Source organism: Aquimarina amphilecti, from assembly GCF_900109375.1.
GTDB classification, from domain to species: domain Bacteria; phylum Bacteroidota; class Bacteroidia; order Flavobacteriales; family Flavobacteriaceae; genus Aquimarina; species Aquimarina amphilecti.
In genome coordinates this window covers 379,515-437,185 of the sequence record NZ_FOAB01000003.1, presented here as the reverse complement: position 1 = coordinate 437,185, position 57,671 = coordinate 379,515, and the positions used below count along the sequence as shown (strand labels likewise).

The 57,671-nt window shown below is 32.1% G+C and carries 53 protein-coding genes, 2 tRNA genes and 1 pseudogene (2 of these 56 cut by a window edge); 20 read left to right on the top strand and 36 right to left on the bottom strand.

Annotated elements, in window-relative coordinates:
* Both BMY33_RS09670 and BMY33_RS09665 read left to right on the top strand, forming a co-directional pair.
* Positions 1 to 1,883, top strand: the 3' portion of a protein-coding gene (locus BMY33_RS09670; protein ID WP_170837051.1) for a tetratricopeptide repeat-containing sensor histidine kinase. Its footprint begins 358 nt before the window's first position; 1,883 of the gene's 2,241 nt are visible here — the last part of the coding sequence; its start codon lies off the left edge, out of view; the stop codon is at positions 1,881 to 1,883.
* A 51-nt stretch (positions 1,884 to 1,934) separates the two neighbouring features.
* Positions 1,935 to 2,669 carry a LytR/AlgR family response regulator transcription factor gene (locus tag BMY33_RS09665; RefSeq protein ID WP_091407869.1) on the top strand — a complete coding sequence of 245 codons (735 nt, stop codon included), beginning with the start codon at positions 1,935 to 1,937 and terminating at the stop codon, positions 2,667 to 2,669.
* 7 nt (positions 2,670 to 2,676) lie between these two features.
* Here the strand turns inward: BMY33_RS09665 and BMY33_RS09660 are convergent, their stop codons facing one another.
* The 9 genes from BMY33_RS09660 to BMY33_RS09620 all read right to left on the bottom strand — a co-directional run bounded on the left by BMY33_RS09660 (position 2,677) and on the right by BMY33_RS09620 (position 11,468).
* Positions 2,677 to 3,201 carry a hypothetical protein gene (locus tag BMY33_RS09660; RefSeq protein WP_139195625.1) on the bottom strand — a complete coding sequence of 175 codons (525 nt, stop codon included), beginning with the start codon at positions 3,199 to 3,201 and terminating at the stop codon, positions 2,677 to 2,679.
* Between the two features lie 180 nt (positions 3,202 to 3,381).
* Positions 3,382 to 4,170, bottom strand: coding sequence for a glutamate racemase (gene murI / locus BMY33_RS09655; protein ID WP_091408182.1), 789 nt, complete (start codon positions 4,168 to 4,170; stop codon positions 3,382 to 3,384).
* A 101-nt stretch (positions 4,171 to 4,271) separates the two neighbouring features.
* Complete coding sequence (locus BMY33_RS09650; RefSeq protein WP_091407866.1) at positions 4,272 to 4,781, bottom strand: OmpH/Skp family outer membrane protein; 510 nt, start codon at positions 4,779 to 4,781, stop codon at positions 4,272 to 4,274.
* Positions 4,782 to 4,825: 44 nt separating this feature from the next.
* Positions 4,826 to 5,689: an OmpH/Skp family outer membrane protein gene (locus BMY33_RS09645; RefSeq protein WP_091407864.1), complete on the bottom strand. Its 864-nt coding sequence runs from the start codon at positions 5,687 to 5,689 to the stop codon at positions 4,826 to 4,828.
* 36 nt (positions 5,690 to 5,725) lie between these two features.
* The gene (locus tag BMY33_RS09640) at positions 5,726 to 8,356 is read right to left on the bottom strand and encodes a BamA/OMP85 family outer membrane protein (RefSeq protein WP_091407863.1); all 2,631 of its coding nucleotides are present in this window, start codon (positions 8,354 to 8,356) and stop codon (positions 5,726 to 5,728) included.
* Between the two features lie 4 nt (positions 8,357 to 8,360).
* The gene (locus BMY33_RS09635; RefSeq protein ID WP_091407861.1) at positions 8,361 to 9,098 is read right to left on the bottom strand and encodes an undecaprenyl pyrophosphate synthase; all 738 of its coding nucleotides are present in this window, start codon (positions 9,096 to 9,098) and stop codon (positions 8,361 to 8,363) included.
* 4 nt (positions 9,099 to 9,102) lie between these two features.
* Positions 9,103 to 9,786: a type IX secretion system protein PorG gene (gene porG / locus BMY33_RS09630; protein ID WP_091407859.1), complete on the bottom strand. Its 684-nt coding sequence runs from the start codon at positions 9,784 to 9,786 to the stop codon at positions 9,103 to 9,105.
* A 100-nt stretch (positions 9,787 to 9,886) separates the two neighbouring features.
* Entirely contained in the window at positions 9,887 to 10,771 is an 885-nt protein-coding gene (locus BMY33_RS09625) for an NAD kinase (protein ID WP_091407857.1), read from the bottom strand.
* 40 nt (positions 10,772 to 10,811) lie between these two features.
* The gene (locus BMY33_RS09620; RefSeq protein WP_091407856.1) at positions 10,812 to 11,468 is read right to left on the bottom strand and encodes a CBS domain-containing protein; all 657 of its coding nucleotides are present in this window, start codon (positions 11,466 to 11,468) and stop codon (positions 10,812 to 10,814) included.
* A gap of 96 nt (positions 11,469 to 11,564) precedes the next feature.
* Between BMY33_RS09620 and BMY33_RS09615 the strand changes: the two genes are divergently transcribed.
* The 8 genes from BMY33_RS09615 to clpX all read left to right on the top strand — a co-directional run bounded on the left by BMY33_RS09615 (position 11,565) and on the right by clpX (position 19,947).
* Positions 11,565 to 12,278 carry a pyridoxine 5'-phosphate synthase gene (locus tag BMY33_RS09615; protein ID WP_091407854.1) on the top strand — a complete coding sequence of 238 codons (714 nt, stop codon included), beginning with the start codon at positions 11,565 to 11,567 and terminating at the stop codon, positions 12,276 to 12,278.
* A gap of 8 nt (positions 12,279 to 12,286) precedes the next feature.
* On the top strand, positions 12,287 to 13,054 hold the full coding sequence (locus BMY33_RS09610) for an alpha/beta fold hydrolase (protein WP_091407853.1): 768 nt from the start codon (positions 12,287 to 12,289) through the stop codon (positions 13,052 to 13,054).
* 122 nt (positions 13,055 to 13,176) lie between these two features.
* The gene (locus tag BMY33_RS09605) at positions 13,177 to 14,430 is read left to right on the top strand and encodes an OmpP1/FadL family transporter (protein WP_091407852.1); all 1,254 of its coding nucleotides are present in this window, start codon (positions 13,177 to 13,179) and stop codon (positions 14,428 to 14,430) included.
* Between the two features lie 7 nt (positions 14,431 to 14,437).
* Complete coding sequence (locus BMY33_RS09600) at positions 14,438 to 15,979, top strand: SGNH/GDSL hydrolase family protein (protein ID WP_091407850.1); 1,542 nt, start codon at positions 14,438 to 14,440, stop codon at positions 15,977 to 15,979.
* Positions 15,980 to 16,085: 106 nt separating this feature from the next.
* The gene (locus tag BMY33_RS09595) at positions 16,086 to 16,433 is read left to right on the top strand and encodes a phage holin family protein (protein WP_027393489.1); all 348 of its coding nucleotides are present in this window, start codon (positions 16,086 to 16,088) and stop codon (positions 16,431 to 16,433) included.
* 86 nt (positions 16,434 to 16,519) lie between these two features.
* A complete protein-coding gene (gene tig / locus BMY33_RS09590) occupies positions 16,520 to 17,842 on the top strand; it encodes a trigger factor (protein ID WP_091407848.1) in 1,323 nt (440 codons plus the stop codon).
* Between the two features lie 101 nt (positions 17,843 to 17,943).
* Entirely contained in the window at positions 17,944 to 18,618 is a 675-nt protein-coding gene (gene clpP, locus BMY33_RS09585) for an ATP-dependent Clp endopeptidase proteolytic subunit ClpP (RefSeq protein WP_091407847.1), read from the top strand.
* A gap of 96 nt (positions 18,619 to 18,714) precedes the next feature.
* Positions 18,715 to 19,947: an ATP-dependent Clp protease ATP-binding subunit ClpX gene (clpX, locus tag BMY33_RS09580; protein ID WP_091407845.1), complete on the top strand. Its 1,233-nt coding sequence runs from the start codon at positions 18,715 to 18,717 to the stop codon at positions 19,945 to 19,947.
* A gap of 132 nt (positions 19,948 to 20,079) precedes the next feature.
* Here the strand turns inward: clpX and BMY33_RS09575 are convergent, their stop codons facing one another.
* Together BMY33_RS09575 and BMY33_RS09570 are read right to left on the bottom strand one after the other, a co-directional pair.
* Entirely contained in the window at positions 20,080 to 20,424 is a 345-nt protein-coding gene (locus BMY33_RS09575; protein ID WP_091407844.1) for a hypothetical protein, read from the bottom strand.
* Between the two features lie 226 nt (positions 20,425 to 20,650).
* Positions 20,651 to 22,183: a GH3 auxin-responsive promoter family protein gene (locus BMY33_RS09570; protein ID WP_091407842.1), complete on the bottom strand. Its 1,533-nt coding sequence runs from the start codon at positions 22,181 to 22,183 to the stop codon at positions 20,651 to 20,653.
* Positions 22,184 to 22,307: 124 nt separating this feature from the next.
* On the opposite strand from BMY33_RS09570, the gene BMY33_RS09565 reads away from it, so the two are divergent.
* Positions 22,308 to 23,102: a DUF2797 domain-containing protein gene (locus BMY33_RS09565; RefSeq protein WP_091407841.1), complete on the top strand. Its 795-nt coding sequence runs from the start codon at positions 22,308 to 22,310 to the stop codon at positions 23,100 to 23,102.
* Positions 23,103 to 23,112: 10 nt separating this feature from the next.
* Here BMY33_RS09565 and BMY33_RS09560 read toward each other — a convergent pair whose 3' ends face one another.
* The 10 genes from BMY33_RS09560 to BMY33_RS09515 form a co-directional block, all read right to left on the bottom strand.
* A complete protein-coding gene (locus BMY33_RS09560; RefSeq protein WP_091407839.1) occupies positions 23,113 to 24,552 on the bottom strand; it encodes a pyridoxal phosphate-dependent decarboxylase family protein in 1,440 nt (479 codons plus the stop codon).
* A gap of 97 nt (positions 24,553 to 24,649) precedes the next feature.
* Positions 24,650 to 25,282, bottom strand: a complete 633-nt coding sequence (locus BMY33_RS09555) for a LysE family transporter (protein WP_091407837.1) — start codon at positions 25,280 to 25,282, stop codon at positions 24,650 to 24,652.
* 120 nt (positions 25,283 to 25,402) lie between these two features.
* A complete protein-coding gene (locus tag BMY33_RS09550; RefSeq protein WP_091407836.1) occupies positions 25,403 to 25,828 on the bottom strand; it encodes a hypothetical protein in 426 nt (141 codons plus the stop codon).
* 105 nt (positions 25,829 to 25,933) lie between these two features.
* Complete coding sequence (locus tag BMY33_RS09545; protein ID WP_091407834.1) at positions 25,934 to 27,199, bottom strand: hypothetical protein; 1,266 nt, start codon at positions 27,197 to 27,199, stop codon at positions 25,934 to 25,936.
* A 470-nt stretch (positions 27,200 to 27,669) separates the two neighbouring features.
* Complete coding sequence (locus BMY33_RS09540; RefSeq protein ID WP_091407833.1) at positions 27,670 to 28,110, bottom strand: hypothetical protein; 441 nt, start codon at positions 28,108 to 28,110, stop codon at positions 27,670 to 27,672.
* Positions 28,111 to 28,136: 26 nt separating this feature from the next.
* Entirely contained in the window at positions 28,137 to 29,393 is a 1,257-nt protein-coding gene (locus tag BMY33_RS09535; RefSeq protein ID WP_091407831.1) for a hypothetical protein, read from the bottom strand.
* A gap of 286 nt (positions 29,394 to 29,679) precedes the next feature.
* The gene (locus BMY33_RS09530) at positions 29,680 to 30,117 is read right to left on the bottom strand and encodes a hypothetical protein (protein ID WP_139195624.1); all 438 of its coding nucleotides are present in this window, start codon (positions 30,115 to 30,117) and stop codon (positions 29,680 to 29,682) included.
* Between the two features lie 39 nt (positions 30,118 to 30,156).
* On the bottom strand, positions 30,157 to 31,425 hold the full coding sequence (locus BMY33_RS09525; RefSeq protein WP_091407827.1) for a hypothetical protein: 1,269 nt from the start codon (positions 31,423 to 31,425) through the stop codon (positions 30,157 to 30,159).
* Between the two features lie 394 nt (positions 31,426 to 31,819).
* Positions 31,820 to 34,450: an AsmA family protein gene (locus tag BMY33_RS09520; RefSeq protein WP_091407826.1), complete on the bottom strand. Its 2,631-nt coding sequence runs from the start codon at positions 34,448 to 34,450 to the stop codon at positions 31,820 to 31,822.
* A 79-nt stretch (positions 34,451 to 34,529) separates the two neighbouring features.
* The gene (locus BMY33_RS09515; protein ID WP_369899336.1) at positions 34,530 to 35,237 is read right to left on the bottom strand and encodes a queuosine precursor transporter; all 708 of its coding nucleotides are present in this window, start codon (positions 35,235 to 35,237) and stop codon (positions 34,530 to 34,532) included.
* A gap of 110 nt (positions 35,238 to 35,347) precedes the next feature.
* Here BMY33_RS09515 and folK point away from each other — a divergent pair, with 110 nt between their 5' ends.
* Positions 35,348 to 36,475, top strand: a complete 1,128-nt coding sequence (gene folK, locus BMY33_RS09510; protein ID WP_091407824.1) for a 2-amino-4-hydroxy-6-hydroxymethyldihydropteridine diphosphokinase — start codon at positions 35,348 to 35,350, stop codon at positions 36,473 to 36,475.
* A gap of 1 nt (position 36,476) precedes the next feature.
* On the opposite strand, the gene BMY33_RS09505 is transcribed toward folK, so the two are convergent.
* The 3 genes and pseudogenes from BMY33_RS09505 to BMY33_RS09495 all read right to left on the bottom strand — a co-directional run bounded on the left by BMY33_RS09505 (position 36,477) and on the right by BMY33_RS09495 (position 38,777).
* Positions 36,477 to 37,790: a dipeptidase gene (locus BMY33_RS09505; RefSeq protein WP_091407822.1), complete on the bottom strand. Its 1,314-nt coding sequence runs from the start codon at positions 37,788 to 37,790 to the stop codon at positions 36,477 to 36,479.
* Positions 37,791 to 37,808: 18 nt separating this feature from the next.
* Positions 37,809 to 38,345, bottom strand: a complete 537-nt coding sequence (locus BMY33_RS09500) for an RNA methyltransferase (protein ID WP_091407821.1) — start codon at positions 38,343 to 38,345, stop codon at positions 37,809 to 37,811.
* Positions 38,346 to 38,408: 63 nt separating this feature from the next.
* A pseudogene (locus BMY33_RS09495) lies at positions 38,409 to 38,777 on the bottom strand (four helix bundle protein).
* A 291-nt stretch (positions 38,778 to 39,068) separates the two neighbouring features.
* Between BMY33_RS09495 and mutS the strand changes: the two are divergent.
* The 3 genes from mutS (at position 39,069) to BMY33_RS09480 (ending at position 41,929) form a co-directional block, all read left to right on the top strand.
* Positions 39,069 to 41,660 carry a DNA mismatch repair protein MutS gene (mutS, locus tag BMY33_RS09490; protein WP_091407819.1) on the top strand — a complete coding sequence of 864 codons (2,592 nt, stop codon included), beginning with the start codon at positions 39,069 to 39,071 and terminating at the stop codon, positions 41,658 to 41,660.
* Positions 41,661 to 41,756: 96 nt separating this feature from the next.
* Positions 41,757 to 41,828, top strand: a tRNA-Gly gene (locus tag BMY33_RS09485).
* A gap of 17 nt (positions 41,829 to 41,845) precedes the next feature.
* Positions 41,846 to 41,929, top strand: a tRNA-Leu gene (locus BMY33_RS09480).
* A 166-nt stretch (positions 41,930 to 42,095) separates the two neighbouring features.
* On the opposite strand, the gene BMY33_RS09475 is transcribed toward BMY33_RS09480, so the two are convergent.
* The 6 genes from BMY33_RS09475 to BMY33_RS09450 form a co-directional block, all read right to left on the bottom strand.
* Entirely contained in the window at positions 42,096 to 42,548 is a 453-nt protein-coding gene (locus tag BMY33_RS09475) for a hypothetical protein (RefSeq protein ID WP_091407818.1), read from the bottom strand.
* 19 nt (positions 42,549 to 42,567) lie between these two features.
* A complete protein-coding gene (locus BMY33_RS09470) occupies positions 42,568 to 42,798 on the bottom strand; it encodes a DUF7660 family protein (RefSeq protein ID WP_091407816.1) in 231 nt (76 codons plus the stop codon).
* Between the two features lie 33 nt (positions 42,799 to 42,831).
* The gene (locus BMY33_RS09465; RefSeq protein WP_091407814.1) at positions 42,832 to 43,227 is read right to left on the bottom strand and encodes a hypothetical protein; all 396 of its coding nucleotides are present in this window, start codon (positions 43,225 to 43,227) and stop codon (positions 42,832 to 42,834) included.
* A 155-nt stretch (positions 43,228 to 43,382) separates the two neighbouring features.
* Complete coding sequence (locus BMY33_RS09460) at positions 43,383 to 44,498, bottom strand: hypothetical protein (protein ID WP_091407813.1); 1,116 nt, start codon at positions 44,496 to 44,498, stop codon at positions 43,383 to 43,385.
* 202 nt (positions 44,499 to 44,700) lie between these two features.
* On the bottom strand, positions 44,701 to 44,925 hold the full coding sequence (locus tag BMY33_RS09455; RefSeq protein ID WP_091407811.1) for a hypothetical protein: 225 nt from the start codon (positions 44,923 to 44,925) through the stop codon (positions 44,701 to 44,703).
* Positions 44,926 to 45,123: 198 nt separating this feature from the next.
* Positions 45,124 to 45,321, bottom strand: a complete 198-nt coding sequence (locus tag BMY33_RS09450; protein ID WP_091407810.1) for a hypothetical protein — start codon at positions 45,319 to 45,321, stop codon at positions 45,124 to 45,126.
* Between the two features lie 118 nt (positions 45,322 to 45,439).
* Between BMY33_RS09450 and BMY33_RS09445 the strand changes: the two genes are divergently transcribed.
* Both BMY33_RS09445 and BMY33_RS09440 read left to right on the top strand, forming a co-directional pair.
* Entirely contained in the window at positions 45,440 to 47,104 is a 1,665-nt protein-coding gene (locus tag BMY33_RS09445; RefSeq protein WP_091407808.1) for a tetratricopeptide repeat protein, read from the top strand.
* 192 nt (positions 47,105 to 47,296) lie between these two features.
* Positions 47,297 to 49,243, top strand: a complete 1,947-nt coding sequence (locus tag BMY33_RS09440) for a thiol-activated cytolysin family protein (RefSeq protein WP_091407807.1) — start codon at positions 47,297 to 47,299, stop codon at positions 49,241 to 49,243.
* Positions 49,244 to 49,809: 566 nt separating this feature from the next.
* On the opposite strand, the gene BMY33_RS09435 is transcribed toward BMY33_RS09440, so the two are convergent.
* The 5 genes from BMY33_RS09435 to BMY33_RS23905 all read right to left on the bottom strand — a co-directional run bounded on the left by BMY33_RS09435 (position 49,810) and on the right by BMY33_RS23905 (position 52,871).
* Positions 49,810 to 50,241, bottom strand: a complete 432-nt coding sequence (locus BMY33_RS09435; RefSeq protein ID WP_091407805.1) for a recombinase family protein — start codon at positions 50,239 to 50,241, stop codon at positions 49,810 to 49,812.
* A gap of 225 nt (positions 50,242 to 50,466) precedes the next feature.
* Complete coding sequence (locus tag BMY33_RS09430) at positions 50,467 to 50,784, bottom strand: hypothetical protein (protein WP_091407804.1); 318 nt, start codon at positions 50,782 to 50,784, stop codon at positions 50,467 to 50,469.
* Positions 50,785 to 50,855: 71 nt separating this feature from the next.
* On the bottom strand, positions 50,856 to 51,074 hold the full coding sequence (locus BMY33_RS09425; RefSeq protein ID WP_091407803.1) for a hypothetical protein: 219 nt from the start codon (positions 51,072 to 51,074) through the stop codon (positions 50,856 to 50,858).
* Between the two features lie 49 nt (positions 51,075 to 51,123).
* A complete protein-coding gene (locus BMY33_RS09420; protein WP_091407802.1) occupies positions 51,124 to 52,308 on the bottom strand; it encodes a M57 family metalloprotease in 1,185 nt (394 codons plus the stop codon).
* 440 nt (positions 52,309 to 52,748) lie between these two features.
* Positions 52,749 to 52,871, bottom strand: coding sequence for a hypothetical protein (locus tag BMY33_RS23905; RefSeq protein ID WP_280139532.1), 123 nt, complete (start codon positions 52,869 to 52,871; stop codon positions 52,749 to 52,751).
* Between the two features lie 374 nt (positions 52,872 to 53,245).
* Here BMY33_RS23905 and BMY33_RS09415 point away from each other — a divergent pair, with 374 nt between their 5' ends.
* From BMY33_RS09415 to BMY33_RS09405, 3 genes are all read left to right on the top strand, one after another.
* Positions 53,246 to 55,159, top strand: a complete 1,914-nt coding sequence (locus BMY33_RS09415; protein WP_091407800.1) for a T9SS type A sorting domain-containing protein — start codon at positions 53,246 to 53,248, stop codon at positions 55,157 to 55,159.
* A 148-nt stretch (positions 55,160 to 55,307) separates the two neighbouring features.
* Complete coding sequence (locus BMY33_RS09410; protein WP_091407798.1) at positions 55,308 to 56,279, top strand: hypothetical protein; 972 nt, start codon at positions 55,308 to 55,310, stop codon at positions 56,277 to 56,279.
* Between the two features lie 52 nt (positions 56,280 to 56,331).
* On the top strand, positions 56,332 to 57,060 hold the full coding sequence (locus tag BMY33_RS09405; protein ID WP_139195623.1) for a hypothetical protein: 729 nt from the start codon (positions 56,332 to 56,334) through the stop codon (positions 57,058 to 57,060).
* A gap of 48 nt (positions 57,061 to 57,108) precedes the next feature.
* Here the strand turns inward: BMY33_RS09405 and BMY33_RS09400 are convergent, their stop codons facing one another.
* Positions 57,109 to 57,671, bottom strand: partial view of a CHAT domain-containing protein gene (locus tag BMY33_RS09400; RefSeq protein WP_091407795.1) — the 3' portion only. 2,185 nt of this gene lie beyond the right edge of the window; only the last 563 of its 2,748 coding nucleotides appear in the window; the start codon falls outside the window, past its right edge; its stop codon occupies positions 57,109 to 57,111.

Genomic DNA, 57,671 nt, shown 5'->3' with positions numbered 1-57,671 from the left:
AGTTATCTGCGGCATATGGAGTGCATCTTGCTGCTGCTAGGAGTTCTATGAAGAAAGATGCTGCTACTAGTATAGATTATGTAACAAAAGCTCTTGAGACGATAGAAGAGGATGATACTTTTGGAGATGAAAAAAAGGCTGAACTTTTTGAAACTTTAGGAGATATTTATGCACATTGGAAACAACCCGATTTAGCAGAAACAAACTATGTAACTAGTTTAAGTAATAAATATAATACGGATGTAGAAATTAAATTAGGAAATGCTCAACTACAAATTCCAAATTATGAAGCTTCCTTAAGTACTTTTAATAAGTTAAAAAAATCAAGACTAAATGCTACACAAAGAGTTGGTGTTTATAAAGGATTGGGTGATAGTTATAAGGGAAAAGGAGATAATGAAAACGCGATAAGTAATTATAATATAGCGCTATCATTTGCACAAAAGAATGGTGCTGAAGATAGTGTGATTGAATTAAATTCTAAACTGGCAGAAATGTTTCAGATTCAGGGGAATCTTGATGGAGCTGAAGAGTATCTAGGTAATTCTGTACAGTTGGCAAGTAAAAGAAGCAAAAAATCTTCAGCCAGACAACGAGCAAAAGCTGCGGATTTTTATAATAAGAATAATAGCTTTGATAAAGAAATACAGTTACGTAAGGAAGCTTTAGAAGATATTCAGGATATAGAACAGAAAGAAGCGTTTAGTCCTATAGCGAAGGATAGCGTTGAGCTTGAATCTAATGCTACTGAAGATAGGGCAATTACTTCACAGGTCCAGAATTATAAAATAGCAAATGCATTTGCAGCCCAATCCGAATACGATGAAGCGATACCTTATTTAGAAGAAAGTATTAAGAAAGCTGCTTCAGAAAATGATCTAGTTGTTCAAAAAGATGCTACAAGGAAGTTAGGTGAGGTATATAGAGAAAAAGGAGAACTAGAAAAAGCTTCTGAAGCTTTTGAAGAATATGAAGTTATCATTGATAAATTATATATTCAAAAAGAACAAGAAATATCACAGGCGACAAGATTTAATCGAGAACTTGTGCAAAAAGCGAATCGTATAGCAACTTTAGAAAAAGACAGAGAGCTTAATGAGAGTAAGTATCAATTGGCATTTGCATCTCAAGAATTAGCTGGACAACAGAAAATTATTATATACTCGTTGATAGGTTTGTCAATTTTGTTATTGTTTGCTGCTTATTTAATGTATCGCAATATTAAGCAACAGCGATATGCTAATAATTTATTAGCACTAAAATCACTTCGTTCTCAGATGAATCCTCATTTTATTTTTAATGCTTTAAATTCTGTTAATACTTTTATAGCTACCAGTGATGAAAGAGCGGCAAATAGATATCTTACTGATTTTTCATTGTTAATGAGAGCTGTTTTGGAAAATAGTGAGGAGGATTTTATTCCCTTAGAAAAAGAAATAGAGTTATTAGAGTTGTATGTTCAATTAGAACATTTTAGATTTCAGGATAAGTTTGAATATAAAATAGAAGTCGACCCAGAAATTGATGTTAAACAATATATGATACCTCCAATGTTATTGCAACCATATGTGGAGAATGCTGTTTGGCATGGATTGCGATATAAATCTGATAAAGGGTTATTGTCGATAAATTTTGTAAAGATGGATGGCGATACTATCGAAATAATAATTTCTGATAATGGTATAGGAAGAGAAAAGTCAAAAGAGTTAAAAACACTAAATCAGAAGAAACAAAAATCACAAGGAATGAGTAATATCAAAAAGAGAATCAATATACTCAATACTATGTATCAAGATAAAGTAGATGTCTTTATTTCTGATTTAACAAGTGAGGAAGATGGAGCAGGGACTCAGGTAAAATTAGTGCTTAATAAAGATAATTGATATCATAATTATTTTAGGATATTATAATAACTAATAAATAAATTAAAAACTGTGAATTTAACAGCGATTGTAGTGGATGATGAGGCAAATAGCCGAGCGATTTTGAAAAATTATTTACATAAATATTGTCCTTCTGTAAAGGTGTTAGGGGAGGCAGCTAGTGTTCAGGAAACATTGAAGCTTTTGGAGTCTAATAATCCTGATCTATTATTTCTCGATGTAGAAATGCCTTATGGTAATGCTTTTGATTTGTTAGAGCAAGTACCAGATAGAACATTTGAAACTGTTTTTGTAACAGCTTATGATCATTATGCAGTAGATGCCTTAAATGCGCAAGCCACGTATTATTTATTAAAACCTATAGCAATTGATAACCTTATAAAAGCGGTTGATCATGTAGGTCATATAAAAGAGAGAGAGAAGGAATTACAGGATAAAGTGCTGACTCCAAAAATATCCCCTACTGTAGATGGAAAGATTACTATTCCTCAACAGGATGGTTTTGAAGTGTTAAAGGTTGCCGAAATTTTATATTGTCAAGCGGATGATAATTACACAAAGATATTCCTTAATCAAGGACAAAAACTAGTAAGTAAAACATTAAAGTATTTTGAAGATTCTTTAAAAGAACATGGGTTTGTTAGGATTCATAAGAGCTATTTAGTAAATGTAAATACTATAGTTAAATATAAAAAAGGGAAAGGCGGTAGTGTTCAGTTATCTTCGGGAAAAGAACTTATGGTTTCTTCTTCTAAAAAAGGAACCTTACTGGATTATTTCAAATAAAACTAAATTAATTGGATAAGTTATTCTTTGAATTGTATGGATTGACATAGGCTACTGTTTTTCTTTTCTTATAAGCTGGAGAATCTAGGAATAACGTTTTTATTTGGTTATCCCAATCTTTTATAATGTCAAAATAACTGGTGTTTATTACTGCCATAATTTGACCACAATCATCACAAATATGTTTTTTGTATTCCAAAAAATAATGTGCAAATTCATGGAATGCTACTACCATTAGTATTTGTGGATCTAACATTGCAATCCAGTTAATTACAATATTTTCTACTTTATTGTTTTTGTCTCTTGTTAGCATTCCTAAAGTAGATCCTTTGGGAGAAACACTTAGAGTGTCAACAACATCAATATTTTTAAGTTTGAATAACTTGTCATAATATTCAATGTTGTATTCTTTGCAATACTCGAAGAACTTATCTAGATGAGGTTTTAGTCTTCCGTCGATTTTAACATTATTTTGAGCAATAGACATACTTACGCAAAATAATCCAAAAAGCGCTATAATGCTTTTCTTCATAATTACTGAATTAGGGGTAAAAGGTTTATTAGTATCTTTTTATTTATAAGTATTTAACAACCAATAAATTATAAAATAAAGAAAAAAAATATTTTCAAAAAAGATCGGGAGTGTTAAAAATCGCTAAAATGTATTTTTTTTAACAAAAATTATTAGATAGGAAGTTAATTTCCTGCATTTTTAGAAATCTAACAGGTTGGAATCTGTTGAAATATTGCTCTTTTTGAGGATATCTTGTAAGATGGAAAGTTTTCCGTTGGTAAAGAATAGATGTGATCCTTTTGAAGAGCCCGTTTTTAGTAAGTTGTTATTCAATAAAACAACTTTAGTCTGTCTCGCTACGGCTTCACCAGAATCAATTATGATGATATTTTTAGGAAGAATTTTTTCTAGAACTGGAATTAGATAAGGGTAATGACTACAGCCTAATACAAGATAGTCAATATCTTTTTCTACAAGAGGCCGCACGTAGGATGATAAAAGCGTAAACATCTCTGGAGTATATATTTTACCATCTTCTATAAGTTCTACTAAACCAGTGCCGATGACTTCTATAACATCTATATTGTTAGCATATATATCTGATGTCGTTGCGAAGAGTTCACTGGATAAAGTGCCTTTAGTAGCTAGAATGCCAACTTTTTGAGTTTTGGTATTAAGAGCAGCAGGTTTTATAGCTGGTTCTATTCCAATAAATGGCACATCAAATTGTTTTCGAAGAACTTTTATTGCGTTTGTGGTTGCGGTATTACAGGCTACAACAATAATCTTACAATTTAACTCTAAGAGTTTTTTCGTGTTTTTAATACTTAACGATACAATCTCTTCCTTGCTTCGTTTGCCATATGGTGCGTACTTACTGTCTGCTAAATAAATCGTGTCTTCATTAGGAAGTGCAATTGCAATTTCTTTCCAGATGGATGTTCCTCCAATTCCTGAGTCAAAAATACCGATTGCTTGTTTTTCCATTCTATAGTAATGTACTTCCCAAAAATAAAAAAAACAGTGAGAATTAGGACTCACTGTTTTTTTGTTTTATGTTTTGAAGGTAATGTTTTGAAGGTAATGTTTTAGATACCTAAATCCTTTTTTACATCTGCCATTAGATCTTTACCATCAGCAAGGATAACTCCTGTTCCTGTTGTAGAATCTAATACATACTGAAATCCTTGCGCTCTAGCTACTTTCTGGATAGAAACACGAGCACTTTCGTATATAGGCTTAAGTAATTCAATTTCTTTTTTCTGAAGATCTTGTAAAGCATTTTGTCTGTAATCACCGATACTTTTTTCTGTAGCCTGAACTTCTTGAGCTCTCTTAGCATTTTCTTCTTCTGTTTTAGAAGGAGCTTCAGCTTGGTACTTTTTCATTGTATTCTGTAATTCCAAAACCATATTTCTGATTTCAGCTTCGTATGTCTTGTTAAGTTTTTCAATTTCACTCTTGGCAGCTTTAAAAGCAGGCATTGCTTCCACAAGTTCTTGTGATGCAATATGAGCTACTTTGGATTGCGCATTTACGAAACTTGATGCTCCAAGGATTAATGCACAAGCTACTAATAGGGTTCTAAACTTTTTCATTTTAAGTAATATTAAGTGTGTTATAAATTTAAAAATTAACTTTTCTAATTGTCGTTATCGTTTGTTTCTCCATCTTTATTGTCATCATCACTTGATGGATTTTCATTATTTAATTGTTCTTTTAACGCTTTTATAGAATCTTTTTTTCTTTTCTGCGCTTCTAAGAGTTTAGCTCTTCTTGCTTCAAATTCTTTTTTCTTTGCTGCTCTTATAGAATCTCTTGCCGCTTTTCTTTCTGCTAATAATCTTTCTCTATCGGCTTGTTTCTGAGAAGTTGCTTTTTCTCTATCTGTTACTTCTTTTTCTTGTTCCGAGTTTCTTTTTTCAGCTCTTTCTAATGCTTTTTTCTCTTTTTTACTATTTACCTGCTTCCTTTTAGAAGCTCTATTGATTCTTAATAATATTTGATCACTTATGTCGTGTCTATCGGCAGAATAAAGCATTACTAAGTCTGCAGTTTTATCAAATATAAAATCATATTTTTTGTTTTTTGCCACTTCTTGTACAGCAATAAAAACTTGATCTTGTACCGGTTGAACTAATCGTTTTTTTTGAATAAACAAATCACCATTAGGCCCAAACCTTTTTTGTTGATATTCTAAAATCTCTTTTTCTTTAAAAAATATATCTTCTTCTCTTTCTTCAATTAATTCTTTAGTGAGAAGAACACGCTCATTGTTGAGATCTTTTCTCATTTCTTCTACTTCTTTTAATTCAGCTTCAATTTCTACTTTCCATTTCTGAACTTTTGTCTCTAAATCTGCAGAAGCTTCATTATATTCAGGTACATTTTCTAATATATAATCCATATCTATATATCCGATTCTAATACCTTTTTGAGCTTCAGCTGTATTGGAGAAAGATAACCAAAGGATAGCTGCTAATACTAAAAGAACTTTTGTTTTCATGATCCTGTTTTGTTTATAGAAATAATCGTGCCAAAATTAAAATTGTTGTCCAATGATAAAGTGAGTTTCCCATCCATTATTTCCTGTTGTACCCGGAATTGGGTCAAAACCGTACCCAAAATCAATACCCAGCAATCCAAAGGCTGGCATAAAGATACGTAAACCTGCTCCAGCGGAACGATTTAATTGAAATGGATTGAATCCTCTAAAGCTATCATAAGACGCTCCTCCTTCTAAAAACGCCAGCATATATATAGATGCTGAAGGTTTTAGAGTTATAGGATAACGAAGTTCTAACGAATATTTATTATAAATTGTTGCCCCATCTTCAACAAAATCTGGATCATTTGCTCTACTAAGCGGAATAAGTGATTGATTTGGGTATCCTCTAAGAGCTACAACTTCCCTTCCGTCCAGCGCTGTCGCTCCTAAACCATCTCCTCCTAAGAAGAATCTTTCAAAAGGAATATTTCCACGATTATTATTATATGCGCCAAGAAAACCATACTCAGCTCTTGTTCTTAATACTAAAGGTTGTTTACCTAATTTAGTTAAAGTTGTATACCAAGTAGCATCAAACTTAATTTTGTAATATTCTAACCAATCAAAACGCTCTTGATCAATTTCTCCTATTTCAGTACTGATTTCCCCAATTCTGGTGTTTGTTGGGTCATTACTTACTAAATCCTGTTGTTCTTCAAGTAATTCACTTCTTTCTTCAGCTAAAGCGCCATAATCAGTTCCGTCCCATAAAGAATATGGTAGAGAAAGTTTAGCAACTAGATTAAACTCTGATCCGGCTGTTGGGAAAATTGGATTTACAGCAGTATTATTTCTATTAATTCCAATAGTATATGCTAAGTTATTAGAAGAACCATTTCCAAAAGTAAATAGCCTAGTGTTATAATTTTTAAGATTGTAGTGCTGAATACTTACGGCTTGAGATAATGTAAAATAATTATCAGGCCAGTTCAGTCTTTTTGCGATACCAATAGATCCACCAGTAATTAAGAACTTACTGTCTCTGTTTACATCACGCGTTCTATTATTAAAAAGGAATTGAATCGTGTGAGAAAAAGAAGTAGAAAGTTGAAAAGGTCTTTTTCCTCCTAACCATGGTTCTACAAAAGATAAACTATATGTTTGGAAAAATTGACTAGCTTGAGCTCTTACACGAAGTGTTTGTCCGTCTCCCATAGGAAGTGGGCTATAAGCTTCTTTGTTAAAAATGTTTCGGATAGAAAAGTTACTAAAAGCTAATCCTAAGGTTCCAACGAAACCTCCACCACCAAAACCACCTTGTAATTCTATTTGACTCGCTCCTTTTTCAACAACTGGATAGTTAATGTCTATAGTACCAGCTTGCGGATCTGCATTTTTAAATTGTGGTTCTAACGATTCTGGATCAAAAAATCCTAATTGCCCAATTTCTCTTACTGTTCTTACAACTAAGTCTTTACTATAAATTTGTCCAGGTTTTGTTCTTAAGATTCTGTAAACTACATGATCATTAGTTTTGTCGTTCCCAGTTACCGTAATGTGATCAAAATGAACCAGTTTTCCTTCTCTAATTCTTATTTCAAAATCTATAGTGTCATTCTTTACATTGGTCTCTACCGGATCAATGTTAGAGAATAGATATCCATTGTTCTGATATAGATTGGTAAGATCATTAGCATCTGGCTTTGTATTGTCTGCAATCTGTTTCTCTAGAAGAACACCGTTGTAAACATCACCTTTTTTAATTACTAATTGTCTGGCTAATTGATTATCAGTATAAACGCTATTTCCTAAGAAATTAATATTACCAAAATAATATTTATTTCCTTCTTCTATCGCAAGATTTAATGAAACGCTATTGTCATCTTCTACGATTAATGAGTCAGAAGTAATACGTGCATCTCTATATCCTTTCTCTTTATATTTACTAATGATACTTTCCTTGTCATCTTGGTAATCATTTTTAATATACTTAGAGCGTTTCCAGAATCTCCAGAATTTTTTCTGCTTGGTGTTTTTCATTGCTGATCTAACCTTACCATCAGAAAATTGTTCGTTCCCTTCAATTCTGATTTTGTCAACTTTTACTCGATCACCTTTGTCGATACGAACCAACATATTAACTTTATTCGTAGGGATCGTATCTTTTACCTCTGTAGTGCTAATGAGCACTTTGGTATTTAAGAAACCGTCTTTACGATATTTGTTGGTAATAAAATTTCGCGTTGTTGTAATGAGGTTTTCAGTAACTTTTGCTCCGGGATTAAGACTATTGTCGCTTATTAAATCCTCTGCTTTACGTTTTCTAACCCCTTCAATTCGTGCTTGATTTAATTCTGGAACTTCTTGAATGTTTATTTCAAGAAAGGCTTTTTCTCCTTCCACTTTAGTGATGTAAAAATTAATATCACTAAATAATTCAAGATCCCATAATTTTTTTATTACCGCACTTATTCTGTCACCTGGTAGCGCAATTCGTTCACCATTTTTAAGACCTGTGAAGGTGATAATAGTGTTCTCACTATAAGTGGATATTCCTGTTACTTTAATATCGCCAATGATATATTCTTTTCCAGAAGTTCCAGGTAAATTTTGTGCTGAAATTGATACTGTATTTAATAAAAGCGCAATAAATGCTAAATACGTAAAAGGTAATTTTTTTGTCATCTTTTTAACTAAGCTGCTCACTAGTTTTTCCAAATCTTCTCTCTCTTTGTTGATAATTTAAAATGGCCTCGAACAAATCTGTTCTTTTAAAATCAGGCCATAATATTTCAGTAAAATATAATTCTGCATACGCAATTTGCCATAATAAGAAATTACTAATACGTTGTTCTCCACTGGTACGTATTAATAAATCTACATCTGGTAGTGTTTTGGTATACAAATGCTCATTAATGACTGCTTCATTTATAAGATGTGGCGAAAGTACATTATTTTTAACTTTATTACTTATATCTTGAATAGTTTTTATTAGCTCTTCTCTACTACCATAACTAAGTGCTAATGAAAGTGTCATATGCTTGTTATCCTTAGTCTTTTCAATAACTTCCAGTAATTCTTTTCTTGCTTTTTGAGGCAGCGCTTCGAGATTTCCGATCGCATTTAATCGGATGTTATTTTTTTGTAGCGTTTTAATTTCTTTTTTCAAAGAACTAACTAAAAGCTTCATTAAAGTCTCTACTTCTAATTTTGGTCTGTTCCAATTTTCAGTAGAAAATGCATATAAGGTAAGATATTTGATGCCTATTTCCGCAGCTCCTTCTACCGCTTCTCTAACCGCTTTCGTCCCATTTTCGTGACCTATAGCCCTAAATAGTCCTTTCTTTTTAGCCCATCTTCCATTACCATCCATAATGATGGCTACGTGTTCTGGAATGTTAGAGTTAAGTTGTTCTTTATTAATCATTATTTTAAAATGCACAATAACATGGTATTCTTCCCCATGTATAGGATAATGTTATTCCGGTAAATACATACCAATCATTATTATCCAAATTACCAAATCCTGTCCCAAATGCACTGTCTGGATCACTACCGTCCAAATTGTCAGTGAATGTATATCTTGCTCCAATTTCTGCACCTAATACCCAGTGCCTTCCAATTGTTTTTTTTATTCCAACTACCATAGGAATAGAGGCATTCCATTTTTCGCTATAGGAACTAATCTGATTCCCATTATTAGGGTCAACAGCTTTTGCGCTATAATTAAAACCTGTTAAACCTGTGTATAGATATGGAGTGAATTGTGGTTGAGAATCATATAGATACCAATCCCAAAAATTAAATTCTAAACCTAAAGAAAATTCTTTTACGGAGTTGTTAAAACTAAAGCCTCTCTGAACCCTTCTGTCATCTCCATTGGCATCGTTAGATTTAATATTAGCGTATAAAAACGATGCTCTAAAGGCATGTCTTTTACTTCGATTCCATTTTCCAATTGCTCCAATAGCAAGTGCATTTGGTGCTATATAATAGGAAGACCCTATATCACCAATATAATTAGAACCACCAAGCATAAGTCCAACCTCATAGGTTTGGGAGTTGATAGTTTGTCCAAAAAACAAAATTAATACAAAGGATGCTAAGTATCTCATAGATTTTCAAAAGTTTGCAAATATAACAATTAACTTTACTACACAAGAATTTGAGTAAAATAGTATGAATTAAAAAACACTTTTTAGTAGATTTTATTGTTTAATTGCGTTTATCTTCACCCCAAAGCATTTTTTTTCTTAATGTTTTTAGGAAACTATCGCCTTCCAAAACTACCATATTAATTTTAAAAGGAGCTTTTTTAATAACAACAGTTGTTTCATTTGGTAGGGTATGTGTTCTAGAATCTAAAGATACCAGGTAGGTGTCTTCTCTTCCAGAAACTTGTAACTTTATTTCTTTGTCATCAGGAATAACTAATGGTCTAGCATTAAGATTGTGAGGTGCTATTGGTGTAAGCACCATGCTTTCGGTATCAGGCATCATAACAGGGCCACCACAGCTCAGAGAGTATCCTGTAGATCCTGTTGGTGACGATACAATTAATCCATCCGCCCAATATGAGTTTAAAAATTCATCATTAAGACTTGTGTGTACGGTGATCATAGAGGTTGTATTTCTTCTACTGACAGCAATTTCATTCATGGCAAAATTTAATACGCCGAATTCTTCAGAAGGAGGAACCGTGTCTATGGTTACGATTGTTCTAGGTGATATGTAATATTTTTTGTCTAAAATTAGATCTATAGTATCTTTAATTTCTTCTTTTTGGATAGTTGCTAAAAAACCTAATCTGCCGGTATTGATACCGGCAATTGGAATTCCTAGATCTCTTACATAAGTAATGGTTCTAAGTATGGTTCCATCTCCTCCAATACTAAAAAAAAGATCATAAGAGTGATCTAATTCTTCAAATGTGCTAAAATGGGAGTAACTTTTGTCAATATCATCGTGAAGGTCGATTAACTCAAGGAAGTTTTTTTCGATAACTACTTCGATATTATTTTTGTCCAGAGCTTCTAACAATTGTTGGATATATATTCCAGACTTTTCGTGATAGAATTGGCCGTAAATACCTATCTTCATTATGATTTAATTTGTTTTTAATTATTACTCAATTCTTATTTTATATGTTGAGGTATTTTTCTAAATATTGTGACCGTTCTTTAAGATTGTTTAGAAAAGAATCCTCATGATGCTTAGAGACAATATTATAACTATACCTCCTAAAAGTTTGTACAATATTATTGATGTCACTATCATTTATTTTTAAGGTAATTTGAATCACATCGTTTTCCATGTTAGAAATAAAAAGGCCAAGTAATTTAGCATTGTTAGATTCTACAATTTGAGAAACCTCACTAAAAGAATAGTCCAAAACTCCCTTTTCCACAATTAATATGTTTCCCGGTTCACTTAGAAAAGGCGTTTCATTAAAGAGATTCATAATATCCCTTAATTCGAAGTATCCTTGATAATTGTTGGAATCATCAAGAACAGGCATAATATTGGAATGTTTTTGAGCAAACGATTCTAATATGTCTAGCCAATTAGCGTCAGTTCTTACAAAAAAACCTTCTAAAGCATATAAATAGGACTCTAATGTTTTTTCGGTTTCGAAACATCTTACGTCCGCTTCAGAAATACAACCTACGTAAGTTTTGTCCTTCAAAACAGGAAAATGCGTATAAGTGAGCTCGTTAAACAATAACTGTGCATCCCCAACTTTGGCAGAAGCGGCGAGTGGTGCTATTTCATTTACTATGTATAAACTTGTCTTCATATTCCCGGGGCTTTTTATGCAAAATAATCAAAAATATGTAACCGAGGCACTCTCAAGTTCGTATTTTTGTTATTTATTAAAGTTATATCAAAAACTATGACAAAGTTAAGTGTTAATATCAATAAAATAGCAACGTTGCGTAATTCTAGAGGAGGAGATACTCCAAATTTACTTAAAGTTGCTGCTGATGTTCAGGATTTTGGAGGAGAAGGAATTACAATACATCCAAGACCAGATGAGAGGCATATTAGATATCAGGATGCTTATAATTTAAAATCAATTGTACATACGGAGTATAACATTGAAGGAAACCCAATACCAAAATTTATCGAATTGGTAACTGCTATTGTTCCTACGCAAGTAACATTAGTTCCAGATTCAATAGACGCTATTACAAGTAATGCAGGTTGGGATACTATAAAAAATAAAAGTTTTTTATCCGAAGTGATATCAGAGTTTAAAAGGAATGGTATAAGAACTTCGATTTTTGTAGATCCCGTTAAAAGTATTATTGAAGGAGCTAAAGAAACGGGTGCGGATAGAATAGAGTTATATACAGAAGATTTTGCATCTGAATATGCAAAAGGAAATGATGAAATTGTTCGTTCATATGCTGAATGTGCTGAACTGGCTTTGGATTTAGGGATTGGCGTAAATGCCGGACATGATCTTTCATTGGAGAACATTAAGTTTTTTAAAGATAATGTTCCTGGATTACTTGAGGTCTCTATTGGTCATGCTTTGATAAGTGAATCTTTGTACCTAGGATTAGAGAATGTGGTAAATATGTATTTACGTAAACTCAAATAGAATAAACGATGAAGTTACATGCAAACGTTTTTGGAGAAGGAACTCCACTTGTAATATTGCACGGCTTTCTTGGTATGGGCGATAATTGGAAAACTCTGGCTAAGAAAATTTCAGAACATGGTTATCAAATGCATTTGATAGATCAAAGGAATCACGGACGTAGTCCCCATAGTGATGAATTTAATTATGAAATCCTTGCTCTAGATTTGTTAGAGTATTGTAAGGATAGAGAGCTTAACAAGATAGTATTGCTTGGCCATTCTATGGGTGGTAAAACAGCAATGCTTTTTGCGGCAACTTACCCTGATATTATAGATAAATTAATTGTGGCTGATATAGGTCCTAAATATTATCCATTACATCATCAGGATATTTTAGATGGTTTAGGTTCGTTAGATTTTGAAGTTTTAAAAAGTAGAGGAGAAGTTGATAAAGCTTTAGAGCTTTATGTCAGAGAAGTTGGTGTTCGTATGTTTTTAATGAAAAATTTATTCTGGAAAGAAAAAGGTCAACTTGGATTGCGTATAAACTTAGAAAGCTTGATTCATAATTCTTCTGAAATAGGTGTCGCGTTACCTGAAAAATACATATATTCTGGAGATACTCTTTTCCTTAGAGGAGAAAAATCTAACTATATAATAGAGGATGATATAGTTGATATTAAAAGGCAGTTTCCTCAATCAAAAATAAAAGAGATTTCTAATTCTGGACATTGGTTGCACGCGGAAAATCCTTCTGAGTTTTTAATGACTTTGTTGGAATTTCTTAAAAATTGAACAAAAAATGTTATGTATGCATAATATTTTAATGATTTAGTTGGATAATTGGTATTTTCTGCTAAATTTGGTGCTTTATTCTTACAAAATTCTAATAAAAACAAAAACAATTCTAATTTATTATGAAAAAACTACTATTATTAGTTCTATTCGCCTTAGTGACGTTGGTCACATATGCTGGTGGATATAGAGTTAGTGTGCAAGGACAGAGAGCTATGGCTATGGGGCACACAGGTGTTGCCGTGGTGAATAGTGCGGAGCTAGTATTCTTTAATCCAGCAGGTCTTGTATACTTAGAAAATAAACTGAATGTGAGTGTCGGAGCAAGTGGTATTTTTACAGATGTAATTTATCAAAATTCAGAATTTGGAACTTCTTCTGAAACTGATAGTTCTGTAGGTACACCGCTTAACTTGTATGGTTCTTATAAAGTGAATGATTGGTTAGCTCTTGGTTTAGGTGTGTATACACCTTATGGTAGTGAAGTAACTTGGCCAACAGATTGGGCTGGTTCTCATTTAGTAAATAATATAGAGTTAGCTGCAATTTATATCCAACCAGTAGTTTCTATTAAATTATCTGATCAATTTAGTATTGGAGGTGGTCCTATTTATGTTACAGGTTCTGTGAACTTTAATAGAAATGCTAATAGAACAACTACAGATATAGATGGTAATCGTGCTAACATTACTATAGATGATTCTGGAGTTAATAATTGGGGTTGGAGCGTTAGTGCTATGTTTAATCCTACTGATAATTTTAGATTAGGATTTAGTTACCGAAGCGAAATTATTCTGGAAGCTGAAGGTGGAGAAGCTACTTTTTCTAATTTCCCTGTTACTACTGCTCCTGGTGTACCAGCTAATGGGACTACTACTTTTGATGCAGAATTGCCATTGCCGGCAGAATTAACAATAGGACTTTCTTATCAATTCCATAAAAAATGGTTGTTTGCATTTGATTATAACAGACAATTTTGGGATGTATACGAATCTTTAGATCTTCAATTTGGTAACGGAGCGACTTCTATTAACCCACGTAATTATAAGAATTCTTCAGTGTATCGTTTTGGATTACAGTATGATGCGACTTCTAAGATCTCTTTAAGAGCGGGTTATTATATCGATGAATCTCCTGTGCAGTCTGGATTTTTTGCTCCAGAGACACCTAGAAATGATTCTCAAGGTTTTTCAGGAGGTTTAAGTTTTGCAATTACTCCTAAGTTAGCGATTGATGCTTCATTCTTTTACCTAAGGTTTGAAGAGGTTGATGCATCATATGATTCTTACCAGGAAAATGGAGAAAGTGTTCCATTTGGAGGAACATATAAATCAAGCGCATTTGCGCCAGGACTTGGTTTAACTTATAAATTATAATTTGAAGATGAAAAATAATATAAAATATTTAGCAGTTCTGGCATTGGGATTAGTAGCTTGTGAGCCAGAGTTTGATAATCCAATTGATGAAGCAGGTGTGTATTCTAGTGGAGAAGCTGATTTCTCTAATTATGTTGCTTTGGGGAATTCGTTGACTGCTGGTTTTGCAGATAGCGCATTGTATATAACAGGACAAGAAAATTCTTATCCAAATATATTGTCTCAACAATTTGCTTTAGCAGGTGGAGGAGAATTCACTCAACCTTTAATGGCTGATAATACTGGAGGTGCTTTATTAGGAGGAACACAGATTTTAAATAATAGATTTGTGTTAGCTTTTGATGCTGACGGTAATCCAGGTCCTTCTATTTATGCAGGAGCTATGCCAACAACTGAGATATCTAATAATTTAGGTAGTTCTTTTAATAATATGGGTGTTCCTGGTGCTAAAAGTTTTCACTTAGCCGCTCCCGGATATGGAAATGTGGCAGGTGTTGCTGCTGGTGCAGCTAACCCATATTTTGCAAGGTTTGCTTCTTCTGCAGACGCTACAGTTATCGCAGATGCTGTTGCGCAAAGCCCAACCTTCTTTAGTTTGTGGATAGGAAATAATGATATCTTAAGTTATGCAACTTCTGGTGGTGTAGGAGAAGATCATAATGTTACTGGAAATATAGACCCATCTACTTATGGAAGTAGTGATATTACAAATAGTAATGTTTTTGCTTCTGTTTATAATGATCTATTGGCTGCTCTTACAGCGAATGGTGCAAAAGGTGCGGTTCTTAATTTACCAAGTGTAACGTCACTTCCGTTTTTTACTACAGTGCCAACTAATGCAGTGCCGTTGGATGCACAAACTGCTGCATTTTTAAATTCTCAATTTGCTGCGTATAATACTCAAATACTTCCTGGATTGGCTGGACTTAGTATAATAACTGCTGAAGAGGCTGCAAGTAGACAAATTAATTTTGTTGCTGGTCAGAACTTTGTAACTATAGTTGATGAATCATTAACAGATATCTCAACAATAATACAAGGAGCTCCTTTTAACTTAGATGCTCAAACAGCTGGGCTTTTAGGTCAATTAAGACAGGCTACTTCTTCAGATTTAATTCCATTAACATCAGCAGGCAATATCGGTGTTGATCTTACGGGAAACGGTACTTTAATTACAGGAGTTTCTGTTCCTTTAGGAGATGCTGATGTGTTAACAGAAGCAGAACAAGCTGCTGTAGCTAGTGCTCAGGATTCTTTTAATGCTACTATAAGAGCATTAGCGGCTGCTAATGGTTTAGCTTTTGTAGATGTAAAATCAATCTTAAGTCAGGCTGCGAGTAGCGGTATTCCTTTTGATTCTGGAGTTGTAACTTCTACGTTTGTAACTGGTGGTGGATTCTCTTTAGATGGAGTACATCCTACACCAAGAGCACATGCTATCTTAACGAATGCTATGTTAGAAGAAATAGAAGATACTTATGGAGCAATTTTACCTTCTGTTAATCCTGGTGATTACGGAACAGTTACACTTAGTAATGAGGTGAATTAATCTTTGTATACTTAATAAATTAAAAGAAACCTGTTATTATTTTAATAGCAGGTTTTTTTATTGTGTTGTTTTTAGTAATTTGAAAATCAATCTAAATCTTTATATGATGAAGTTTTTATTAAAAATGATCCTCAGTGCAATAGCTGTATTGGTATTGGCAGAGATTTTACCGGGAGTTAATGTGGATAGTTATGTTAGTGCTCTTATTGTGGCGGTACTTTTGGCAGTTCTAAATGCTGTCGTAAAACCTTTGTTGGTTATTTTAACGCTTCCAGTTACCATTGTTACTTTAGGATTGTTTTTATTGGTAATTAACGCGGCGATAATATTAATAGCAGATCATTTTGTTTCAGGTTTTGGAGTGAATGGTTGGTTATGGGCATTAATATTTAGTGTTTTATTATCTGTGTTTCAATCTATATTATACTCTATTTTGAAGAAAGATAAAAGCTAACTGTTTTTCAGGAAGTTAAAACTTTGTTGAGTTGTAAAAAAGTATTACTTTTGCAACCCGATTTTTAGTACAAAAAAGTAGAGATAATGAATATTTCAAAAGAGCAATTAGACGATTTAAATGCTGTAGTTACAGTAGATATTGCAAAAGCAGATTATAGAGATAAGGTAGAAAACATTCTTAAGGATTATCGTAAGAATGCTAATATTCCTGGTTTTAGAAAAGGCCATGTTCCTATGGGATTGGTTAAAAAGCAATATGGGAAAGCAGTTTTAGTAGATGAAGTAAATAAATTGTTACAAGATGCTCTTAATAAGTATCTAACAGAAGAGAAATTAGATGTATTAGGGAATCCATTACCTAAAGAACAGGAAAACTTTGATTGGGATTCTGATGATTATTCTTTTGAATTTGAATTAGGTTTAGCACCAAAATTTGATGTAAAGCTTAATGGTAAAAAAGCAATAACGCATTATAAGATAGTAGCTAGTGATGAAATGATTGATAATCAGATTAAAACTATCCAAAAGCAATATGGTAAATTAGTGCCTAAGGACGCTGCGGAGAAAGATGATTTAATTGCTGGTACTTTTGTGAATGAAGAAAAAGAAATTGAGAATCAAACGACTATTTCTTTAGATAAAATAAAAGGGAAGAGAAATTTAGATAAATTTATTGGTTCTAAAGTGGGTGATGTACTGACTTTAAAAACAAAAGGTTTATTTTCTGACGATCAGGATTTAGTCAATGCCTTGAAAGTAAGTCAAGATGATGTTAAAGATTTAGAAGTTGAAGTGAATTTCACTATTTCTGAAATTAACAATCAGGAATTAGCTGAATTGGATCAAGAGTTATTCGACAAGATTTATGGTAAGGATGCTGTAAAAACAGTAACTGAACTTAAAGATAAAATTAAGGAAGATGCAGATCGTCAGTTTGTTCAGCAATCGGATCAGCAGTTACTCAATGATGTAACCGAAAGTGTTCTTGAAAACACTAAATTTGATCTGCCTTCAGAGTTCTTGCAAAAGTGGATTCAAGCTACAGGAGAGCAACCATTGACGGAGGATCAGGCTAAAGATGAGTATGAAAAGAGTGAAAAAGGATTACGTTTTCAGTTGATCGAAGGGAAATTAATTAACGATAATAATCTTCAGGTTACTTTTGAAGAGTTAAAAGAGTTTTCAAAAAACTTAATAAAAGGGCAAATGGCTCAGTTTGGTCAAATGTCTCCAGAAGATAAAGAGTTAGAAGATATAGCAGCAAGAATTTTATCTAATCAGGATGAAGTAAAAAGAATTTCTGAACAACTTATGAGCCAGAAATTACTTGGATACTATAAAGAGAATGTTAAATTGAAAGAAAAGGAAGTAAGTTTTGATGATTTTGTAAAAGAAGTTTACAAATAATCAACACATACTAATAAGGAATTTATACTTATATTTAGGGCGTTAAACCAAGTTTTGGTTAACGCCCTTTTTATAAAAACAAAATTTCAGAAAAAGAACATATGAATTACGGAAAAGAATTCGAAAAATACGCTACGCAACATCACGGTATCAATAGTAATTACTATGATCAAATTATTAGTAGTATGTATCCAGTAGGTATGACTCCTAATATTATTGAAGAACGCCAAATGAATGTAGCTATTTTTGATGTATTCTCGCGTTTAATGATGGACCGTATTATCTTTTTGGGTACTGGTATTAATGATCAAGTAGCAAATATTATACAAGCACAACTTTTATTTTTAGAAAGTGTGGATTCTACTAAAGATATACAGATATATATAAATTCTCCTGGTGGTAGCGTGTATGCAGGTTTAGGAATTTATGATACAATGCAGTTTATTAAGCCTGATGTAGCTACTATATGTACAGGAATGGCTGCGTCTATGGGAGCGGTGTTGTTGTGTGCTGGAGAAAAAGGAAAGCGTTCGGGTCTGCCACATAGTAGAGTGATGATTCATCAGCCACTAGGTGGAGCGCAAGGTCAGGCTAGTGATATTGAGATAACGGCTCGAGAGATATTGACATTAAAAGAAGAATTATATCAGATAATAGCTAAACATTCTGGTCAGACTTATGATAAAGTATATGAAGATAGTGATAGAGATTATTGGATGAAAGCTGATAAAGCTCTTGACTATGGTATGATTGATGAAATACTTACAAGAGAATAATATATAATAAAAAATAATAGCAAAGGTTAGATTTTGCGCCCCTAGTAATGTTTATCGTAATTTTAAACGATAAGCAAGTTTTTGAAATAGATAATTATGCCGAAAGAAGATTTAGAATGCTCGTTTTGTGGAAGAAAAAAACCAGAGACCAATTTATTGATTGCAGGTTTGGACGCTCACATATGTGATCGTTGTATTGTTCAAGCTCACGGAATTGTTGTGGAAGAGGCTAGAGATGAAGAGACAGGAGAACTGAGCTCTGAATTAATGCTTCGTAAGCCTATGGCTATCAAAAAGTTTTTGGATGAATACGTAATCGGACAGGAATTCACTAAAAAGGTGATGTCTGTTGCTGTATACAATCATTATAAGCGTTTATTGCAGCCAAATACAGATGATGATATTGAAATTCAGAAAAGTAATATCATTATGGTTGGACAAACTGGTACTGGTAAAACGTTAATAGCTAAAACTATAGCTAAAATGTTAAATGTACCATTGGCTATTGTAGATGCTACAGTTCTTACTGAAGCCGGATATGTTGGTGAAGATGTAGAGAGTATTCTTACTCGTTTATTACAGGCTGCTGATTATAATTTAGAGAAAGCACAACGAGGAATAGTTTTTATTGATGAAATTGATAAAATTGCTCGTAAGAGTGATAATCCTAGTATTACTAGAGATGTTTCTGGTGAAGGAGTACAACAGGCTTTATTAAAATTGTTGGAAGGAACAGTCGTTAATGTTCCTCCAAAAGGTGGTCGTAAGCATCCAGATCAAAAGTTTATTGAGGTAAATACAGAGAATATCCTTTTTATTGCAGGTGGAGCTTTTGATGGTATAGAAAATGCTATTCAAAAACGATTGAATATGCAGGCAATGGGCTTTAGTGCTTCTAAATCTGAAGATACTATCGAAAAGGATAATTTATTACAATATATAATTCCTAAGGATTTAAAGGATTTTGGATTGATTCCGGAAATTATAGGTCGTCTTCCTGTGTTGTCTCATATGAATCCATTAGATAATAATACGTTAAGAGCTATTTTAACAGAGCCTAAAAATGCTATTATAAAACAGTATAAAAAGCTTTTTGAAATGGATAATATCCAATTCACAATTACAGCTGGAGCTTTAGATTATATTGTAGAGAGGGCAGTAGAGTATAAGTTAGGAGCTAGAGGATTACGTTCATTATGCGAAGCTATTCTTACAGATGCAATGTATGAGTTGCCAGAAAGTGAAGAAACCGAATTGAGAGTAACTAAGGATTACGCAGAGAAAAAATTAAATAAATCTACGATCAATAAACTTAAAGCAGTTTCATAATGTAGATTCTTTATATACCAAAAACAAAAAACTCCTTAATTTAAGGAGTTTTTTGTTTTTGGTATTATAACCGACATTTTTTAAAAACACCGGCTTATTTTACACTATATATTGTGGTTTAAATATGATAGATTATTCTTCTTCTTCAGAATATAAAACCTCCTCTATTTTTCTTGAAATAATTTCTTCAGTATTTTTTATTACTAGATCCGTACTGTTTTTAAGATTTATATCAAATCCGTTTTTAGAGATTAAAACTTCGTAAAAAGCAACTTTAGAAGTTTCTCCATAACAAACCTTATCTAAGTTTTTAGTTTCTTTAGTTGTATTGTTAGTTTGTATAGAAACGTCAGAATTTATAGAAGGGAGTTCTTTAGTAATAGTATTCTCTTCAATTTTTTTATTAGAGTTACTTTCTTGTGCACTTATAGCAATAGAGAAAGAAATAAAAACAATACTTAGTAAAAACTTTTTCATATTTGGGACCGTTTGTTTTGTAACTAACTGGTAACAAATTTAATACGAAAACAGGGGGTACAAAAGATATTTTTTGTTTTTTAGATAAATCGTTTTTTTTTACCGATGAACTACTTGTTTTTTGATTAAAAACACAATTTCTTGCGTATTTTTTTTATGGTAAAACCGTAATTTAATTAATTCATTTAGGGAAATTTTCTTAAAAACGACTTGTTGTGTGATATTCTTAAACCGTATAAGAGTTTACTTTATTTAGTAGTAGTAATTCATCTAGATATTTTCTAGAATTAGAAAGTCTAGGGATTTTATGTTGGCCTCCTAATTTATTGTTTTTCTTAAGCCAATCGTAAAATAAGTGTGGTCTCGCTTTGTTGATTTTTAATATGTTTAAAGTAGTATTGTTGTATCTTTTGGCTTCATAATCACTATTAATATTCTGAAGGTTTTGATCTAAAACTTTAGCAAATAGTACTAGATCTTTAGGTTGTTTGTTAAATTCGATCATCCATTCATGAGCTCCTTTCTCTTTTCCTTCCATAAAAATAGGGGCTACAGTGTAATCTGCTATTTCACAATCAGTATCTTTTGTGGTTTTCCTTAAAGCTTCTTCAGCATTTTCTATAATCAATTCTTCTCCAAATACATTAATATGATGCTTAGTTCTTCCAGATACTTTAACTCTATAGGGATTGATAGAAGTAAAGCGAACAGTATCTCCTATTTTATATCGCCATAAACCTGCATTGGTAGTAATAATAACCGCATAATTTATACCGATTGCTACATCACTTAATGGAATTACTTTTTCATCTTTTGTGCCATATGTATGCATGGGTATGAATTCATAAAAGATTCCATAATCTAGCATTAATAGTAGTTCAGAGGATTCGTTTTGATCTTGAATGGCAAAAAAACCTTCAGATGCATTATAGATTTCATAATATTTAAAGGAATTTCCTGGTAAGATTTTTTTGTATTGATCTATATATGGTTCAAAACTAACACCTCCATGGAAATAAACTTCGATGTTATTCCATATTTCAAATAAATGCTCTTGTCCTGTCGTTTCCAGTGCTTGATTTAATAAAACTAACATCCAAGAAGGAACTCCAGCTAGACTTGTTACATTTTCTTGAACTGTTTCATGTACAATTGCCATCATTTTTGTTTCCCAATCACTCATTAAGGAAACCTCATTACTTGGAGTAGAACTATACTCTGCCCAAAATGGCATATTATCAATGATTATAGCGGATAGATCGCCAAAGGATGTACCATTTTCTTTGTATAGCTCTTTGCTTCCTCCTAATCGAAGGCTTTTTCCAGTAAATAACTTGGAGTTCTCATTGTTATTCAGATACATACATAAAAGATCTTTTCCAGCTGCATAATGGCAATCTTCTAAGGATTCTTGACTAACAGGTATAAATTTACTTTTAGCATTCGTAGTTCCACTAGATTTCGCGAACCATTTAATTGGCGTTGGCCAATAAATATTTTGTTCACCTAATCTACTACGTTCGATCATTTCTTCATAATCTTCATATGATCTTATAGGAATACGTTCTTTGAAAGTTTCGTAATTATGAATTGATGAAAAATCATAAGTTTTGCCAAACTCGGTATTTCTAGCTGTTTCCAGCAAAACATGTAATAATTCAAGCTGTACTTCATTAGGGTACTTAAGAAAGAGTTCCATCTGGTGAAAACGCTTTTTTAGGAACCAACTAGCTATAGAATTGACTAAAGGGATTGGCATTTTTTGATGTATCTTTGAGCTGAAATTAGCATTAATATGATTGTGTGATTGACTTTCATCGGAAACTAAAATAATAAAAAAAATAATATTCTTTTTATAGATTTAACTTATAACTAAACTTTTTATGCAATATCAGGGAGTACTTACTAAAATGCAGACGGAGATAGGGAATCCAATCCAATACTATTTAGTGTTTGATTCAGACTTTATACATGTAAATCAATTATTGAATAAAAAGTTAAGTATAAAATTTATAGGATATAAATGTTTGGCTTGCGGTGAAAACAAAAAAATATATCGACAGGGATATTGTTATGATGATTTTTATAATCAACCTCAAGTAGGAGACTGGGTAATGCGTCCAGAATTGAGTAAAGCGCATTTAGGTATAGAAGATAGAGATTTGGATTATGAAAAGAAGGCACAGCTTCAGCCTCACATTGTATATTTAGCGAACTCAAGTAATATAAAAGTAGGTGTTACAAGAAAATCTCAAGTTCCAACGAGATGGATTGATCAAGGAGCTCATGAAGCTATAGAAATTGTTGAGGTTCCAAATAGATACTTGGCCGGAATTACAGAAGTAGCTCTTAAAGACCACGTAGCGGACAAAACCAATTGGCGTAAAATGCTTAAAAACGAGATTGAAGATAAGGACTTATTAGAATACCGCGATAAACTTAGAGAATTCATTCCAGAAGAAGCTAAAGAGTACTTTATTGAGAATAATAAAGAAACTGAACTTGATTTCCCAGTATTGGATTACCCTGGTAAATTGAAAAGTTTAAATTTAGAGAAAACACCAGAATATTCAGGTGTTTTAAAAGGCATCAAAGGACAATATTTAATTTTTGATGACGATACTGTTTTTAATGTCAGAAATAATGAAGGATATGTGGTACAGTTAACTATGATCTAATCAGTATATTCTAAGCAAGTAATTCATCACCATATGACTGGCATTGTTCAATAGTTTCTGTGATATGATTAATAGTGGTTCTTGGATTAATTAAACACATTCTCAATACTACTTGTCCTAAGAGTACTGTAGTAACTAATAGTGCCTCTCTAGAATTCATTATTTTTTCAGAGATTTTCTGATTAATAAGATCAATCTCCTTTTCAGATAAATTTTTATCAATAGGGTGATATCTAAAATTAATAACCGCTAACGTAGCTGGAGAAATGACTTCCCATTTAGAGCTTTCTCTAAGGGTGTTTTCAGTTTGTTCCGCTAATTCTATATTATATTGAATAGCTTTTTTAAAAGAATCCAAACCAAAAGTTTTTAAGGACATATAAAATTTTAAGGCACGAAAACGACGAGTTAATTGAATTCCGTGGTCATAAAAATTGATTTCAGATTCATTTCCTTCTACATCCCTTAAATATTCCGGTTTTTCACTAAATGTTCCACTTAACCAATTGTGGTTTTTAACAAGTAAGCACCCCATTTCATAAGGCTGAAAAAACCATTTATGTGGATCTACAGTCAAAGAATCCGCTTTTTCAATACCTTTTAGTAGCTCTTTTCCGTTATCTGCTAATATTGCAGCACCGCCATAGGCGCCATCTATGTGGAACCATAGTTTTTCTTTGGTACAAATTTTTGCAATTTCGTCTAACGGATCTACTGTTCCTGTGTTAGTAGTTCCCGCAGAAGCGATCATACAAAAAGGTTCTAATCCTTGAAGTCGATCTTTGGCAATGGCATTTTTTAATTTGTTTAATGACATTTTGAATTCTAAGTCAGTAGGTATGATCCTTATTTGACTCTTTTTAAAACCAATTACTTTAATTGCTTTAATGTTAGAAGAATGTGCTTGATCAGATAAATAAATCACCGCTTTAGAGAAATCGTCTCCACATTTAATTCTTCTAGCGGTGACCAATGCGGTCAAATTGGCCATAGATCCACCACTAGTAAAAATACCTCCTCCTTGCTTGGTTCCAAATCCAAAAATTTCTAACAGCCAATTCATTGTAAGAATTTCTAACTCTGCGGCTGCAGGTGAAGCTGCCCAACCTCCAGAGAAAATATTGAAACCAGTTGCTATTGTATCTGCCATCGCGCTAATATAATTACTCGGCCCTGGGACAAAAGAGAATGATTTAGGATGTGATACAATAGTACTTTGCGGAATAATTTCCTTCATTACAAAATCAAGAACTTTATTTGCATCTGTAGGAAGATTAGGAATATCTTCTGTTAATAAATTATCCATTTCTTCACGAGTAGCTATGGCTACAGGTTTTTTAGAATCTTGGTTGTCAAAATGTTCCACTATATGATCTATAATCGTATAGCCATATTGTTTCATGTCATCTTTGGATAATATTAATTCTGGATTTAGGTAGTTTTCCTTCATTGCATCTTTTTATCAAAATCGTATGCAAATGTAGACTGTTTTTGAAAATTAAAATAGGTATAAAACAGTTTTAAAAATGTATATGTTAATTGTGTCTCTAGACTATAAAGAATTTTAATCCTTGGACAACAGAAATTACTATTAGAGCGATACCAATAATCTTAAATAATTTGGTCTTAGAATTGTCAGATCTATTAGCCATTTTGTTACCCCATTTGCTGTATAAATACAAAGTGCCTATTTTACCTAAGTATATACCAGAAAAGAAAAGAAATAATGCAATTAATGGCGTATAAAGAGTAAGTTCAAACAGATGTTTGTTTGTTAGTGATATTGCTACTATCCAATATATTATTACAGGAGGGTTTAAAAATGCTAAAGAGAAGCCAGTTAAAAATTTAGATTTTTGAAGTCTATTCTTTTTAACTTTATTAATATTTTCTTTTTTGTTTTTTCGAGCTAAAAAATAAACTCCTATAATTAGGAAGATGGAAATGATTACTACTTGAATCCATTTATTGTTTTCGAAAAAATCTGTAAGTTCCATACTGCAATGGAGTGCAAAGAGTGCCAATAATACCTCGCCAATACCGGCAGCTAACGCAATACGAAATGCTTTTTGGGTATCTTCTTTAATGGTAGTATTGATTACAGCTATGTTAACAGCTCCAAGTGGAAGTGCTCCAGCGACTGAAGTTAAAATACCAAGAAAAAGATAGAATGTAATCATGCTTTATTAGTAGTTATTTCTAAAATAGCCTTACAGTTATATATGATATTTTATGAATTTAAAAAAAAGAAAGGACAGTATCAATACTGTCCTTTCTTTTTTTGTATATAAACTTTTGTTTTAAAAGTTTTTGGTAACCCCGATTCTCATTTTCTTTATGATTTCTTCGAAGTATAAGATTGTTAATATAATTTTCTCGGTATCTGCATAGGGTACGAGTTCTTCAATAGAATTTTGAGTTGCATCTATAGCTTCTTTATTCGTTTCTACGCTTTTTTTAAGAGATTTTATATGACCAGAATCTTCCTTAATTCCTAAGTCACTTAGTCTAACTCCTGGTTCATTGGTAAGAGATAGAAATGGAAGAACGGTTATGATTTCTTTTATACGATCTTGATAAAGTTTGATGAGTTGCCCTTTTTTTAAATCTTCAAGGTCACCTATCGTATGAAATTTAGTAATTTGATCTTTTTGTTTAAAAAAAATGGCTTCATCTTTTTGCTGACCATTCATATATTGAATTGATAGAAAAAAGATGAAACTCATTAATAGTTTAGATTTAAGCATAATTTATATTGCCGTGTTAAATTCATTTACAGGATTTGGGGAACCTGGGACAAAAAAGTGTTATTTTTAAATAGCGGTAATATCTTATTGCATTACCATATAATTATTCATGGCTTTCTTCAATTGAAATTTTGGCACTGATTTACTTTTTGGGTCTTCAAATAATTTGTCAACACTAACGAAATCTTTGGTAAATCTATTATATTTTAAAATATTTAAAACTCCTGCATTTGGTTTGTAACTAACCTCTACACCTTCACCATGAATATTAAAAAAACTATTATCCATTTTGAAAGCTCTTTCAAGAACTGCTAAAGAGGTGTACGATTCATCAAATTTTACAACATTTGAAAATCCAGAAATCTTGGAATTATGTAGATAAACTAAAGCAGAATTTGTTGCAGATATTGCAGATGCAGTGTGCATATAATTAGAATTATCAGATAGATTAACAAAAGTAGAATTAGTAATTGTTACATCAGTAATTGCGTTTGGTTTCAAGAATCCTTGTTCTTTGTTATAACCATCTATTTCTATTGCAAATGAACCCTTTGGACTATTAATATACGGATGACGTACAGCCATTAATTGATCAAGATCTCCTTTAAAACCTTCAGATATTTGAAAATCATCATCTTCCGCTTTGTAAGAAATCATATTTCTTATATTGTTATTACCTCCAGTCCAGTTAAATGAATCTTGTCCTGAGTAGCTAACCATTATATGATCTATAATAGATGCTGCTCCTATTCCAAATAATGATAAACCGCTACTACTTTTTGATTTACTACCAGAAAACTCTATTCTTACATATCTGAGAACAGTAGTTTGTTCATCTGGATTGTTTCCGCCGTATACAGCGTACTGAGGGTTAAAATCTCCTTTGATAATACCATTTCCAGAAACCGAATTCACATTTCCTGATCCAGCAATTATTATACCACCCCAATCTCCGCTTGCCCTTGATTTTGGTGCTTTATTAGAGGTGAAAACAATTGGATATGCTTCTGTTCCAACTGCGATTAATTTAGATCCTTTACTAATAATAAGATTTGCAGGATTTTCATGATCTCCTCTTATTACCGTTCCTTCTTGGATGCTTAGTATCGCATTACCTATAACATATACATTACCAGACATCAGGTATACTGTGTTATTGCTTAAGTAAGTGTCTTCTGTTATGATATTTGGAAGCTTTTCTTCTGCTTCGGGATAATTTGTAGTATTTGGTGTGAAATTGGTCCAACCTTTTGTCCATTTGCTGTCATTAGTATTGAAATCCTGTGCGTTAGAATTTAAAATAGTAATGCATAATAAAATAGACGTAATTAAGGCGCATCTTAGTTTCATAAAAGTTTAATTTTGGGGTTAAAATTTAGAAGAAAATTCTCTCTTCTACTTTAGGGTCACTAAGTTACTATACTTTTTGTAGAGTTGGTTACGTGTTTACCGTAAAATATGTACGTTCGTCGTTAATATAGCAATAATTATGAAAACTTTAAGAGTATTATTCCTACTTATGACGGTTTTACAGTATTGGTTTTCAGTATTTTACGATTTGTTTAATTTTTTTGTAAAAAAAATAAACAAAAAAAATATTTGATGGTATTTAAATTAAAACAAAAAATAGAAAATTATATAAATAATTGTTTTTTAGGTATTTATAATATTTCCAAGTTTTTGAGATTTATTGAAATTTTGCTTTTTATTGAAATGTTATATCATAAGAAAAGTGAAATCACGTTTATGTAAATGAATTATAAACGTGATTTTTATGCCTTTTGTCGATGTTTTTTTAAGCTCTTTGTCCAAAGAATATGTTATATATTTCCATTCTTCCCTAATCTCATTTTTTTGATCATTTCTTCAAAGTATAGAATAGCCCATATGATGTTATCCGTATCAGAGTAAGGTACTAGTTCTTTTACTGTGTTTGTAGTATAAACGAATGCTCTATCTGCTATTTCGTTATTTTTTTCTACTATTTTAATGTTGTCAGAGTCTTCTTTAATTCCAATATCACTTAAGCTAGTTCCAGGTTGATTGGATAATGATAGGTAGGGTAAGACTATAAAAATCTCTCTTGTACGTTCTAAATATAATTCTATTAATGCACCTTTATTAAGGTCTTGTAATTCATCAATAGTATGAAACCTATTAATTAGTTTATCATTGTCATAGAGAATTCCTTTCTTGTTATTTTGTGCGCTTAAGGAACCTATGGTTAGTAGTAATAGTAATAATATGGTTGTCTTTTTCATGGTCTTATTTTTTGTGGTTGGATCGTTTACTGAACTACCATGTAGTTGTTTAATGAATTTTTTAGAGAAAAATCAGGGTTAACCTTATCTAACGGATCACTAAAAATTTCTTGAGGTTGTTGAAACTTTTTAGTAAACCTATTGTACTTTAAAAGATTAAATGTGTCGTCTTGGATATTGTTTTGAGTGACTACGCCTTCCTTATGTACATTAAAAAAGCTATTGTCTAATTTGAAAGCTGTTTCTATCATTCTTAATGTTGAAAATGTCTTGTCTAATTTTACTACATCGGAGAATCCAGATATATTGGAGTTATTAAGGTAAAGTTCACCTAAATTATTTATAGAAATTGCAGCTCTAGTATGATTATAATTACTTTCATCGGCGAGACTAATTAATGTGGCTCCTGTAATATCTATACTAGAAAGTATTTTAGAATTGTCAAAACCTAAATTTTTATTATATCCATCTACTTCAATAGCGTATGATCCATTGTTGCTTGTGATATATGGGTGTTTAATGGCTAGTATGTTGATAAGCTCTCCTCTATATCCTTGTGTGAAATCAAAATCATCGTCATTTGATTTATAAGAAATTAGATTTCTTGAGGTAGAGGCTCCTCCATGCCATTCATAAGAGTCATCCGCAGAATAACTTACCATTATGTTTTCTACAACGGATTTGTTGCCTAGTGCATATAACGATAATCCATTAGTGGATTTTCCAGCATATTCGATTCTTACATACTTCAATATAGTAGTTTCTTCATCCATTTTGTTTCCACCAAATATGGTGTATAAAGGATTGAATTTTCCTTTTACAACTCCTTCTCCTTCTATAGTATTAGCTTTTCCAGATCCAATAATAGTTATTCCTCCCCAATCACCGCTTTTTCTAGAATTTCTAGATTTATTTGAGGTAAATACAATTGGTGAAGCTTTTGTTCCGTTAGCGATAAGTTTAGCTCCTTTAGAAACAATAAGGTTTGTGGATTTTTCGGTGTCTGCTTTTATTAACGTACCTTCTTCTATGGTTAACGTGGCATTATTAATTACATATACATCACCAGACATAAAATAAATAATATCACTTTTTAGATAAGTATCCTTATTAATGATGTTTGGTAGTTGTTCTTCGTAACTAGGGTAATTTGTGTTGTTCGGTGAAAAATTAGTCCAATCTTTCATCCATTTCATGTTAGTAGGATTGAAATCATTTTGAGATAAGCCCGAAACCGAAATTGTAATAAATAAAAATAAACTTAGTAATTCTCTTGTCTTCATAACTCCTTTTTTTAAGTTATACTTTTGCTGAATCTTTTGTAATTGATCAGTTTTCTTTATTAAGATTTGTTAACTAGTAACACCATTTAGTTCGATAAGACCTAATAAAGATTACAGGAAAAATGATTTATTAACATTTTTTTGTAAGAATTGATAAGCTGGTAAGGATTAGGTTTGTGTTTCCTATAGATGTAATTCTCTGTGTTTTTTGATAAGTCTCAGAGGACTGTGAAGATTATTATATAGAGATAAAAAAAACAGCCAGAAGGCTGTTTTTAAATATTTTTTAGAAGTTTCCGTTAACTCCTATCCGGATTTTTTTGATCATTTCTTCATAATATAAAATAGACCATATTATTTTTTCGGTATCCGCATAGGGTACAAACTCTGTTATAAGATTACTCGTACTACCAAAAGCATCTGTAGTAGTTTCATGATGCTTTTTTAATAGTTTTTGATTATCAGAGTTTTCTTTAATTCCAATATCAGAAAGACTTACATTGGCCTCATTAGTTAGTGCTATATAAGGTAGTACGGTAATAATCTCATTAGCTCGTTCTATATATAATTTAACAAGTTCTCCTTTTTTTAAATCTTCTAGTTCGTCAATAGTATGAAACTTGTTGATCATTGTACTTTGATCAAAAAGAATGTTTTTTTTGGTTTGAGAAAAACTAACTGTAACTATAAAAAGGAAAAAAAATACTGTGGTAATCGACTTCATCATTAATTTATTAAATAATTATTGTAGTAAAATTTAATTTTACTGCATTACTGTGTAACTATCCCGAGATTGCTTTAATGTAAACTCAGGGTTTTTGTTATCTAAAGGTTTTTCAAATAGATCTGTGACATTTCTGAATTGTGTGGTAAACATATTATATTTTAGTAATTTTTGCGCTTCTGATTTTGGTTCTAATCGGGTTAAAACATTTGTATCATGTACGTTAAAGATACTATTTTCTAAAGAAAATGAATTTGCTAAATCTGTATAAGATCTATAAGAGTTGTCAAATTTCACCACATTGGCAAATCCTGATATTTTTGAATCTAGAAAATTTAGTTTAGCTAAATTTTTAGAAGAAATTGCAGCTGTTGTATGTTGATAATTACTATTGTCAGATAAGTTAATTAAGGTAGCTTCTGAAATTTTTACTGCTGATGGATTTTTAGATGTTAATCCCATCTTTTTATCATATCCATCTATTTCAATTGCATAAGATCCACTTGCATCTGATATGTAGGGATGTCTAATTGCTATAATATTATATAATTCTCCTCTATATCCTAAAGTAAAATCATAATCATCATCTTTTGCTTTATAGGAAATTAAGTTGTTTGTATTCAATGTTCCTCCAAAAAATTCAAAAGAGTCATCTGCAGAATGACTAATCATAATGTTGTTAAGAATAGATTTGTTCCCCAATGCATAAAGAGATAGCCCATTTAATTCTTTTGACTGATTAATTTTTTTTCCTGCATATTCGATTCTTACATAAGTTATAATTGCAGTCATCTCATTGTTATCATTTCCTCCATACAGAGAATATTGAGGAAGAAAATCTCCTTCAATAATTCCTGCTTCCGACGGCGAATTAATAGTTCCTGATCCTGCAATAACTATTCCTCCCCAATCTCCACTTTTTCTAGCTTTAGGAGATTTACTAGATGTAAAAACTATAGGTTGTCCTTTAAGACCTCCAGCTATTAACTGGGATCCTTTGCTAATTACTAAACTTGTAGAAGTTTCTGTATCACATCTTATTATTGTTCCTTCTTGTATTGTCAGCGTAGCTCCATTAGTAACATACGTATTTCCAGATAGGAGGTATACCAAGTCATTGGATAAATAAGTATCTCTGTCAATTATGTTTGGAATATCCTTGTCAGGTTCGGGATATGCTTCGTGATTAGGATCAAAATTAGTCCATCCTTTCGTCCATCGAAGAGGATTGTCATTTATCGAGTTTTGAGACAATAAGAGTGAAGGGAAAAATATAAGAAAAGCAATGGGGAATATAGCTAGTTTCATAACTTTTGCAGAGTTTAATTTTAGGGTAAAATTATAATTATAAGAGTTAGAGGTGTTGGATCTAACTTTACTAAATAGTTAATCCAGTTTTAATAAATTTATTGTGTTACTACTATTATTTCTTTAGTAAAATAACACTTTATTGTACGAGATATTGTTCGTGAAGTTCTAATAATATGATTTTAAAAGGTTTGTAAATATTGATATACCCAATTAAAATCCCGTTCTTTTTTTGTAGTTTTCCCAGTACTAATGTACTAAGAAATAAACGTAAAAAAAATTAAATACTATTGATGCGTAGTTACTTTAGCGATTTTTGCGCAAAATGAAGTATTAATTCATTTTAATTAAAAAAATGACAAGAATCTTTAATAAACAATAGATTAAAATAGGTCTAGTTCTTAGTTCCTGTTGTATCTTTTTTCTTTTTCTTACCTAAGAAACCTCCTAAAATATCTTTAGCAGCGTCTTTTAATTTGTCTTCCGGCTTGTCAGTGGTAGTTTTTGTAGAGTCTTTATCTTTTTTAGAACCTCCTAATAAATCGGTCAGTACTTTTGTGCCTTCATCAACGATTTTACCGGTTGCTTTTTCTTTTTGCTTGTCTATAATTTGTTGTGTAAGTTGCTTAACTGCTGTACCAGTATTAAGATTGATTTTTGGGTTCGAAAAGTTTCCTGATATTCCAATTGGAAGTGCTACTTTCATGTCTTTAGATTCTTGATCGCTAAGTTTAGAAAGTAATCCACCAACCTCGTTACCTAAATATTTGGCAGGGACATCCAATGATACGTTATAATCCATGTTCATATCAAAACTGTGACTTCCTCCTGCAGTTATTTTAATGCCTTCTATATCGAAATCGAATGGCTTTACATTGATTTTTCCATCATCAAAACTAAGAGATGTCTTAATGTCTTTTAAGTTTAGCTTGTCTAGGTCTAAAAAATTTAACTGACTATCTAAGTTAGATAGTAGTGGTGTTTGCGCAGTGTTTACTTTAGCATCTAATATTTCTGCTAATGCATTTCCTTTTACAGAATTAAGAACAGGAGTTAGATCGTTATTTAGGTTACCATTTAGGTTGATCTGTGTTGTTAAAGCTCCGGTTAGTGCTTTCGCGATAGGTGCTAAACCTTGCAATAACTCTAGGCTTGAAAATGATTTTGCAATATTTATTTTGCTTAGATCTAGATTCATCCCAAAATTCGGAGTTTCAGATTTAGTAGATACTTTCCCATTAAACGCTAATCCACCATCAAAAATATTAGATGTTACGTTCTGTAAATACGCTGTTTCGTCATTTATTTTTACACTCCCTTTGGTATTTCGTAATTCTAGATTATCATAAATTACTTTTTTTGCATCAAAATTCAACGTAGCATCAATAAAAGATGGGATTTTAAGAGCGTCATTTGTTGTTTGGTCTTGGGTCTGTTCTTCAGTTGTTTCATTTCCAGCCACCATAAAATCATTTACAGCAAAAACTTCTGATGTAACATCAAAATTTCCTTTAAGATCTTGTTTAGAAAATAAGAATCCCATTAAGTTGTTTATAGTTCCCTCAGCAGCAAGATCCGATTTTCCTGTAGTAACCTCCATTTTGTCTAAAGTAATAGTTTCTGGCTTAAAATTGACATTGGCTTTTTCTATATTTATCTCACTCGGCAGATCTGGAGATGCATATGTGAATTTATCCAAACTAATGGTACCAGTACTTTTTACATTTTGATATTGTTCTTTTTCCAAAGATAACATATCAAATTTCGTATTTACGTTAGCTTTAAGTATTCCATTAAGTTGTTGTTCTAGTTCTAAAGGGTATGCTTTATCTAAATTAGCAAGATTCAAGGTTCCGTTTACTGCCATGTCTACGATCATATTTGTCGTGATGTTTCGTAAACTTCCTTTGGCAGCAAAAGTATCTTGGTCAATTTTAAAAGTAAGATTTCCGATATTGACATAGATATCATCAGCTAAACCGGTATCATTTTTTATTTGTGTATCTATATTTATATTCTGAACACTTTTTGGTAGGTCAGGATATTTAAAGGATGCATTATGCGAGGCAATTTGGATATCCATTTTTGGGATATATACATCATCAGCTTTTCCTTTAATAACACCATTAACCGAAAAATCTCCTGTTGTTTGTACGCCATCTAGGTTTTTAGCATAGACTTCTGGTATAACCGCTAGGAAGTTTTTAAAATCTGAAGTTGGTGTTTTAAAACTAAGATCAACATCGGTGTACTTCTCAAATAATTGTACAAATCCCTCGAATTCTAATGGCAATTGATTTACCAGTGCTTTATTTTCTTTAAAAGCGTATCGTTGATTTTCTAGATCTAGTTCTAATTCTGCGTCAAGTTTTAGTGCATTTTTATTCAGGTATTGAGTGTCATCTAAGCTAAAAGAGACTTCAGAACTAGATTCAGTGTCTAATAATATATTTTCTCCGGATAAGGATCCATCTCCACTATGGTTTACGTTGGTCATTAATAAAGCAATCTTTCCTACATCATCTTTGTACAATAACTTACTGTTATTTATTTCGTAATGATCTAATTCGAAAGTAAAAGAACCTCCTTCTTCGTTGTCGGTTGTGTTTGTTTCTTCTGATGCTTTAGTAATATCAAAATTGGAATTTCCTAATGAATCTGTTTTTATAGCAATATTAGCTTCATCGATTATGAATTTTTGAACACTAATAGCTTCTTCTGCGCCTTTAAATAGTTCTTTTATCGACATGTCCAAAGATATTTTTTTTGCATACGCTAAAGTATCTCCTTCAAAAGGGGCGAAATTAATAATAGAAAGCTCATCAATGATTACAGATGCTTTCGGAAAACTTCTGAGTAAACTAATGTCTACATCTGCAAAATCGACTTTTGCATTTACGTGTTCGTTTGCTAAGTATCGTATTTTATCTTTAATGGTTCCTCCAAAAAGTAAAGGAATAGAAATAACTGCTATTACAAGAATAACTATAAGAATACCGAAGATTTTGAGGGCTTTTTTAACCATTATGATTGCTTTTTGTGTAAAGTAACGATTTACAAAGGTACAATGTTGCGGTATTTGAGTTAACTATTTGTTAGATTTTTTAAATTTCTAATGCTAATTCTCCTCCTTGTTTTAATTTGAACCTTTTTCTTAGTATAAAAACACTTAGGTAAAGAATAGGAGTGTCTAATGCGGCTACTAATATTTTAAATAAAAAACCATTAAGTAAAAGTATTCCAAAACGATCCCAATCGATGATTCCTGTAGAGCATAATAATACCAGGACAGTAAGTGTGTCTATAAATTGCGAAGAAAATGTAGAGAAGTTATTTCTGATCCAGAGATGTTTTCCTTTTGTAACTTTTTTCCAAAAGTGAAAAACCTGAATGTCTATATATTGAGCAAAAAGATATGCCATCATCGATGCAAAAACAGCTATTGCGGTTGCACCAAAAACCTCTGTAAATGTTTCATCATTGATCGGTGACCAACTGGTCGCAGGAACTTCTTTAGAAGCATAGATAATTAGTAGCGAAAAGAAAGAAGCAAAAATACCTGCGGTAACTATTTGGTTAGCTTTTCTTTTTCCATATACTTCACTAATAATATCTGTTATTAAAAAAGTAATAGGATACGGTAATATTCCAACAGAAATCTCGAAAGTATACACACCGAAAAAATCCCAATAAAAAAACTTCTGAAATATAAGGTTTGAGGCTACTAATGATGAAATAAATAAGGCTCCAAGAATTAAGTAAATTCTATATGCGAGGATTTTATCTTTTAGATTCAGAGGAGTGTTATTCAAAATACAATTAGTTCATAATACTTCGCGCAAAAATAAGGTGAAGTGGTTTTGTTTTCCTTAATTTGCTCTTAAAAATACGGAGTTATTATCAGAATATAAAAAACCCGAAATTGAAAACACCCAATCATATACATATTTCATTAGGTAGTAATATCGGAAACCGGTTAGATTATCTTCAAAAAGCTATAAGAGCTGTTTATCATACTATAGGTGATGTTGTGAAAATTTCTGGGGTTTATCAAACTCCAGCCTGGGGTTTTAGCAGTGATGATTTTTATAATGCTTGTGTCTTAATAAAGACTTTTTATACAACTGAAGAAGTTTTGGATAAATTATTAGAGATTGAGAACTCTTTAGGAAGAAACAGAACAGATAAACAAGGTTATGAAGCTAGAACAATAGACTTAGACGTTGTTTTTTCCTCTGAAGGAATTATACAAACTCAAAAGCTCGTGGTTCCACATCCATCAATGCAAGATCGGATGTTTGTGCTTAAACCTCTGGAAGAAATATCAGAGGGATATAAACATCCGATTTTAGAACAAACAGTGAGTCAATTGTTAGAGAGTACTCAGGATGCATCCGAGGTAACAAGGGTAAAAGAGGTTATATTAAATCCAAAAGATGAATACTCATTATCTGCAGTTCAATATTTGACCATAGAAGGTAATATTGGTGCGGGTAAAACAAGTTTAGCTCATTTGATTTCAGAAGAGTTTAATGCAAAATTGGTGTTAGAGCGTTTTGCAGACAACCCTTTTTTACCAAAGTTTTATGAGGATATGGAGCGATACGCATTTCCTTTAGAAATGTCCTTTCTAGCCGATCGATATCAGCGATTGCAAGATGATATTGGTCAGTTTGATCTTTTTAAAGATTTTGTTGTAAGTGATTATGATGTTTTTAAATCACTGATTTTTGCCCAAGTAACGCTTCAGGAAGATGAATATAAATTGTACAAAAAGGTTTTTGATATAATGTACAGAGATTTACCTAAGCCAGGTCTCTATTTATATTTGTATCAAAATACAGAGCGTTTGCTTGAAAACATTAAAAAAAGGGGACGTGATTATGAACAGAAAATCCCTGCCGAATATCTGGATAAAATCAATAAAGGGTATTTGCGATTTATAAAAGCACAGTCACACCTTAATGTTAAGATTATAGATATATCCGAAAGGGATTTTATTTCAAACAGATTAGATTATATCTGGATTCTAGATCAATTGAAGGATTAAATTATCCTTTTTGAAGATCGCTAGCAACTTTTTGAACTTCGTCTAAAACGCGAAGTAAGTTACCACTCCAAAGTTTTTCTATTTGCGCTTCAGTATATCCACGTTTTACTAGTTCTAAAGTCACATTAAAAGTTTCTGATGCGTCACTCCAGCCTTCTATACCGCCACCGCCATCAAAATCAGAGCTAATACCTACGTGTTCTATACCAATTTTATCTACCATATAATCAATATGATTTACAAAATCGATAACATCAACGGCAGGAGGAAGGTCGTCCATTTTTTTAACCTTTGCTCTTCGTATCGCCGCCATTTTTCCTAAAAAGTCATAGTAAGTCTCTTTTTCTTCAGAACTAAGATTCATTACTTCTTCTCGTTCTAGCCAAGTTACTCCCATAGAATCGGCTATCTGTTTACCGATTTCTACTTCTTTAACGACTCTCTTTTCAAACTTTTCTGTATTAAGATATGAGGTAAAAGCTACTGTCTGAACAACACCGCCATTTTCTTTTAACCATTGTAGTTGTTCATCATCTAGATTTCTACTGTGATCACATAATGCTCTAGCCGAGGAGTGAGAAGCTATAATGGGAGCTTTAGAAAGCTTGATCATCTGGCGCATAGATTCTTTTGATGGATGAGATACATCAATCATAATACCCCATTTGTTCATTTCTACAATAACTTCTTTTCCAAGATCACTTAGTCCGTTATGTAGCCAAACGTCGTCTGCTTCTCCAGTATTAGAATCACACAGTTGACTATGACCATTATGGGATAATGACATATATCTTGCACCAAGGTCATAAAACCTTTTTATATTACTGATATCGGTTCCGACAGGATATCCGTTTTCAATACCTATCATAGCCACTTTTTTACCTGATTTATGAATGCTGCGTACATCATCAGAATTCCTTGCTAATGCTATTTGATCAGGAGCTAGAGTGTCAACTAATCGATGGATGGCATCAAATTTTGACATAGCGATTTCATGGGCTTTTTTAAATCCTTCTGTATTTAATGAATCCTGACCTGTGTATACAATAAACCAAGCTACATCTAAACCACCTTTTTTCATTTTAGGTAATGTAATCTGAGAGTTTAAATCTTGCGTGTAATTAATAGAGTCGGTAAAGTTTTTTATGTTAATATCACAGTGAGTGTCTAATGTAATAACATTCTTATGTATTTCTTTTGCCTTGGAGATTAGTTGCGCCTCTGTCATGGATTCTTCTTTTTTAGGTTCTTCTTTTTTTTGGTTGCAACCAATTAAAGTTAAACAGATGACCAGTAGTATAGAGATGTGTTTCATTATGAAATAATAATTGAGTTAGTGAGCCTTAAACTTACAAAACAAATCCCAAACTACTACTCCAGTACTTACCGAAATGTTTAGAGAGTGTTTACTACCATACTGAGGGATTTCTATAACACTATCACTTGCAGAAACTACATCTTGTTGAACACCTTTTACTTCATTTCCAAAAATCACCGCGTAGGTTTGATTAGATTCAGGATTAAAATCATGTAACATAGTAGCATTTTCTGCTTGTTCAATGGATAGAATTTTTATGTTTTCTGATTGTAATTTTGCAACCAGATCTATAGTCTCTTTTACATGTTCCCAATCTACAGTTTCTGTAGCTCCTAATGCAGTTTTCTGAATGTCTTTATGTGGTGGAGTAGCAGTAATACCGCATAAATATATCTTTTTAACTAAAAAAGCATCTGCAGTTCTAAAGACAGATCCAATATTATTGAGACTTCTAATATTATCTAGAATGATTATCAAAGGAGTTTTTTCTGCTTCTTTGAATTCAGCAACCGTTTTACGATCAAGTTCGCTGTTTTTTAGTTTTCTATTCATTTCTAAAAGTTTACAGTGTCTAGTTGGCAATATGCAGTAAATGTTTTGTGTTAATGATTTAATCTATTCTTTGACGCCAAACTTTCCGGGATTGTTAATCATATAATTTATTAGATTCCCTACTTCTAAACTTAATGAAGTAAGTTGGTCAAAAGTTTTTTGATCAATTTACTTACAAGCTAAAGAAAATTCAAGCCAAGTCTGAGTCTCTGCATTTTCCGAATCGCAATCTGTTAGTTTACTTATAAAGTGTTTAGGATATTTTCGTTTTCTATATGATTCAGAAATATTTGCAGTTACACTTCTCGAAGATCGCCTTATTTGATCAATAAGGGAGTATTTTTCCTCTTTTGGGAAGTTTTTTGTAATCTCAAATATTTTCATGGCTAAATCAAAAGATTTTTTATACGCTAGTAGATTCTTAAAATCCATATTTGTTTTGAAATTTTGTCAAAGGTATAATTTTCTTCTTTGTATGTTATATAATATTAGTTGGACTACTAAGAGGTTTTTTTGAATGTTTATTCTCTAGATATGGTTTTACGCTGCCAACTGGAAACTTAATACTACCCTCTCCTTTAGAGAAATTGTGAATAAAAATGAATAACTCCTGTTGGTTAGGTTTCAAAAAAAAATGGAGAATACCTACATTAGCCACAGTAGAAAAATTAGATACTCTTGGCACCAAAAAAAGTAAAAAAAGAAAAGAAAGTAACACCGCTAATGAAGCAGTATAATGCTATTAAGGCTAAATACCCGGATGCATTATTACTATTTAGAGTGGGTGATTTTTATGAGACTTTTGGAGAAGATGCTATTAAAGCAGCAGCGATTCTTAATATTGTACAGACCAAGAGAGGTAATGGAAGTGAACACGAAACTGCATTGGCAGGATTTCCGCATCATTCTCTAAACACATACTTGCCTAAATTAGTTAAGGCTGGAGAAAGAGTAGCAATCTGTGACCAATTAGAAGATCCTAAGCAGACAAAAACGATTGTAAAAAGAGGAGTGACTGAGTTAGTAACTCCTGGAGTTGCTCTAAATGATGAGGTATTACAGAGTAAAACTAATAATTTTTTGTGTGCACTGCATTATGGTAAAAAAGAATTAGGTGTTGCATTTTTAGATGTTTCTACAGGAGAGTTCCTGACTGCTCAAGGCGATGTAGCACAGATGGATAAATTACTACGTAATTTTAGCCCAAGTGAGGTGTTAATTCCTAAACCTAAAAAACAGGCTTTTCAAAATGATTTTGGAAATGATTTTCATACTTTTTTTCTAGAAGATTGGGTTTTTAAAACAGACTATGCTAACGAAACACTAAATACCCATTTCGAGACGACATCTCTAAAAGGTTTTGGAGTAGATCATTTACAAGAAGGTGTTATAGCTGCGGGGGTAATTCTTCATTATTTAGGAGAAACACAGCATCATAAATTACAACATATTACTTCTGTACAGCGTATTGCAGAGGATGAATATATATGGATGGATCGTTTTACAATTCGAAACTTGGAATTGTATAACCCTAATGCGGTCAATGCTGTAACATTAATAGATGTTATTGATAAAACAATCTCTCCGATGGGAGGACGTACACTAAAACGGTGGTTAGCTTTACCACTTAAAAATGTAGTTAGTATTCAAAAACGTCATGAAGTAGTTCAATACCTTTTAGATAATGGAACGCTACACCAGAAGGTCCAACATCAGATTAAACAAATTGGAGATATTGAACGTTTGATTTCTAAAGTTGCTACAGGAAAAGTCAATCCCAGAGAAATTATTCAATTAAAAAACTCTTTAGAAGCAATAGTTCCCATAAAAGCGCAAGCAACTAATAGTGATAATGAGGCCTTAAAAGTAATAGGGGATACCTTGCATGATTGCGAATTGTTGCGTAACAAAATAAAAGAAACGCTAAATGAAGAAGCTCCTGTAAATATTCTTAAAGGTAATTCCATAGCGGATGGTTATTTAGACGAATTAGACGAATTACGTTCTATTGCATTTTCTGGAAAAGATTATTTAGATAAGATGTTAGAGCGGGAAACAGAAGCTACCGGAATAACTTCTTTAAAAATAGCCTCCAATAATGTTTTTGGGTATTATATCGAAGTACGTAACACCCATAAAGATAAAGTTCCTGAAACTTGGATACGGAAGCAAACACTGGTTAATGCAGAACGATATATCACAGAAGAGTTAAAAGAATACGAAGCTAAAATTCTTGGAGCCGAAGAAAAAATTCTAACGCTAGAACAACAGTTGTTTAGTGATTTAATTATTTGGATGAATGAGTATATCAAGCCGGTGCAATTAAATGCTAGTTTGATCGGACAATTGGATTGTTTATGTTCTTATGCTCAATTAGCTGAAGAAAACAACTATACACGTCCGTTGATAGATGATTCCTATACGCTAGAAATTAAAAATGGACGTCATCCAGTAATTGAAAAACAATTACCACCAGGAGAACAGTACATAGCTAATGATGTTTCTTTAAATAAGGAAGATCAGCAGATGATTATGATTACGGGACCTAATATGAGTGGTAAGTCTGCAATATTGAGACAAACAGCCTTAATCGTCTTATTAGCACAAATGGGAAGTTTTGTTCCCGCAGATGAAGCTAAAATTGGAGCCGTAGATAAAATATTTACTAGAGTAGGAGCAAGCGATAATATCTCTATGGGAGAATCCACGTTTATGGTAGAGATGAATGAAACCGCAAATATTCTAAATAATATTTCGGACAGAAGTTTGGTATTGCTTGATGAAATAGGACGTGGTACAAGTACCTATGATGGGATTTCTATTGCTTGGGCAATTAGTGAATTTCTTCATGAACATCCAGCGAGACCAAAAACCTTATTTGCTACACATTATCACGAGCTTAATGAAATGTGTGAAACCTTTAAGAGGATTAAAAATTATAATGTAGCTGTAAAAGAGTTAAAAGATAATGTGTTGTTTCTTCGTAAACTCGTTCCTGGAGGCAGTGAGCATAGTTTTGGAATTCATGTAGCTAAAATGGCAGGAATGCCTCAACAAGTATTGCATAGAGCAAATAAGATGCTTAAAAAGTTAGAAAAATCGCATAGTAGCGAAGAGCTTACGGATAAGATAAAAGGGATTCAGGAAGAGGATGAATTACAATTAAGCTTTTTTAATCTAGATGATCCACTATTGGAAGAAATTAAGGATGAAATTGTAAATATTGACATTGATACGCTTACTCCTGTAGAAGCTTTGATGAAATTAAATGAGATTAAACGTATGTTAACCAGGAAGAAAGCTTCTACAGTGTAAAGTTTTTTACACTTTTTTGCGAAAAGACTTTGGTATTACTAGAAATGTTTTAAATTTGCATCCGCAATAACGAATTGCGAAGTTCATAAAATTACTGCGAAAGTAGCTCAGGGGTAGAGCATCACCTTGCCAAGGTGAGGGTCGCGAGTTCAAATCTCGTCTTTCGCTCTGAGGAAATATACCACGCTCGGGTGGTGGAATTGGTAGACACGTTGGACTTAAAATCCAATGTCCATTAGGACGTACGGGTTCAAGTCCCGTCCCGAGTACTTAAAGCCTTCTTAATCTTTTGATTTTGAAGGCTTTTTTGTTTTTAAGCGTTTCTTTTTTTGAAAAAAAACACCTTAGTTCGATTACTACAACTTTGTGAGAAATGCATTTTCGGTAAGCTTGGTACAGTTATTAGGAATAGAAGACCCTAACATAGGCAGTTTACTAGACTTTAGTTGTATAACTCCTTCCTTTCAGAATAGCTAAAAAAATATTTACTACAAAAATGATTTGTCCTATACTGATAATCAAAATAAAGAGCCAAATAGATGAATTGGGGATATGAGAGTTCGTATAGTAGCTTTTGCCTAAAAAATAGTCTACTAAAAATTCTTGGATGTTATTTATCAAGATAATTCCAACCGTAAAAATTAAATGTAAAAGATTTAATAAGGTTACAGTTTTAAAATTGAAACGTTCTAACAACCAATATATAAAACCAGTTAGGCCAAAAAGGATACTTACTAAAATCATTAATTGTTGTCGCGAAAAAACATAATAAGTGTCATGAATATTTATATCTAATGTTTGATCAGCTTCATAATAGGAAAGAAGTAATAATAAAGGAATAATACCCCAGAAAAGTAAGTATGGTTTTTTTAGTAGTTTTGATAACATCTTATTTTAAACATATTGATTATTCATACATAGAAGCTCCTTTGATAATATCTGCAAATACTTTCCATTGAGCTTCATCTGCATTAATACCTTGATCTGTGTTTTTATAATATTGCTGAACAGCATCGGAATATCGTATCATAGCTTCTAAAAAATCTTCCATCTTATGGTTTTCCCAATTCTCTGGATACTCTTTTAAGAGACCTTCTAGAAAATTAATAAACTCTTTTCTACTGTGAATATTAATCATTCTGTATGTTTCTATAGTTTTATTGAACTTTGTTTATGTTTTTAGTATTGTATTTCTATAATCAATCCACTTTTTAATATTGTCTTTGGATTTTTTGATATTAAAAAAATTTGGAGTTGAACCATCCGCAGCTTTCAAGTTAAGTGTTTCCAAAATATTCCCAATACAAGGTAGTGCTAATTCATTTCCTCTGATATGCATTACAAAACCATTTATAACTTCAGAATTCCCCATATTAAACTCTATAGAAAAAAACTCGTTTTCCAGATAACCCCAAGAAGGATCAGAAAAATTCACCATTGGTTCTATCATCTTAATTTGCTTGATTATTTCAGATCGCTTACCAATAAATTTTGGTTTAAAATCATCGGGAATCTCATCTAATGCATTAAATTTCCCCCAATCCTGTACGTACAAATCCCAACTCATATTGATATTTTTTTATCGTTTTATTGAACTTTTAGTTTACTGTGTCGCACGGAAAACATTTCCGCGCTATCGGGTTCGCATCATACTTCTTTAGTTTTGATTTTTAATAAATTAAATTCCTATGAAGTAATAAATAAAAGTATGACACAATTTAATTACTTCGAATGGTTTCTAAATGCTTGAACCGTTTGGTAAATTCCATACAATACTAAAATCTTAGTAAATAAATGTAATAAGTATACAATTATGCCCGCATTATTCTCTTGAAGCCAGTTTATATTGTACAAAGGGGATAAATTGCTAAATATTAAAGGAATTAATTTCTGATTAATATTGTAAAGAGAAGTATCAAAAAGCAATAATAAGACCCCAATAGACCCCGCTATATTTACAATGAATGTAAACACAGTGGCTCTGATCCAATTTATTCCAAATTCATTAGAAATAGCATTTAAAAATAGAAGGAATCTTTCAGGAATATTTTTTAAAAGACTAGATCTATTAAGAGATCTTCGAATTATTTTTTGTTCACAAACCAATGCCCTTTGATAATCATATTTATTTCCTTCAATCTCAAATGACTTTTTAATTCTTCTTATAACATTAATATCAGTGTTTCTAGCATTACTAATATTCAAAAACCTTATATCGACTTTTTTCAAAGTGTTTTCGGAAATATTAACGGATCTTGAAATGTTTATTTTATAGATAAATGCCTCATCTACATTCTCAGCATTAAGATTATCTAGTTTATTGAATAAAGTAAAGATTTCAAACTTACAAAGTCTAATATTATAAGACTCTAATGAGCATTCTAATGTTAATATACGAATTCGTTTATTGAGATTTAGTAGAACTAGATTTGAAACAACAACATTACTAAAATGTATGTTGTCCATCATACTATTTGATATGTATACCTTCTTAAATCGATAATTAACTTTTGCATTAACATAGTAATGTCTGGAATGAGAGTTCATATGCAACCCGTTTAGACTAGCATCTAATATCCATATATCAATATCGACATTAATTTTTTTACTTTCAATATCAATATCTTTACTAACCAAAATTCTATCAAAATCATCTATTTCAATATCAAGATCAATTTTCTCATTATGTAATTTAAATTTTAAAGTATAACTTGAATCTTGTTCATCTACAATATTATTTTTTTTAAATTCGAAATGTTTTTCCAGAGATTGCATTCTACGTAATAATCGTTGATTTGCTTCATGCAATTTAAATGGATCCTCTAGTAGTTTTGACATCGAAAATGATTTTTAACTAAAGATATAAAAAAGCCGGTCGACATATTTGATTTTCTATCTATAATTTGTAGTACTTTCAGGGATATACATGAAATAAATTATTGTTCTACAGCAATATAGAAAGCAATTACGACAGCAGTACTAGTAACTTTTATTGTTCTCTTAGTCATCGTTTTATTGAACTTTTACTCTAAAAGCTAAATTAGAAATTTGGTGACTTCGTAAATATACCTGAAGCTCCCGTTTCATCAACTTCGTGTTCTATTTTTTTTATGATACTTTCTCTTACAATGTTTTTTATTTCTACTTTTCTCGGAATTCTATTCCGATGTATAAAACCTGATATTTTTTGATCTGAGGCTAATGATTTATATCTACTTTTAATATACGGTCTTGCGCTATCAGTTGGATTAAATTTCTCATTCAAATATTCAATCTCATCATCATATAATTCTCGTACAGTTCCATCACTATTTACATATACATATTCAAATCCATTTTCTTATGGACGCAATGGAATAAAATATCGCAAATAAACAATTCCTATGCCCAAAATAATTATTCCGATAACAACTCCGATTAAAATAAATAAAATACTCATTGTTAATTATCGTTTTATTGAACTTTATGTATTAATTGTTTCTACTATTCCACTAATTAATGTCAATATCCCAAGAACTAATATTATATAACTCCATAATTTCATGGATATATAGAAAAAATGATTGTTCATATGAATTTTTTCTTTTTCTCCATCTACTATTATATAGTCTTCACTTGTTAAATAAGTCCAAATACCTGAGATTAAAAACCAGACACCCATTACAATTTGAGAGTCATAATTTGAAGTAAATATGAAAGTATTCTAGGGAATTTTTTTCGAATAGTTATAATTATATTTGCTATTACAATTATACCAACAAAATATATACCCCATCTTAATGAATAGACAAAGATTAATACTTTTGATAAGTCTCTTCTGTACCCATTTTTTTTTCAGCCAGGAACAGGAAAGAAAAGAAGAAATCAGGCGTATTGAACAGGAAATTGAAAACGCCACTTCTGATTCTATTCGATTAAATCTTAAAGAAAAGCTAGCCAATCGCTTGGCATTTTTTGACAGGGCAATTGCACAAGAAATATTTACTGAAATTGAAAAGGCCATTAAAAATAAAGGGTATACCAGTCCGTACTATCTAGAACTAAGAGCAAGAACGTTATACAGTCTGTCGAGCACCTCTTCCAATTTAGGAAATTACGCCCAATCTCTAGAATATGCCAATCAAGCTTATGAACTCGCCAAATCAATACAATACAATAGAATTGCAGGAAAAAGTATTAGTAGTATGGGAGCTGTGTATCACAGACAAAATGAATTAGAAAAGGCAAAGTTACACTACAAACGAGCTTTGGTTATACAAGAAAAAGACACCACTACCAAAGGGCAAGTGATCTCATTAAGCCGTTTGGGAGCAGTGTATGCTAAAGAAGAGAAATATGACTCTGCACGATATTATTTTAAAAAGTGCGCAGTGCTGGACACTATTAAAACAAATGTTATTAGAATGAAGGCTAACATAGGCAACACCTATGCTAACGAAAAAAGAAACGATATTGCTGTAAAAATCTTTGAAGAGAATTTAAAAATCTTAAAAAACACCGATGAATATCCACATATAGCCAATAATCATTTGAGTATGGCTACATCTTATCATGAGCTAGAGGAGTACTACAAGGCTACTGTACATATTGATAACGCTATTTTTTATGCCAAAAAAGTGAATGATCATCTATTGCTAAAGTATTCATACGAAGAAAAAGCAGAAATTGATTTCAAGGCCGAAAGATATAAAGATTCTCGTGAAGCTTACTTAACCTATAGCAAATACAAAGATTCTTTAGTGGATGAAAATAGAGCCAGACGTTTTTCAGAATTAGAGTATGCTTACCAATTTAAAAATGAAAAAAAACTAGCTGCTATAGAACTTGCCAATGCCAAAACTAAAAAACAACTTTATTTCATATTGTTTTTCGTAGTACTATTACTTGCTTTGGCTTCCATTTACTTTATTATCAGAAGAAATCAGCAAAAAATTGTATTAGCAAAAAACAAATTGGAACTCAAAGAAATGGAGAAACTAAAGGCTGACCTAGCCTTGTCCAACCGCGAAAACGAGCTCAAAAAAGTGGTAATCGAAAACTCTATCACCGAAGAAGTACTTAATAAAACTTTAGGTGATATTAAAGAAATCATCACTTTTCAAAATGAAACAGAACGACAAGTAGCCTTACGTTCTTTATCTGCCGATTTACTTTCTGAAAAATCATCACAAAAATCGACATCCAATATAAAAACCTATGTGGATAAGGTTCATATGGATTTTAAAATATATCTGGATGCTAATTACCCTAAATTAACACCAAAAGATAAAGAGCTTATTTATCTTATGAAAGCAGGGTTAAGCAGTTCACAAATAAGTAAAGTGCTGAGCACGACTTTACCCGCCATTCGATCTAATCGATATCGTCTCCGCAAGAAGTTAAACTTAGCTTCGAATGAGGATATTATCGTCTTTCTCGATCAAAAGAACTCATCGCAAGAATAATAATACGGTATTTTAAATAGCTAACTTACAGTTTTTTAAGAAAACGTCACGGTTTTGCTACCCCCTTTGTTTTTGTAATAAAACACTCTTGTTATAAGTTTGTCGCAGTATTAATCAATTGGAGAAAAGTGAAATACTAAAAAAGGGCTGCAGACCTTATATAGTAATAAATCCAATAAAATGTAAAACGAAATGAAAACACATTTATTTACCAAGGGACTTTTGGCCGTGGCTATAGGTGTAACAACCATAGTTTCTTGTACAAAGGACGAAATTTTAGAAAATGAAACAGAATCAATAAACGAATCCAATCCTACTACGATAAGTGCCAAGGTGATCGATCTGGGAACAGGAGACGATAGTTTTTTTGATGTATATCCAGAATCCAGGGAGACAAAGGTCATAGAAACGACTCAATCTAAAGAAGATAGAGAGGTAGAAGAAAATGGAAGCATGGTTACCAAACGTATAGTTTGTACGACCGAAAAGGTAAGTGTAGAAGATGGTAGTACTAATTTTCAACTGTTTGGAGGATTAACAAGCGATGTTGTTTTTCCTGGAAACTTACTACAGGGTAAAACCGTTGTGGATCCAGAAATTGTTACTCCGAGCATTATACCGGTAAAACGCGCTGGAGGTACCATTTCTATAAATGTGAATGGAGGTGTCGGCACTCCGAGTGTTACAGTAGACGAAGTAAAAACGAGTACAATACAAAGTGCAATCAATCAAATTATCAATTCTGCTTCTGGGGAAGTACCTGCCAATTTTAATCTTTCGATTGAGCAAATAGAATCCGAGAGGCAATTAGCTTTAGAAATGGGATTAACTTTTGAAGGATGGAAGGCAAAAGTTGAATCAAGTTTTAAGTTTAGTACCGAAAAGCAATTTAATAGAACATTAGTAAAACTTACACAAACGTTCTATACGATCAATTTTGATACTCCAACACGTCCAGAGGATATTTTTGCCAGTGATGTTACCCAAGAAGAATATAAACCCTACATTGATCAAAACAATCCGGCTACTTTTATTTCGTCGGTAGCATACGGTAGAATTTTCTATATGTTGGTAGAATCTACCTCTAGCCGTCAGGAAATGCAGACTCAGTTAAACTTTGCATATGACGGGTTTGGGACAAGTACTCAAGGTTCTTTGGATGTAAGCGCTTTTCAATCTCTAAAAGATTTAAAAATCACGGTAGTTGCATATGGAGGCGATGCTTCAGGAGCAATAACATTAGCAGGAGAAAATTCAGTTAACAAAATTGCTCAAAAATTAGCAGAGGGTACCAAGATCGAAACGGCATCACCGCTCTCTTACAAGGTACGCAGTGTTTATGAACCATCTAGGGTGGTAGGCGTAAAATTAGGGACAGAATTTGATGTAGTAAATTGTGAAGTAAAGGGTGTTTTACCTCCCGAAGCGTATAGAGGAATGGTTGATATTTTTGAAGATGGTATTGGAGCTATGGTACGATTAAAATATAGAACGATTTTGTTGTACAACCTGGCAGGTGATAAATATGCATTTTACAATATCGATCTGGGTAAAAAAATACACGAGGGCATTTTTGATCATAACGATCCTAATGCACCGTTGGGGGTAATGCCATTAGATGGAGTAAGAGCTGCTTATCTAGAAACTTTTGAATCTTATAGATATAAGGGGATTCACTTTTTTGATATGTCTGGTACTTTTACAGCTACTATGAGATTTGACCCATCTACTATCAACTCTACCGCTATACCTCAGAATATAGGGGCAACTTACAGCCAAGAAGTAAGACAACCGTATAAACGCCTATTGGGTAGTGGGGATGGATTTGACAAAATTAATGGAGAAGCTATTGATGCAGCCTCATCTATTTATTCGGGTACTTGGAACCCTACTCACACCATAAATAACTTTTATATGGTTGAGGGAAGAATAAGAGCTGATAGGCATAGGAAAAGAGGAAGGGGATATTGGTGGGATGATAGAAAAAGCGTAAATACTCAACTTATAAAAAGCGTAGGTGCAATCGTTCGATTTACGGAAGGTAATGATAAAAAGTATATGGGCATTGACACCGATGGAGAAACTATGATTATCTGGACACACCTTAAAGAAGCAGAAGGACCTTTTGTAATGAAATAAATCACATAATATTTCGATCTGAAAAAAAAGAGGCTGAATAATTCGTTTTTTAATTGAGAATTTAGCCTCTTTGTTTTAAGGTGAATGCAAAGCGTTGGCTATATATTTTTTAAAAATCAGTAAATAAAAACTTGGTATAAAAATTCTTTTTTACACCAAGTTTTTATCATTATAACAGTATTTATCACAATACACTTTGAATTCGATATCAACCATAATATATGTGAAACTATTATTGTTTGCAAACTAAAGCAATACTAGAAAGATTTAAGTAGCTTTATGATATTTTAGATGCCCTCTATGAAGCTTTTTAATTTAATAAGTATATTTTTTCTCTTTGGATCAACTAGATTTTTTGAATAAACAAAACATTTGAGATTGATTCATATAAAGTAGCTTATTATTTTATATGTTTTTTGCAATAAGCATTATCGACATCTTGATCTTTATCCCAAAACATCGCTTTGGAATTAATATCGACTAGTTTCATAATTTCAGTAATAGAAAGCTGATTTTTTTCGTCTCGGTAATAGGTCTCCGTTAGAATGGCTTTTGCTTCAGCTTTTTTACTTAGCCCTAATTACAGCGCCTCCTCTTCTGGCACTTTCCTGTCCAGCTAATGTCCTTTCTACAATGATATTGCGCTCCATTTCGGCAACTGCACTAAAAATGGTAAGTACAAATTTTCCGTGAGCAGATGTTGTATCTATGAAAGGCTCCTGTAAAATTCTAAAGCCCACTTCCAATTGTTCAAATTGATCAACGAGCTTTAACATATGCGAAACACTCCTAGCAATTCTATCCATCTTCCAAACGATAACTACATCTTCTTCTCTCAATTTACTTAAGAGTAAATCCAGACTTTTCCGATTCGCTTTTGCTCCTGAAGAAACATCTTTGTAAACATTTTTTTCTTTTACACCTGCTTTTAACAAAGCATCGATTTGTAAATCAAATTTCTGAGATGGGGTACTTATACGTGCATATCCAAATAACATATCGGTTCATTTAAGTGTTAAATCGTAAACTTATAAAATGAACCGCTTTATTGAACTTAATGGGCTTAGAGGTGGAATTTATGGGATCCCGCAAGATACTTTCGCAAGCTCAGTATGCGGGATTAATTCAACTTACGGATTTGAGTGCGTTTTTCAGACTTCTCAAATTCGAGTTTCATTAAAACCACCGTTATAATAGAATGGATTTATTGAAATAAATAAAAATCACTCAGACTGATTATAACTACTCCAAGTTTTTGTTTCAACCTCGTATTCATATAGCAACATTTTTTCTTGAAATCTTTTAGAAGTAAAATGGAAGCGCCCATATTTCTGGATCAATCCAAATAATACTCTTTTGATATAATAATCGTCTTTTGACATATCAGGAATGCCATTAAGCATAAAAATGCCTGTACTCATTTCGGCTCTTCCTTTTTCATTAGAAATTACGAGAAGCCCTTTCTTTTTGGCATCAGCATAAAAAGAGTCAAACAATTCTTTATCTAAAATGATATTTTCCTTTACTAAGATCTTTTTCATTACTAGGATTTATTCCTATTCAAAAGTATAAAATTTGGAAATATTCCAATAAGAAAGATGTGAACAGAATTTTATTTGTTAAAAAGTCTTTTTAGAATTCCCTTTTTCCTATCCAAAATAACTGTAAACAGACTATCCGCTTGTGATCCGTAGTTATGAAATTTGATTTCGGCTACTGCTCTTTTTCTACGAAATAGATTCCAAGGAGGCTTACCTGGTTTTTGTAATAGTAGTCGAATTATTGATATATACTGAAAAAACAAAAATCTATGACAACAATAAAGTGTCATAGATTTTATTTTTGTATTCTACGATTAAAAATTGATGATAACTATTTCATTAAAAACCAAAACCGCCTCCATCATCATTACATTGATTGGCTGTAACGAATATTGTAGCAGAACGACTGCCAAATGAGTTACTCACTTTTAATGTTAGTCTATAGTTTCCGGGCTGACTAGCTATCATGAGTATTTCTTGATTTGGTCTTACAAATCTATCAACTATGAGATTCGATGAATTAGAAGTAAGTTCATATGTGTCCGCTCCCGGAGATACTGGAAGCATATACCTATCAGGCTGTACAAACACATTGGTGCAAATTGTCGGATCAGGGTTTCTTGTACGTACTATTGGTAAACCTACCCACGGATATAAATGTTTTAATGCTACTACATCGTAAGTGCCAAATTGTCCATTTTCGGATGTGCTAAAACAGGCTAGCATAACTGAAGTCGCATCAAAGCCTGTTGGCGTTCCTGGGATATGATTTAATCCATTGACATTAGGTAATCCATTAGGGTTAACCGGTTCTACACCTTGTAGTTCAGGGGGACAACTTTGTCTACCATTCCAATCTGTATGACGTAAACCTAATGTATGACCGATTTCGTGCATCCATATATGTGTTAACACTAGAGAATTATTACCACTAGCTCCTGTAAACATCCTTACTTCTGGCCCTGGATTTCCACCAAATGGAAAATCAGCTTGCGCACCATTCCTTGGATCGAAAACTTGTATAGCATTAATGTCTTTAGAATTATCTTTTGTGCCAAATGTTAATCTAAATCTGAGCCCAATACCTACATTGTTATAATTTTCTATTGCTTTAAGAAGGGCATTCTTTTGAGCATTTGTAATAGCACCAGAACCCTGAGTAACCCCTCTAACAGTAATCTCTCTATCATTATCTACAATATTATTAGAATTGTATTGTTTGGATATACTTGCAGCGCCAATCATTTTATCTACTTGATGAGCAGCTATCCGTATATCTTCTTCTACGATATAATACTTCTCAGCGATACCTTTAGATGTTATTATCTCAATCAATCGTAATCCAGTGGTATTGAATTCGAGTTTTTTAATCTTTAAAATGTCATCTTGAGTAATTTCTAGTTCTTTGAAATCAGATGATTCTATTATCAATTCCTCATCGGATGTTAATTCTTCTTGAGAACATCCAATTAGTATAGAAAAGAAAAGAGTTAATAAAAATAGGTTTTTAAATGAATTTTTCATTCTTAAGAGTTTTTAATGATGCCTTACCTTATTTTTAGGAGTGTTCAGGTCAAATTCTTCTCCCTTCTATTATCAATCACGATTATTAGTGATACCCAACAATATAGATTCTTATATGTTAATGTCTTAATCTTTAAATATATTACCTCTAAAAATGAGGTTTTTTCCAAAATTTTTATGACTTAAGAAATTTCTTCTAAGTTATAATTGAAGGAATTCTATTGTATAGACGTAATAAATAGATTTATAGCTTATTTATTAAAAAGCTTTTTCAGTAACCCGTTCTTGCGTACCAAAACAACTGTAAACAATCTATTCGCTTAGGATTCGTGATTGTAGAATTTGATCTCCTTTCCATTTAAAATAAAGAACACTTAATAATATTACTAATGCAATTGGTAGTGACTTCGAAATCGTTTTGATAAGATTAAGATAATAGATCATACCGTTTCTATTTGGAGTTGCTGTTCTGATTCTTGAGCCTCTTTAGTTCTAATAATTTCTTTAGTAGAAATATTGTATTTGACCCCTGTAATACCATATCGGTTTTTAGTAGTCACCATTTTAGAGAACTTTAATTTTTAAAATAGATTAATTATAATTAACTAAACAGTCATTAAGATTTATTATTACTACTCCCCGTTCTAATTTCAGATTCATACTCATCTCCGCTCTTCTTTTTTCATTAGTGATTACCAAAACACTTTTTCTCTTTATTACTTCACTTATTCATCGATTTATATTACTGATGATTTATTATGAAAAATCATCTATTTTAAAAAAAAATAAAAACCCAGGGTAACATTTAGATATAAACATACTCTTCCTACCAAATAAGCAATTGTTTCTAGGTCTGATCAACCTGTATAATTTTTTGTGAAGCAAAACGCGGCAGCCGAAAAGCGTATGAGTAGGCATTTCTTTTAAAACTAATACAATGAATTTTAAAAATATTTTACTACTATTTTTTACAATAGTATCAGTTAACTTGGGGGTAGCACAGAATCTAGTTACTAACGGAGATTTTTCTAATTACAATACAAATTGTAATGATTATAGTTTTGCGTTTACTACCACCAGCAATAATTGCGTTCCTAATTGGAACTCCTTTTCTGGGAGTCCTTCATTGCACGGCGTATCGTCTAATCCACATGCTTGGATGTGGTCAGGAGGTTCCACTAATCATTATGAAAGTATACAAACTCCTATCGCATTTGAGAACGGAAAATGTTATACAGTTTCTTTTAAAGTAAGAACTAATGATAGAGGTAATCAAGATATAAGTGATCACGGTACTATAAATGTAAGAGCTGTTAATTTTCAGAACGGAACCATCCTTAATGAACAAACTATTTTTTCTAATACCATAGGCACATATTTAGGAAACAACTGGCATTTGGTTACAACTACATTTACACCTAATGCAAACTATGCTAGACTTTTAATAAATCCGCTATATACAGGAGGAGTAAAGCAGGCAGAAATGGCAATTGATGATATAGTGATCGAAGAACAAAATCTTGAAGTAAATTTTCATTTCGAAGATTCAGATTCCAATACTAAAGATACTTTTTGCGATGGAGAGACAATTCTATTAAACGGAAGCGCTTCTCAGGGAGAGGTTCGTTATTTTATAGATGCATGGAGAAGACCTACAGGAAGTACAGGTAATTTTCAGTACGTATCTGGATTAGGTTGGACTACAGGACAATTGCAAACAGTTAATTTAACGACACTATTTGCAGGCAATAATGTGAATTTTGAAGCTGGATATGAATATGAAATCAAAGTAGCATTGGGTAATGATTGTATCGGATGGTTGCCTTTAACCAAGCGATTTACAGTATTGCCTAATGTAGGATTGGATTCTAATTTTATCATGAATACTAGCTGTGCTGGTAATGGAACCATTACAGTACAGGTAACTGCAACAAATCCAAATGCGTATCAATGGTGGGGATTATTCGAAACACCAACTTCTATTGCTAATGGAGGTACCCAAATAGGACCTATCCAAGGTGGAACAACGGTAACGTTTAGTGGATTAAGCAGAACTAAAAATTATTATATCAAACATGGAGTTTGGAAAGATTCTGATGAAAATTGTTATCCGTGGCAAGAAACTAGAAAAATTATTCCTAGTTCTGTTAGTTGGGCTGGATACACTACTGATTTTGCATTAAGTGTAAGTTCTAATTTTAATGGTCAGGTAAGTGTAAATGTGCAGGCAGATAGCAATCCAGTTTCAGTATATCATGGATGGCAGGTGTATGATGTAAACCATAATGTAATCAGTGGATTTTGCTGTAATTCTGATGTGGCTTCTTTTCAAGGTCTTTTAATAAATACCTGGTATTATGTGAAGCATGGAATCTGGAATGATTGCAAAGAATGGCAAGAAACTAGAAAATATTTTAGAGTTCAGATACAAGAAAGTGAAAATAATATTGGAGGTTTTATTTTAGAAACTAAAGAGTATCCTTTTGAGCCAGATAGTGCTTATACCAAAGAAATTAATGAGTTAGTTAATTCGGGTGCTATTTATGAACTATATGAAGAATATGAAAGAGAGAATTCTTCAGATGATAAAAATACCGATCTATCTAAGTTAGAGATGTATCCTAATCCGGTACAGTCAGGAAGTACACTTACCATTTCGGGATCTTTTAATGATCCAATTAAAAGTATAGAACTGGTTGAGCTTTCTGGAAAAAGTACCCCGTTATCTTTTTCAGTTCAGAAAGAAAATATCCTTTTGGAGATTGATTCTAGGGTTTCTAAAGGAATGTATTTTGTTAGAATTATAAGAAATTCTGGTGAAGTAATTACCCAACAGTTAGCAATACAATAGAAATTTAAGAAACTAAAAACAACCATTTGATGAATTAAGTATATGGTTTGTCAAATGGTTTAATTGAATGATGGGATATATGTTTTTTATTATATCCGCATTGTTTCAAAAACTTTAAAAAGTAACTAATATTTATAAAAGAATAAAAATGAAAAATATTTTAAGAATAATAGTTTTAAGTACGTTGTTGATTGCTTGTACGCAGGATGATACTGTTTTACAGCAAGAAGAAACTAGTATTAATACTAAAGAAGAAACTAAAGAGTCTTCTATGCTCAGTTTTGATTCGCAAGATGAATTTAAAGAGTTTATTGCTCAAAAAATGGAGTCGAAAGAAAACCTTTTAGATGAAGCAAGAATTGCTTTCGAAGAACGAGGAAGACTATCATTATTGTTAGTGTATAATAGTTTAGAAAAAGAGGAGGCTGAACAACTTGGTCTAAAAAGGGAAAATATTGCAAAGGTGGATTCTCCGGATAGTATGTTGCTTTTTTTACTAAATGAGAATGGAGAAATAGGAATAGAAGATAAAATCTTTAGAATAGATGGAGATTTTGTCTACACCTATACACGAGGATTTGGAAAAGTAATTAATGAATTTATTGCTGCAAATGCCAAAGGTGATGTGAAAATCCAAGACGGTGAGACGATCTCTTTTGGAGAAAATCTTACAGTATTTAAACATGAAAATAAAATAGAAGAAATCACTGAAAAATCAGCTTTTACAACAAAAGTGATTCGTGAATTTAATGGAAGAAAGGCGAGAATGATTGCTAAGCAATGGAATGGACATTGGGCTTTTTATAGCTCGATAGGATCTGTTACAAAAACGCAAGAATGGTCAAAAGTGTTATGGTGGAATGATTGGAAAGATGTAAAAACTGATAATAGATTAGAGTTTGAAGCGTCTTGGTATGCGCAAGATTTTTTTGAAGTATCTCCTCGAATAAAATCAAAGTCTAGTCATAATTATTGTAACTGTTATGAAGCCATAGATGTATATGATTGGAGTGCTGGTTTTATACCTGCAGAATTTACTCCAAGATCAGGGGTTACAAAACATTGGTCGCATTGGTATCCTGCTACTCCTAATACGGTAGGTACTTGGATTTACTACTAGTATTAGCTTATTGATAACAAGAAATAAACATTAAAAATAAAAACTAATGAAAATGAATCACAATATTTTAAAAGGAATTCTATGCGTGCTTTTTGCAAGCTTCATTCTTTCTTGTAACAAAGAAGAAATAGAATCTAGCGCTTTACAATTTAATACTAGTAAAGAAGCAGAAGAGGTAACATCTATGTTTAGTATGGATGCACGAATTGCAAGTTTATATGCTTTACAATATGCTAAAGCTATTGATCCAGATTTTAGATTTGTACCTGGCACTCCGAAAACGCCTAAATTTATAACAGGAAAAGGTGTAGCATCATTTATTGATCTAAATGAATTACCGATTGAAAGAGAGGAAATATCTTTTATTAAGGAGATTCTGTATAAAGAAGATAGTCGAGCTATTTTAATTCAAGAGGTATATGATAGAAAGAATCAAGCAAAAGTGAATGTATTATATATTCCTTATCCGACAGAAGTAAATGTGCCAAAAGATTATGTGTTTCAAGATGGAGTGTTGATTGATGATTTTCAGGCTGCTTATTTGCCACCGTATCTTTGGGCCTCAATAGGATTAGATGGTGCAGGAAGTTATTGCAGCTGCACTATTACGTTAAGGAACTTTAATACTTTATGTAGTGCTTGTCCGGATTTGTCAACTAACTTTTTAACGGTATTTGAAGATTACTTTGAAGGTGATGATATTGATAATTATGATGAGGTTTTAAATAATTCTATTGCGATTGATAAGGTTCCTATTGGTGGAAGTATATTTAATTTGTAATAAGTAAGAAATCATACTACTTTGATAGAAAGGCTAAAATGATACTATTTATTTAGCCTTTCTATTTTTCTTTTTAAAAAAATAAAGACTTGTAGCGCCAATTACTAGCATCAAAAGAATGAAAACGATATAGGGCTTAAACGAATTTTGATCTAGTGAAATAGGAGTATTATTACCAATAAGTATTAACGAACCCCAATAAAAAGGAGATAATTCGCTACCGTCGTGAGTGTTTAGGTAGTGTAGTTTAGCATTTCGTAAAGCGGAAGATTTTGTAGACCCTTTATCGATGTTTTTATAAAAGTCAATCATCAATTCTTGATTTGCTTTGTCATTTACAGACCATAAAGAAGAGACTACGCTATTGGTACCTGCATAGAAAAATCCTCTGGCTAGGCTCATAACACCCTCGCCTTTGTTGATTTTTCCTAAAGAGGTTTTACAAGCACTTAGCACTACCATTTCTGATTGATTTTTGGTGGCGTATATTTCTTGTAATGTCATTTTTTGATCTCTAAAAGCAATCCAAGGATTTGTTATAGCTCCAACATCAGCATGTGTAGATAGGTGTAAGATATTGTATTTGTCAAAATTGCTAATAACACTATCCT

Coding starts and splice junctions, on each gene's coding strand:
- BMY33_RS09640 (WP_091407863.1), bottom strand. CDS start 8,356: ATGACAAAAAAATTACCTTTTACGTATTTAGCATTTATTGCGCTTTTA.
- BMY33_RS09610 (WP_091407853.1), top strand. CDS start 12,287: ATGAAGTTACATGCAAACGTTTTTGGAGAAGGAACTCCACTTGTAATA.
- BMY33_RS09625 (WP_091407857.1), bottom strand. CDS start 10,771: ATGAAGATAGGTATTTACGGCCAATTCTATCACGAAAAGTCTGGAATA.
- BMY33_RS09615 (WP_091407854.1), top strand. CDS start 11,565: ATGACAAAGTTAAGTGTTAATATCAATAAAATAGCAACGTTGCGTAAT.
- BMY33_RS09440 (WP_091407807.1), top strand. CDS start 47,297: ATGAAAACACATTTATTTACCAAGGGACTTTTGGCCGTGGCTATAGGT.
- BMY33_RS09435 (WP_091407805.1), bottom strand. CDS start 50,241: ATGTTATTTGGATATGCACGTATAAGTACCCCATCTCAGAAATTTGAT.
- BMY33_RS09460 (WP_091407813.1), bottom strand. CDS start 44,498: ATGTCAAAACTACTAGAGGATCCATTTAAATTGCATGAAGCAAATCAA.
- murI (WP_091408182.1), bottom strand. CDS start 4,170: ATGGAAAAACAAGCAATCGGTATTTTTGACTCAGGAATTGGAGGAACA.
- BMY33_RS09420 (WP_091407802.1), bottom strand. CDS start 52,308: ATGAAAAATTCATTTAAAAACCTATTTTTATTAACTCTTTTCTTTTCT.
- BMY33_RS09555 (WP_091407837.1), bottom strand. CDS start 25,282: ATGATTACATTCTATCTTTTTCTTGGTATTTTAACTTCAGTCGCTGGA.
- BMY33_RS09635 (WP_091407861.1), bottom strand. CDS start 9,098: ATGATTAATAAAGAACAACTTAACTCTAACATTCCAGAACACGTAGCC.
- porG (WP_091407859.1), bottom strand. CDS start 9,786: ATGAGATACTTAGCATCCTTTGTATTAATTTTGTTTTTTGGACAAACT.
- BMY33_RS09545 (WP_091407834.1), bottom strand. CDS start 27,199: ATGAAACTAAGATGCGCCTTAATTACGTCTATTTTATTATGCATTACT.
- BMY33_RS09650 (WP_091407866.1), bottom strand. CDS start 4,781: ATGAAAAAGTTTAGAACCCTATTAGTAGCTTGTGCATTAATCCTTGGA.
- BMY33_RS09465 (WP_091407814.1), bottom strand. CDS start 43,227: ATGAGTTGGGATTTGTACGTACAGGATTGGGGGAAATTTAATGCATTA.
- BMY33_RS09560 (WP_091407839.1), bottom strand. CDS start 24,552: ATGAAGGAAAACTACCTAAATCCAGAATTAATATTATCCAAAGATGAC.
- BMY33_RS09575 (WP_091407844.1), bottom strand. CDS start 20,424: ATGAAAAAGTTTTTACTAAGTATTGTTTTTATTTCTTTCTCTATTGCT.
- BMY33_RS09595 (WP_027393489.1), top strand. CDS start 16,086: ATGAAGTTTTTATTAAAAATGATCCTCAGTGCAATAGCTGTATTGGTA.
- BMY33_RS09660 (WP_139195625.1), bottom strand. CDS start 3,201: ATGAAGAAAAGCATTATAGCGCTTTTTGGATTATTTTGCGTAAGTATG.
- BMY33_RS09565 (WP_091407841.1), top strand. CDS start 22,308: ATGCAATATCAGGGAGTACTTACTAAAATGCAGACGGAGATAGGGAAT.
- BMY33_RS09570 (WP_091407842.1), bottom strand. CDS start 22,183: ATGCCAATCCCTTTAGTCAATTCTATAGCTAGTTGGTTCCTAAAAAAG.
- BMY33_RS09425 (WP_091407803.1), bottom strand. CDS start 51,074: ATGACACTTTATTGTTGTCATAGATTTTTGTTTTTTCAGTATATATCA.
- BMY33_RS09450 (WP_091407810.1), bottom strand. CDS start 45,321: ATGGGTGTCTGGTTTTTAATCTCAGGTATTTGGACTTATTTAACAAGT.
- BMY33_RS09470 (WP_091407816.1), bottom strand. CDS start 42,798: ATGATTAATATTCACAGTAGAAAAGAGTTTATTAATTTTCTAGAAGGT.
- BMY33_RS09540 (WP_091407833.1), bottom strand. CDS start 28,110: ATGAAAAAGACAACCATATTATTACTATTACTACTAACCATAGGTTCC.
- BMY33_RS09525 (WP_091407827.1), bottom strand. CDS start 31,425: ATGAAACTAGCTATATTCCCCATTGCTTTTCTTATATTTTTCCCTTCA.
- BMY33_RS09505 (WP_091407822.1), bottom strand. CDS start 37,790: ATGAAACACATCTCTATACTACTGGTCATCTGTTTAACTTTAATTGGT.
- BMY33_RS09520 (WP_091407826.1), bottom strand. CDS start 34,450: ATGGTTAAAAAAGCCCTCAAAATCTTCGGTATTCTTATAGTTATTCTT.
- BMY33_RS09605 (WP_091407852.1), top strand. CDS start 13,177: ATGAAAAAACTACTATTATTAGTTCTATTCGCCTTAGTGACGTTGGTC.
- clpX (WP_091407845.1), top strand. CDS start 18,715: ATGCCGAAAGAAGATTTAGAATGCTCGTTTTGTGGAAGAAAAAAACCA.
- BMY33_RS09530 (WP_139195624.1), bottom strand. CDS start 30,117: ATGAAGTCGATTACCACAGTATTTTTTTTCCTTTTTATAGTTACAGTT.
- BMY33_RS09430 (WP_091407804.1), bottom strand. CDS start 50,784: ATGAAAAAGATCTTAGTAAAGGAAAATATCATTTTAGATAAAGAATTG.
- BMY33_RS09475 (WP_091407818.1), bottom strand. CDS start 42,548: ATGTTATCAAAACTACTAAAAAAACCATACTTACTTTTCTGGGGTATT.
- BMY33_RS23905 (WP_280139532.1), bottom strand. CDS start 52,871: ATGGTGACTACTAAAAACCGATATGGTATTACAGGGGTCAAATACAAT.
- BMY33_RS09645 (WP_091407864.1), bottom strand. CDS start 5,689: ATGAAAACAAAAGTTCTTTTAGTATTAGCAGCTATCCTTTGGTTATCT.
- BMY33_RS09535 (WP_091407831.1), bottom strand. CDS start 29,393: ATGAAGACAAGAGAATTACTAAGTTTATTTTTATTTATTACAATTTCG.
- clpP (WP_091407847.1), top strand. CDS start 17,944: ATGAATTACGGAAAAGAATTCGAAAAATACGCTACGCAACATCACGGT.
- BMY33_RS09415 (WP_091407800.1), top strand. CDS start 53,246: ATGAATTTTAAAAATATTTTACTACTATTTTTTACAATAGTATCAGTT.
- tig (WP_091407848.1), top strand. CDS start 16,520: ATGAATATTTCAAAAGAGCAATTAGACGATTTAAATGCTGTAGTTACA.
- BMY33_RS09445 (WP_091407808.1), top strand. CDS start 45,440: ATGAATAGACAAAGATTAATACTTTTGATAAGTCTCTTCTGTACCCAT.
- BMY33_RS09410 (WP_091407798.1), top strand. CDS start 55,308: ATGAAAAATATTTTAAGAATAATAGTTTTAAGTACGTTGTTGATTGCT.
- BMY33_RS09600 (WP_091407850.1), top strand. CDS start 14,438: ATGAAAAATAATATAAAATATTTAGCAGTTCTGGCATTGGGATTAGTA.
- BMY33_RS09500 (WP_091407821.1), bottom strand. CDS start 38,345: ATGAATAGAAAACTAAAAAACAGCGAACTTGATCGTAAAACGGTTGCT.
- mutS (WP_091407819.1), top strand. CDS start 39,069: ATGAAGCAGTATAATGCTATTAAGGCTAAATACCCGGATGCATTATTA.
- BMY33_RS09620 (WP_091407856.1), bottom strand. CDS start 11,468: ATGAAGACAAGTTTATACATAGTAAATGAAATAGCACCACTCGCCGCT.
- BMY33_RS09550 (WP_091407836.1), bottom strand. CDS start 25,828: ATGAGTTTCATCTTTTTTCTATCAATTCAATATATGAATGGTCAGCAA.
- BMY33_RS09405 (WP_139195623.1), top strand. CDS start 56,332: ATGAATCACAATATTTTAAAAGGAATTCTATGCGTGCTTTTTGCAAGC.